This window comes from Plantactinospora sp. ZYX-F-223 (assembly GCF_039649625.1).
Lineage (GTDB): Bacteria > Actinomycetota > Actinomycetes > Mycobacteriales > Micromonosporaceae > Plantactinospora.
In genome coordinates this window covers 1-55,373 of sequence record NZ_JBDJAV010000044.1, presented here as the reverse complement: position 1 = coordinate 55,373, position 55,373 = coordinate 1, and the positions used below count along the sequence as shown (strand labels likewise).

The window sequence follows — 55,373 nt, the reverse complement described above, 5'->3', positions numbered from 1 at the left end:
CGTGTACCTCGGCGACACCGCGTTGGAGAGCCTCTCCGACTCGGCGCTGACCGAGTTGCGTCGCCGCGAGATCGGGTTCGTGTTCCAGTCCTTCAACCTGGTGCCGACGCTCACCGCCGTCGAGAACATCACCCTGCCGCTGGCCATTGCCGGGCGACGTCCCGATCGGGGTCTGCTCAGGTCGCTGGTGAACGCACTCGGGCTGTCCCAGCGGCTACGGCACCGCCCGGCGGAGTTGTCCGGCGGACAGCAGCAGCGGGTGGCGCTCGCCCGGGCACTGGTGACCCGGCCCCGGGTGGTGTTCGCCGACGAGCCGACCGGCAACCTCGACTCCCGTACCGGTGCCGACCTGCTGGGTCTGATACGCCATTTCGTCGACGAGGATCGCCAGACGGTGGTGATGGTGACCCACGACCCCGCCGCTGCGGCCCGCGCCGACGAGGTCCTGTTCCTCGCCGACGGTCGGCTGCGTGACCACCTGCCCACATCCACCGTCGAGCAGGTGCTGCACCGACTCGCCGCGCTCGACCAGGGACGGTCCTGACCATGTGGCTGATCGGAGTACGCAATCTGCTGGCCCAGCGTGGGCGGCTGGTGCTGACGTTCATCACGGTCGTGCTCGGTGTCGCGTTCGCGTCCGGCACCCTCTTCTTCGCCGACAGCATCGGGGCCGGCGCCCGTGCCATCCGCACCGATGTGGCGGTGCTGGTGGCGCCCTCCCCCGGAGGCGAGGAAGTCGAGTACGACGCCCGCCCGACCCTGCTGCCGGCGGCGCAGCTTCCCCGCTTGGCGGCCATTCCCGGAGTTGCCGCGACCGACGGCATCGTCGACGGGTACGCGGCCGTGGTCGGCCAGGACGGCAAGGTCGTCCGGCCGGCCGGGTTCGCCAACGATCTCATCGGTACGAACTGGAGCGAGACCCCCCGACTGCGGCTGGTGGAGGGACGCGCGCCGGCCGGGCCGGGCGAGATCGCGGTCGAGCAGGTCGCCGCCCGCAACGGTGAGCTGACTCCCGGAACCCGGACCACCGCACTGCACGGGTCCGGTGCCGAAGAGGTCACCGTGGTGGGGATCTATCTCTACCAGCCCGCCCTCCGGGACGGTCCCGGCCGCGCACCCGCCCTCGCGTTCGACACCACCACCGCGCAACGGGTCCTCCAGCAACCGAACACGTTCACCTCGGTGGAACTCACCGCGGCACCCGGTGTCTCCACCCGCCAGCTCCGGGACGCCGTCGCCGCCACACTGCCCGCCGGGCTCGTGGCGCACGACGGTGCTCTCCTCGCCGAGCAGTCGCGCCAGCAGGAGGAGAGTGACGCGGGCACCACCGCCCAGATCCTGCTCTCCTTCACCCTGGTCGCCCTGCTGATCGGGGCGACCCTGATCGCCAACACGTTCGCCATGCTGGTCGGGCGGCGTGCCCGCGAGTTCGGCATGCTCCGGGCGATCGGTGCCACCCGCCGCCAGATCACGATGTTGGTGCTGGTCGAGGCGGCCGGGATCGGCGTGCTCGCCACCGCGGTGGGCATGCTGGTGGGCGTTGGCCTCGCCCTACCCATGATCGACTTTGCCGCGGGGCGGGATCCCGTCCTCGGGAACACCCTCCACGTCACGCCCCGGGCCGTACTGTCGAGCCTCGCCGTCGGCGTCCTGGTCACGGTCCTCGCGGCGTGGCTGCCCGCCCGCCGGGCCGCCGCCGTGCCACCCGTCACGGCTCTGCACGGCGACATCGTCCTCGTCCCCAAGGCCATGCGGGTACGCACCATCCTCGGGCTGGGCCTCGCCAGCATCGGCACGCTCTTCTGCCTGCTCGGCCTGCTCGGAAACAGGCCGCCGTTCACCGTGGCCGGAGTCGTCGGCGCCTTCACCATGCTCATCGCCGTCGTGCTGCTCGCCGCGGGGCTGGCCCGGGTGATACTGCGTCTGGTCGCGGCACCGATCAGGCACCGGCTGCTGCCGCGGCTCGCCGTCGAGAACGTGATGCGCAACCCCCGCCGGACCGCGGCGACCGTCTCTGCGCTGATGGTCGGCGTGGCGCTGGCCACCGGCATCGCCGTGTTCGCCGCCAGCGCCACGGAGGCGGACCGGACCGTCGTCGAACGGACCGTCCGGGCACCCTTCCTGGCGGCCAACATCGGCGGCGGGCAGATCAGCGAGGCCACGCTGGCCCGGGTCCGAGCCGTGGCCGGCGTCACCTCGGCCGCCCCGATACGCCGCGAGACAGCCGGCACCGGTGAGGAGGGCTTCCCCCTGACCGCGGTCAACCCGGCCGCCCTCGGCTCGCTGCTCGACCTGGAGCTGGCCACCGGTACGCCCGACGGCCTGGCCACCGGCGCTCTCGCCCACGAGTCCCTGGCCGCGGAGCGCGATTGGTCGGTGGGTGACTCGGTCGACCTGACCCTCAACGGTCAACGGGTGAAGGTCGCCATCACCGGCCTCTACGCCGATGCCGCCCTACTCGGCGACGGGCTACTCGTCTCCGACGACTTCGCCGAACGGCACTTCCGACCCGGCAACGGCGACACCGTGGTCATCGGCGCGGACGACAACGGGTCGGAGTTGCGCTCCGGGCTGGAAGCCGCGCTCGCCGACCGCCCGGACGTACGCCTCTACACGCCGGCGCAGTACGCCGCCGAAGAAGCCGGCGCCTTCGCCATCCTCATCCGGATCGCCACCACCCTGCTGGCCCTGGCACTGGTCATCGCCGTTCTCGGGATCATCAACACCCTGGCGCTGTCCGTCCTGGAACGCACCGGCGAGGTCGGCCTGCTACGCGCCATCGGCATGCACCGGCGCCAGGTACGCGCGATGATCACCGTCGAGTCGATGCTGATCGCCACCGTCGGTGGCGTACTCGGCATCACCGTCGGAATACTGCTCGGCGCGATGGTCCAGCACGCCGTTCTCGCCCGCCCGGTCACCGACGCCGCCATCCCACTCAGCCTGGCAGTGGGCGCCTTCGCGGCCATGGGAGTCGCCGGTGTCGTCGCCGCGCAGTGGCCGGCCCGCCGAGCCGCCCGCACCGACGTACTCGAAGCCATGCGCGCAGAGTAACGAGCGTGCTCTCGTCCCCGATCCTCAGCGGGCCAGTGCGGGCCGGCGCCTGGCCCGCTGAATCGGCGTACCGGAGATGTGTAGTGCGCGAATCGTCTCAGGCCATCTCGACGAGTCAGAGTCTGGCGAGGGCGGCCTGGAGCGGGTCGAGCCCGAGCGAGCCGAGGTCGAGCGCGGCCCGGTGGAACTCCTTGAGGTCGAAGTCGGCGCCCTTGCGGGCCTGGGCGTCCGCCCGCGCCTGCAACCAGATCCGCTCACCGACCTTGTACGACGGGGCCTGCCCCGGCCACCCCAGGTAGCGGTTCAGCTCGAAGCGCAGGTTCTCGTCCGGTACCCGGCAGTGTGCCCGCATGAACTCCCAGCCCAGCTCCGGGGTCCAGCGCTCGCCGGGACGGAAACCGAACGGGTTGTCCCGAGGAATCTCCAGCTCCAGGTGCATCCCGATGTCGACGATCACCCGGGCGGCCCGGAACGCCTGCCCGTCGAGCATGCCCAGCTTGTCGCCCGGGTCGGCGAGGTAGCCGAGCTCGTCCATCAGGCGTTCCGCGTACAGCGCCCAGCCCTCGCCGTGCCCGGAGGTCCAGCAGAGCAGCCGCTGCCACCGGTTGAGCAGGTCGGCGCGGACCTGCGTCTGCGCCACCTGGAGGTGGTGCCCGGGCACGCCCTCGTGGAAGACCGTGGTCACCTCGCGCCAGGTGGAGAACTCGGTGATGCCCTGCGGCACCGCCCACCACATCCGGCCCGGCCGCGAGAAGTCCTCGCTCGGGCCGGTGTAGTAGATCCCGCCGTCGCTGGTCGGCGCGAGGCAGCACTCGATCCGGCGGACCTGCTCGGGAATGTCGAAGTGGGTGCCGTGCAGTTCGGCGATCGCCTTGTCGGCCAGCGCCTGCATCCAGTCCCGGAACGCCTCCTTGCCCTGGATCCGCCGGGCCGGGTCGGCGTCCAGCGCGGTCACCGCCGCGTCGATGCTGGCGCCCGGGCCGGCGATCTGCGCGGCCACCGCGCGCATCTCGGCCTCCAACCGGGCCAGCTCCTCGAACCCCCAGGCGTACGTCTCCGCCAGGTCGACGCGGGCGCCGAGGAAGTACTGCGAGGCGAGTTCGTACCGGTCCCGGCCGGCGGCCTGCTTGGCCCGGCCCAGCGGGGCGAGTTCGTCCCGCAGGAAGTGCCCGAACTCGGCCGTGGCGGCGGTGGCCGCGGCCGCGCCCCGGCGCAGCTCGGCGGCGAGCGCCGGGGCGGCGGGGAGCCGCTCGACCAGGGAATGGAAGAAGTTGTCGCCGTCCGGGTCGGTCCAGATGTCACACTGCTTGGCGACCTCGACGATCTGCGCCCGGGAGCTGACGTGCCCAGCCCCGGCGGCGGTACGCAGGGTCGTCTTGTACGCGTCGAGCGCCCCGGCGAACTGGCCCAGCCGGGCGGCGATGTTGCCGACCGCCTCGGCGCCCTCGGTCGGCATCAGGTCGAAGACCTGCCGGAGTTCGTGCAGTCCGCTGGCGATGACGTTCAGTTCGCTGGCCGTCTCGCCCGCGTCGTACCGGGCGAGTTCCAGGCCGAGCCGCTCCTGCATCGCCTCCTTGGCGGTCCGCTCCGCCTCGGAGTCCGGCTCGGTGGCGTCGAGGGCGGTGAGCGTACGCCGGGTCAGCTCGGCCTGCGCCGCGAAGCCCTCCGGCGAGAGGTCACCGAGCTGGTCGTCGTACCCCCCGATGCCGACGAAGGTCGCGCCGATCGGATTGAGCCGGGCCCACTCGTCGACATAGCGATCAGCCAACTCGTTGATTCGTCCCACGCCACGACCCTACGTGATGGACCCGGCTCCACTCATCCGCGATACCCCGGCACCGGTCACCGGTCGCCGCACCTCCTCCACCCCTCGCCGACGGTGCCGATCCGGGCGGCTGAGGGGTGTGTGCTACACCACCACGTGGTGAAACTCGCGAGATTTTGTCGGCCCCCTGCTGCAAAGTGTCAGGGGTGACTGCCGCTGCCACTCCTGACAAGTCCGCCCTCAAGTCGTGGTTGCCGGGCTTCTTCGCCCTCGGCGCGATCTGGGGGTCGAGCTTCCTCTTCATCAAGGTCGGCATTCGGGAGATGCACCCGGTCTACGTCACTCTCGGCCGGGTCGGCGCGGGCGCGATCACCCTGCTGGTCGTGCTGGCGGTGCTCCGCGACCGGCTTCCCCGGGATCCGGTGCTGTGGCTGCACACCGCGCTCTACTCGGCGATCGGGGTCGCCCTGCCGTTCACCCTCTTCGGCTACGGCGAGCAGCGGGTCTCCTCGATGCTCGCCGGCATCTGGAACGCGACCACCCCACTGGTGGTGCTGCCGCTGGCGGTGCTGGTGTTCCGGACCGAGCGGATGACCGTACGCCGGGGGGTGGGGCTCGGGCTGGGCTTCGTCGGGGTGCTGGTGGTGCTGGGCGTCTGGCAGGGCCTCGGCGGTGCCCAGTTCACCGGCCAACTGCTCTGTTTCGCGGCGGCGGCCTGTTACGGCGTGGCCATCCCGTACCAGAAGCGGTTCGTCGCGGATCGGACCGAGTCCGGCCTGTCGCTCTCGGCCGCGCAGTTGCTGATGGCGACGGCGCAACTCGCGATCGCCGCGCCGCTGATCGCCGGTGCCCCGCCGGCACCGACCAGCCTCTCCGGCGAGGTGATCGCCAGCGTGCTGGCACTGGGCGCGCTCGGCACCGGCCTGGCCTTCGTGATCAACCTGCGCAACATCCGGGTGGCCGGCGCGAGCACGGCATCGACGGTTACCTACGTGATCCCGGTCTTCGCGGTGCTGATCGGGGTGCTCGCGCTCGGTGAGCACCTGGCCTGGTACCAGCCGGTCGGTGCGGCGATCGTGCTGGCCGGGGTGGCGGTCTCGCAGGGGCTGTTCGGCCGGCGGCGCCGCCCCGCCGTACCGGCCGGCATGCCGCCGGAGCTGACCCCGTCAGCCCGGGTGTGAGCCGGTCCAGTCGAGCAGCGCGTCGGCGGACCAGGTGTTGACGACCCGCTCCGCCGGTACGCCGCACCGGGCGGCCCGCTCACAGCCGAACCGCTGCCAGTCGAGCTGACCCGGTGCGTGCGCGTCGGTGTCGATGGCGAACCGGCAGCCCGCCTCCACGGCCAGCCGGATCAGCCGCTTCGGCGGGTCCTGCCGCTCCGGGCGAGAGTTGATCTCGACGGCCTTGTCGTACTCGGCGCAGGCGGCGAAGACGGCGTCGGCGTCGAAGTCGCTCGGCGGCCGGGTACGGGCCCGGTGCCCCCGATCGCCGGGACCGGTCACCCCGGGGGGCCGGGCGGCGACCATCCGCCCCGTGCAGTGCCCGAGGATGTCCAGGTGCGGGTTGGCGATCGCCGCCAGCATCCGCCTGGTCATCCGGGCCTTCGGGTCCCGCAGGTTGCTGTGCACCGAGCCGACCACCACGTCCAGCCGGGCCAGCAACTCCTCGTCCTGGTCCAGCGAGCCGTCGTCGAGGATGTCGACCTCGATGCCGGTGAGGATCCGGAAGCCCTCCGGCAGCGCGTCGTTGACCGCGGCGACGTAGTCGAGCTGTCTGCGCAGCCGGGCGGCGGTCAGCCCTCGGGCCACGGTCAGCCGGGGCGAGTGGTCGGTCAGTACCAGGTATTCGTGCCCCAGCTCGACGGCGGCGAGCGCCATCTCCTCGATCGGCGAACCCCCGTCCGACCAGTCGGAGTGGGTGTGGCAGTCGCCGCGCAGCGCCGCCAGCAGCGCGCTTGCCTCCTCGTCCAGGTCGAGCCCCTCGGTGGCCAGCAACCGGCGCAGATAGACCGGTTCCTCGCCGCGCAGCGACTCGGTGACGGTCCGCGCGGTCACGTCGCCGACACCGGAGAGTTCGGTCAGGGTGCCGGCCTCGGCCCGGGTCGCCAGCTCCTCGGCGGGCAGCTCGGCCAGGGTCTTGGCCGCCGACCGGAACGCCTTGACCCGGAAGCTGGCCTCGTTCGCCCGTTCCAGCAGGAAGGCGATCCGACGCAGGTCGGCGAGGGGGTCGCGCCCGGTCATGCCGTCTCCTCGGTCCGCTCGGTCATGGGTGACCAGGTTAGTCAGCGGCCGGCGCCGGCGCGGGAACTCGCCGGCCGGTCCTGACCGGCCGGTACCGCACGGCGGAGGCGCAACGGGGTTGCCGGTGTCGGTGCCTCGTCGTACTGTCCGTCCGCCGCTCCGCACCAGAGGGTGGGCGGAGGCACCTGACGGGGGAGGACAAATCGTGGTCGCCACTTTCCGCGCGCTGGCGTCGGTGGTGATGCTCGCCGGGTTCTACGTCGTCGCGCTCGTCCAGTTGGGCGGCGCGGTGGCCCTGGCCATCTGGCTCAGCACGGTACTCAACGGCGCGATCGCACTGAAGATCGTGTTTCCGCTCTTTGTGGCCACGGTCGGCGCGGTCTCGGTCGCGCTCTGGAAGGCCATCCGAGCCCGGCCGGAGCCGCCGGAAGGGCAACCGGTCGGCCCCGACCAGGCCCCGGAGCTGTGGCGTACGGTGCACGAGCTGGCGGGCGTGGTCGGCACCCGGGTGCCGGACGAGATCCGGCTGCTGCCCGAGGTCAACGCCGCGGTGACCGAGGACGCCAAACTGCTCGGCCTGGTCAGCGGCCGGCGCATCCTCTACATCGGACTGCCGCTGCTCCAGGCGATGAGCGTCGACCAGATCCGCTCGATACTCGCCCACGAGCTGGGGCACTACTCGGGCCGGCACACCCGGCTCGGCGCGGTGGCGTACCGGGGTCGGTTGGCCCTCGGCGGCACCATCAGCCGGATCGGCCCCCGCAACCCGGTCGGCTGGGTGTTCAGGGGCTATGCCCGGCTCTACCTGCTGGTCGACAACGCCGCCTCGCGACGGCAGGAGCTGGAGGCGGACCAGGCATCCGTGCAGGTCGCCGGCCGGGCCGCCGCCGCGTCCGCGCTGCGTGAACTGCCGGTACTCGACGCCGCCTGGGGCTTTTACTTCCAGCGGTACGTCCACCCCGGCTGGGAGGCCGGGTTCGTCCCGGACGACCTCTTCGGCGGCTTCTACGCCCTGATCGCCGCCCGCCAGGCCGAACTGGCGAAGCTGCGCGGCAACGAGCCGGACGCCGCCGGGTCGCGCTGGGACACCCACCCGCCGATCCCGGAGCGGATCTCGGCGATCGCCACCGCCCCCGACGTACCCCGGCCGGCCGACAACCGGCCCGGGTACGCGCTTCTCCCGGACATCGTCGCGCTCGGCCGTCGGCTACAGGACCGGACGGTCGAGGTCGGCGACCGCAAGGTGCTGCCCTGGCCGCAGTTCACCCACGCGATGGTCGCGGCGGGCGTGCAGCGGCAGACCGACGCCGTCTTCCGGGCGCTCGGCCGGTTCACCGGGGCGCCCGAGCCCGGGCTGCCGGTGCTGTTCCAGGTCGTGCAGGCGGGCAGGCTCGGTGAGTTCGCCGAGCAGTTCTTCCCGGACGCCACCCGCCGGGAGGCGGCCCGCAAGTTCGCCGAGCCGATGGAGACGCTGTTGCAGAGCGCCGCGGTGAGCGCGCAAGCGGCCTGGTGGCAGCACTCGTGGTCCGGGCCGGCCGAGCTGGTCGGGCGGGACGGCCGGCCGATCTCGTTCGCCGAGATCGCCGAGTTGGCCGTCTCGGCGCAAACCCTGCCCGAGGCGGTCGCCCGGCTGACCGCGCTCGGCATCGACCCGGCGCACGGCCGGGTGGTGCAGCGCCGGGCCACCGCGAACGGCGCCCGGCTGCTCGCCGCGCTCGCCAACGTCAAGGTCGACGGCGTCGACCACGACGTGCTGATGCTCAACCGCGGGCTGGTCTTCGTCGGCAACCCGGGCAAGGCCGACAAGGGTACGCAGCGGCTGCGTGAACTGGTCAGCTCCGCCCCGGTCGCCGAGCTGGCCGGTCGGCACCAGTTCCTGCCGTTCGAGGAGGTTGTCGGTGCCACGATCCGCAAGCAGGTGCCGCTGAGGGCCGAGCTCGTGCTGCACGACGGCCGCCGGCTGGCGTTGCAGGAGGCGTGGAGCAGCGAACTGCTGGAGAAGAACAGTCGGGACACCCTGCTGGAGGCGCTCAAGTCGTTCGACGAGCGCTGACCCCGCCCAGCAGGTCGTTCGACGAGCGCTGACCCCGCCCAGCCGGCAGGCCGGCCCGGTCACCGGCTCGCCGGCCGCCGGAATGCCGCCGTACCCTGGCGCTCATGCGCACGATCGACTGGGTTGACGGTGCCGTCGAACTGATCGACCAGACCGCCCTGCCGGGCCGGCTCACCGTACTCCGGGTGAGCACCGTCGATGACCTCGTCGCGGCGATCCAGCGGCTCGCGGTACGCGGCGCCCCGGCGCTCGGCGTGGCCGGTGCGCTCGGAGTCGCGCTCGCCGTAGCGCAGCCGGGCGACGTGGCGGCCGCCGTACGCCGGCTGGAGACCGCCCGGCCGACGGCAGTGAACCTGGCCCGGGGCGTACGCCGGGCCGCCGCCCGGCTGCCGGAGGGCGCCGACGCGGTCCTCGCCGAGGCGCTGGCGGTGCGGGACGAGGAGATCGCCGCGTCGGCCGCGATGGCCCGGCTCGGCGCCGACCTGCTGGCCGAACTCTGCGGGACCCGGCCCCGGCTGCTCACGCACTGCAACACCGGCGCGCTTGCGGCGGTGGTCGGCGGTACGGCCCTCGGGGCGGTGCTGGAACTGCACCGGCGGGACGCGCTCGGCGCGGTACTGGCCAGCGAGACCCGACCGCTGTTGCAGGGGGCCCGGCTGACCGCCTGGGAGCTGGGCCGGGCCGGGGTGCCGTACCGGGTCGCGGTGGACGGGGCGGGCCCGTTCCTGATGGCCCGGGGCGAGGTCGACGGGGTGGTACTGGGCGCCGACCGGATCTGCGCCAACGGCGACGTGATCAACAAGATCGGCACGTACGCGCACGCGCTCGGTGCCCACCGGGCCGGCATTCCGTTCGTGGTCGTCGCGCCGGAGTCGACGGTCGACCCCGACACGGCCGACGGCGCGCGGGTCGAGATCGAGGACCGGGGCGCCGACGAGGTGCTGTCGTACGGCCGGCCGTCGGCCGGCGACGGCCGACCGGCCGGAGTGGGCGGTGTCGACGCGGTCAACCCGGCCTTCGACGTGACCCCCTACGAGCTGGTCACGGCGATCGTCACCGAGCGGCGGGTGATCAGGCTGGATCGGGGAGAGCGGGTCTGACCGCGGTGACCGTACGCCGGTCCTCGGCGACCCGGGTCACCCAGCCACCCGCCCGGCCGAGCCGGAGCAGCGCGTCGGGCCGGGCCGGCAGCTCCACCGCGCCGCCTGGCCGGGGTGGCCAGGCCAGCCGGGCCGCCGAGCCGGGCGCCAGCCAGCGCCGCAGCGCACCGATCGGGTCTGCCGAGCCGACCGCCGTGCGGGCGCCGTCCAGCTCCCGCAGTACCGCGTCCAGCGCCGGGCCGACCGCTGCCGCGTTGCCCCCGCACATCGCCGCGACCAGGTCCGGCCGGGTCGCCGCGACCCGGGTGCCGTCCCGGAACGAGCCGGCGGCCAGGGTGCCGGCCAGCGGGTCGTCGGCGGCGACCGCCGCGATCGCGGTGGCCAGCAGGTGCGGTACGTGACTGATCGCGGCCACCGCCCGGTCGTGTTCGGCGGCGACCGCCGGCACCACCCGGGCGCCGATGCCGGTCAGCAACGCCGCCAGTTCCAGCCAGTCGGCCACCGAGGTCGCCCCCGGTTCGAGGCAGAGCACCCAGGCGCAGCCGGTGAAGAGGGCCGGATCGGCGGCACCGAATCCGGAGGTCTCCCGGCCGGCCATCGGGTGGCCGCCGACGAATCCGGCCCGCCGGTCGGCGCCGCCGCGCAGGTGCCGGTCGACCAGTACGCGTACCGGCTCCTTGACCGAGGTGACGTCGGTGACCAGTCCGGTGTAGCCAGCTCCGGAGAGCTCGTCGAGTACCCCGGCCACCGCCGGCAGCGGTACGGCGATCACCACCAGATCGGCGCGGGCCACCGCGTCGCGTACCGTCCGGGCGACCTGCCAACGCTCCGCCGGCGGCGCCTGTGCGGCGGCGGTCCGGGCGGTGGCCCTGGTCGCGGGGTCGGCGTCGTAGCCGAGCACCGCATGACCGGTCGAGGCCAGTGCCCGCAGCACCGAGCCGCCGATGAGACCGAGCCCGATCACCGCGACGTCCACGACCGGAACTCTCGCACACCGGCCGCGGCTACGGCGCCTTCGGGCAGCCGTTGTCGGCGCGCCAATCCCTGACCTTGGCGGCCGGTGAGGTGTTCCGCTTCTTGCGCCAGGCGTCCAGGAACGACGCCGGCCATACCACACCGCGCCGGATCCACCAGTCGGCGGTCTTCTCGCACGGCGGCGAGATGCCGAAGTGCAGGTGGCAGACGTTGTTGGCGTTGCCGGTCCGGCCGACCGTGCCGACCTGCTGGCCGGCGCGCACCCGGACGCCCGCCTCGATCCCGCCGGTGACGTTGGTCAGGTGCGAGCCGTAGTAGCGGACCCCGTCGTCACCGAGCAGCGAGACCGCCTTGCCGCCGTTGTTGGGCCCCTGCGGCCCGGTCTTGCTGTACCGGTCGACCCGGCTCACCTCGAGGATCCGGCCGTTCGTGACGGCGACCACCGGCGAGCCGCAGTTGGCGAAGATGTCGGTGGCCGGGTACGCCGAGTGGGTCGGGTGGTAGGCGACGTTGCCCGTCTGCACCGGGAAGGCGTATGTGTGGCTGCCGCTGGTCGTCGGCGGCGGGGTGCTGGGCTTCTTCGACGGCGACCTGCTCGGCTTCGCGCTGGCGGACGGCGTCGGCACGGCGCTCGGCGTACCGTCGGCGGCCGCGCTCGTGGCCGGGCCGTCCATCGGCTCGAAGGCCGGTGCGCCGGTCGGCTGCCGCGTGTCGGCGCAGCCGGCGGCGAGCGCCATCACCGTCACCAGCAGGACGGCGACCGGGTACCCCGGCAGCCGGCCGGGCCGGCCCCGTCCCGCTGATCCTCCCCATGGCATTCGGCCATAGTGGCAGACCGGCCCGGAGCTTGCCGGCCCGGCGGTCGGGCCCGTCGCGATCCGGTCGGTCGCCGGCCTCCGCCGGGTAGGCTGCGAACCGGGTGGACCGTCCGGAACGGGTGGCGTACCCGGGGGCGTGTGCACGCATGTGTGGGTGGAGAGGAGCGGGGTCATGGCGGAACAGCCGGCTCTGCAACCCCGGTCCGGCGTACCGCACCCCGCCCTGCCGCCGCCCGCCGTCGAGCCCCGGCCGGTCTGGCAGCCCCGACCCTTCGGGCACAGCCCGTCCGGCCTGTTTCCGGCCAGCCCGCCGCCCGTGCACACCCAGCCGACCTACCGGGAGCCCCATCCGGTACGCCCCGGAGCCGTCGCCGCGGGCGCCGCCTCGGCCGCCGCCTGGCTGGTCGCCTTCGGTCTGCTCGGTCACGGCCTGCGCGGATACGTGCTCTGGACGCTGCTGGCCGGCGGGATGGCCTGGCTCGTCGCGCTGCTGTTGACCGAGCGGGGCAACCGGGGAGCCGGCGCGGGCATCGCCCTGGCTACCGGGGTCGGCTGGGCTATCGCCGCAGCGGCCGTCGCGACCCGCTGGTACACCAGCGCCGACTGGCCGTTGTGGTAACCGCTCGCCACCTCGCTGTCCCGCTCCGGATGATCCGTACGGCCCGCGCCGCAGCTCGGGGCCGGTGCGGGGGCGGTACCGGAGTCTCCGAGAATCGTTCGGGACAGCCGCGCTGAGTGAGGTGATCGCTGCACACCGCGATCGGCCTTGACGAATCGGGCCCGACTCGGCACCCTCGGCGGTATGGCCTGGACAGAGCATCGGCTCGACCCTGACCGCAGCCGTCGTCGGTTGCAGCTCCTTGCCGAGCTCGCCGGGGCGAAGTCGGTGCGGGAGCGCGAACATCCCCGACGCGCCCGCGTCGATCGCCTGCGCGAACTGATCGCCACCCGTCGCCGCCTGGCGAACTGATCGCCACCCGTCGCCGCCTGGCGAACTGATCGCCACCCGTCGCCGCCTGGCGACCTGACCGGCAGCCTCGTCCACTTCGATTCCCCGTCCCTCCTTCGGGGCGTTGCGTGGGCTCTGCCGGATACGACCGGATACCGTCACGCGTGACAGAGAGCCGGCTGTGCACCGTGAAGTCGGCGTGATGCGGCTGGGGGCCGCTGGGTAATTGGGGGGACCATGTCGTACTTCGCTGCGGCGGTGGTGCGCCGCCCGTCCGGCTGGGCCGCGACAGAAGTTGATCTGAATGGTGCGGCCGACATCGACGAGGTCGCCGACCTGCTCCGCGACGTCGACCAGGACGCCGAGATCTCCCTGCTCTTCGTCGAGTCCGACGACGCCTACCTGGCGATCATGCGTCTCGACGAGGGCGAGGACCTGCGGGTCTTCGGTTCGGACTCGGCGTTCGCCGAGGAGTCGCGGCTCGGTGCCCTGCTGGTCGGCGACATCAAGGCCCCGGCGCTCGGCATCGACGACGTGGTCGAGCCGGTGGAGCGCGCGGCCGCGCCGGCCAATGACGACGGCGAGAACGAACCGGCCGTCGATCCGGACGCCGATCCGGTGGGCGACGCCGACCTCCTCGCCGACCTCGGCATCTCGGCCCATCGCCTGCTCGCACTCTGCGCGCACGAGGGGATGCTGCCGGCCGACGTGACGGCGGAGATCTGCCAGATCATCGGCTGTGGCAACGAGGTCGAGGAACTCCGCGAGGCGTGACCGGGCCGACGGGTCGACCTCCGGACGAATCAGACCTGCCCGACCTGCCGCTGACCGGGCGCCGGCACCGGCACGAGGCGTGGATGCGACGGGCGCTTGAAGTCTCCGGCGCCCCGCCCGGCCCCGGCCCGGCCCCTGCGCCGCCCGGCCGGGCGGCAGCGGCGGCCGTCGAGGCGCTGGCCGGGGACGTCCCGGTCGGAGCGGTGGTCTACGGTCCCGACGGTACGGAGTTGTCGAGCGCCCGCAACGAGCGTGAGCTGACCGGAGACCCCACCGCACACGCCGAGGTCTTGGCGCTGCGCCGGGCCGCCCGGGCCGTCGGCGCCTGGCGGCTGACCGGCTGCACCCTGGTGGTGACCCTGGAACCGTGCACGATGTGCGCCGGTGCGCTGGTGCTCGCCCGGATCTCCACGCTCGTTTTCGGCGCCTGGGAGCCGAAGACCGGTGCGGTGGGTTCGCTCTGGGACGTCGTACGCGACCGGCGGCTCAACCACCGCCCCGAGGTGTACGGCGGTGTCCTGGAGGCCGAGTGCGCCGCCGCGCTCCGGGCCTTCTTCCGCTGACCGGTTCTGCACAGCTCCGGTCGGGGTTGTGCACACCCTGTGGATAACTCGAAATGCTTGTGGAAAACTCTGGCGTCACCGCAACGGCCAGCGGGTCAGCCGGGCATGATCCGGGCGTGCCCGGTCGCCGGGGCGGGGCCACCGGCGGGCAGGCCGGGAGAGGGCGCGAGGGTCGCGGCCGCAAGGGCCGGCGGGGCGTACTCCGGGACAGCCTGGACCGGGGCCTCGGCCGGCAGCAGGACCGTGACGACCAACCCACCCCCGTGCCGGGGCTCGGCCCGGACCGAACCGCCGTGTGCGTTGGCGACCGCCCGGACGATCGACAGCCCGAGACCGAACCCGCGGCCACCGCCGACCCGCTCCTGGCGCAGCCGCCGGAACGGCTGGAACATCGTCTCGACCTCGTACCCCGGCACCACCGGCCCGGTGTTCGCCACCACCAGGGTCGCCCAGCCGTCGACCGTGGCGGTGTTGATCCAGACCTGGCCGCCGGTCGGGACGTTGTGCCGCAGCGCGTTCTCCAGCAGGTTCTGGGTCAGCCGCTCCAGCAGTACCGGATCCCCGGCGGTAGGTGCCGGAGCCAGGTGCCGGTGCAGCGGCAGCTCCGTACGCATCTGCTCGGCGACGTGCCCGACCACCTCGGCCAGGTCGATCCGGGTACGCTCCACCACCTGCTGCTCCGAGTCGGCCAGGGTGAGCAGCCCGTCGATCAGCCGTTCGTGCCGCTCGTTGACCGCCAGCAGCGTCTCGCCGAGCTGCTGCAACTCGGCCGGCGCCCCCGGCCGGGTGACCGCGAGCTCCAGCAGGGACCGGTTCAGCGCCAGCGGCGTACGCAGCTCGTGCGAGGCGTTTGCGACGAACCGCCGCTGCCCGTCGAAGGACTGGTCCAGCCGTTCCAGCATCAGGTCGAAGGTGTCGGCGAGTTCCTTGACCTCGTCCCGCGGGCCGTCCAGCGCGATCCGCTCGTGCAGCCCGCGACCGGCGGTGCCGGCTCCGGCGATCCGCCGGGCGGTGCCGGTGATCTGGTGCAGCGGTTGCAGCGCCCGGCCGGCGATCAGCCAGCCGAAGGCGAGGGCGGTCGCCGAGACCACGGCGAGCGCGATGCCGCCCTGGGTGAGCAGGGTCTCCAGCGCGTTCTCCCGGGCCTCGTCCTGCACCTGCCGGGCGAAGAGCCGGAGCTGTTCGGCGTTTTCCGGCGAGACTATCCGGCCCGGTGACGACCCGGGTGGCGGCTTGACGCCGCTGATCTGCACTCCCATGGTGCTGGGCATCCGCTGTTCGACCAGCACGTAGGTGACGGCGAGCAGCACCATCCCGGCGAGCAGGAAGAGGCCGCCGTAGACCAGGGTCAGGCGGGCCCGGATCGTCAGTCGTTTCATCGGATCTGATACCCCACTCCCGGTACGGTCTCGACGATCTGCGGATCGCCGAGCTTGCGGCGCAGCTTCATCACGGTCACCCGGACCACGTTGGTGAACGGGTCGATGTGCTCGTCCCAGGCCCGCTCCAGCAGCTCCTCGGCGGAGACCACCGCGCCGCCGGCCCGCATCAGCTCGGCGAGCACCGCGAACTCCTTGCGGGAGAGCGCGACGTACCGGCCGTCGCGGTAGACCTCGTGCCGGGCCGGGTCGACCACCAGGCCGGCCCGGGTCAGCTTCGGCGGCGCGGCCGGCCGGGCCCGCCGGATCAGCGCATGTACCCGGGCGGAGAGTTCGACCAGCGCGAACGGCTTGATCAGGTAGTCGTCGGCGCCCAGGGCCAGCCCGGCCACCCGGTCCCGGACCGCGGCCGCAGCGGTGAGCATCAGCACCCGGGTCTCGCCCCCGCCCTCCACGATCGCCCGGCACACGTCGTCGCCGTGCACCACCGGCAGGTCCCGGTCCAGCACCACCACGTCGTAGTCGTTGACGCCGAGCCGCTCCAGGGCCGCGTCGCCGTCGTACGCGACGTCGACCGCGAACGCCTCCCGGCGCAACCACTCGGCGACGGCGTCCGCCAACAGCTTCTCGTCCTCGACCACCAGTACCCGCACCGGTCCATGGTGACTCGGTCGCGGATAACCCCGCCGTAAACGTCGACGGTTACGCCCCGGATACGTGCCGCCGGCTTGACTTTGTCCGTATCGGCCGGCGAACCGCGCCGGCCCACGGAAGGAGTTGTGCCATGCGCCGACGAATGTCGGGCATCTGGCTGGCCCTCCCCCTCCTCGGCCTGGCGCTCGCCGGCTGCGCCAAGGCCGACGAGGGGCCGGGGGTGGCCACCGCCCAGGGCGGCGCCGGAGCCGGACCTACCGCCAGTGCCAGCGCCGCCGCGCTGAGCGACGAGGACCGCCGCCTGGAGTTTGCCAAGTGCATGCGGGAGAACGGGGTGGAGATGCCGGATCCGGAGCCGGGTCAGGGCGGGATCCGGATCCAGCGGAACCCGGGTGACGATCCGGCCAAGACGCAGGCGGCGATGGAGAAGTGCCGCCACCTGCTGCCGAACGGCGGCAAGATGGAACTCAACCCGGAGCAGGTTGAGCAGTTGCGCAAGATGGCGAAGTGCATGCGGGAGAACGGTGTGCCGGACTTCCCGGACCCGGGCCCGGACGGCACCATGCAGCTCGGCCAGGGCAACGGGATGAGGATGAACGACCCGAAGTTCCAGGCCGCGATGGAGAAGTGCCGGGGCGAGTTCCCGGTCCGGATCCGAGGTGGTGGCGAATGACGGCGGGCACCTCCGTGACCGAGACCGGCCCGTCTCCGGACGGGTCGGCTCCGGCCATCGCCGGATCGGGCGACGCCACGGGGGCGGTTCCGGCGGCCGGGAGCCGGCCGGGGCGGCGACGCCGGGGCGGCCGGGGCCGGGCGGTGGCGGTGGTGACCACCGCCGCGCTGGCGGTCGCCGCCGGAGTCGCCGCCGCCGTCGGCTTTGGCGGTGACGACCCGGGTACGGCCACCGCCAGCAACCTGCCACCGGCGAACGCCCAGGTCACCCGCCAGACGCTGATCGACTCGGAGACCGCCGACGGCGAACTGGGGTACGGCGAGACCCGTACCGTGGCGGCCCGGAAGGGGGGCACGATCACCTCGATCGCCGCCGCCGGTGCCCGGGTCACCCGGGGCAAGCCGCTCTACTCGGTCGACAACCAGAAGGTGGTGCTGCTCTACGGCGGGCTGCCGGCGTACCGGACGCTGCGCTCCGGTGACAGCGGCGAGGACGTCGAGCAGTTCGAGAAGAACCTGAGCGCGCTCGGCTACGACGGGTTCACCGTCGACGACGAGTACACCTCGGCCACCGCCGAGGCGGTGCAGGAGTGGCAGGAGGACCTCGGCCTCGACGAGACCGGCCGGGTCGAGTTGGGCCAGGTCGTCTACGCCACCGGCGAGGTCCGGGTGGACAGCACCGAGGCCGAGGTCGGCGACGCGGTGCAGCCCGGCGGCGGGGTGCTCAGCTACAGCGGTACCTCCCGGGTGGTCACCGTCTCGCTGGACGTGGACGACCAGCGGCTGGCCAAGCGGGGCGCCAAGGTCACGGTGACGCTGCCGGACGGCAAGGAGGTGGCCGGCACCATCGCCGCCACCGAGACGGTCATCGAGACCGGGGACGAGCAGAACGGGCCGGAGACCAAGATCGAGGTGACCGTCACCGCCGCCGACCCGAAGGCGTTGGCCGGGTTCGACAGCGCCTCGGTCGACGTGGCATTCACCGCGGCCCAGCGGGAGAACGTGCTCACCGTTCCGGTCGCCGCGCTGCTCGCCCTCGCCGAGGGTGGCTACGGCGTCGAGGTCGTCGAGGGCGACGCGACCCGGATCGTGGCGGTGCAGACCGGGATGTTCGCCTCCGGCCGAGTGGAGGTGACCGGCGACGGGCTGGTCGAGGGGGCGACCGTGGGGATGCCGAAGTGAGCCGGGACCTGGCGGCGTCGGGTACCGCGCTCGCCGATCCACCGGCCGGCACCGACGGGGTCGTGGTGCTCGACCGGGTCACGAAGGTCTATCCGGGCGGCGTTACCGCACTCGGTGGCGTCACCCTGACCGTCCGGCCGGGCGAGCTGGTGGCGATCGTCGGGCCCTCCGGCTCCGGCAAGTCCACCATGCTGCACCTGATCGGCACCCTCGACCGGCCGTCGACCGGCACCGTGCACATCGACGGGTACGACGTGGCGAAACTGTCGGACCGGCAGCTCTCCGCGCTCCGGTCGTCCCGGATCGGGTTCGTGTTCCAGCAGTTCCACCTCGCGCCGGGCGTACCGGTGCTGGACAACGTGGCGGACGGGCTGCTCTACGCCGGCGTACCCCTCGGGGAGCGGCGGCGGCGCGCGGAGGCCGCGTTGGTCCGGGTCGGGCTGGGGCACCGGCTCGACCACCGGCCGCACGAACTCTCCGGCGGCGAACGGCAACGGGTGGCGATCGCCCGGGCCGTGGTGGGAAACCCGGCGCTGTTGCTGGCCGACGAGCCGACCGGCAACCTCGACTCGACGTCCGGGGCCGGGGTGCTGGCGCTGCTGCGTGAGCTGAACGCCGCCGGAACCACGGTGGTGGTGATCACGCACGACCGGGAGATCGCGGCGAGCCTGCCCCGGCAGGTGCAGATGCGCGACGGCCTGGTGCTGTCGGACAGTGCTGCCCACGGTGGGCCCGGCAGCGGCCGGTTCGCGCCGATCGCGTCGAACGGGGCAGGCTGATGGCCGGGGGGAACGGCGGGGCACGCACCCGGCTGGTACCGGCCCGGATGCGGCCCCGCGACATCCTCCGAGTCGGCGGCGTCGGGCTGCGTACCCGGCCGCTGCGGGCGTTCCTCTCCGCGCTCGGCATCGCGATCGGCATCGCCGCGATGGTCGCGGTGGTCGGCATCTCGTCGTCGTCCCGGGCGGAACTGGACCGGATGCTCGACTCGCTCGGCACCAACCTGCTGACCGTCGCGCCCGGCAACACCATGTTCGGTGACGCGGCCCAGTTGCCGGAGGAGTCAATCGCGATGATCGGCCGGATCGGCCCGGTCCAGCAGGTCTCCGCCACCGGGCAGCTCTCCGAGGCCCGGGTGTACCGCTCGGATCAGATCCCCGAGGTGGAGAGCGGCGGGATCGCCGCCCGCGCGGCCCGGCTGGACCTGATCGACACGGTCGGGGCGACCATGGCCAGCGGTACCTGGCTGAACGGGGCGACGGCACGCTATCCGGCCGTCGTACTCGGGGCGACCGCGGCGGAACGGCTCGGGCTCGGCAAGGCCGGACCGGACGTACAGGTCTATCTCGGCAGTCGGTGGTTCACCGTGGTCGGGATCCTGGCACCGGTACCGCTGGCGCCGGAGCTGGACCTCTCCGCGCTGGTCGGCTGGGAGGCGGCCGCGTCGTACCTGGGCTTCGACGGGCACCCGACCACCGTCTACACCCGCTCGGCCGAGCAGTCGGTCGAGGCGGTGCAGACGGTACTCGGCGCCACCGCCAACCCGGAGGCGCCGAACGAGGTCAAGGTGTCCCGGCCGTCCGACGCGCTGGAGGCGCAGCAGGCCACCGACGAGGCGTTCACCGGGCTGCTGCTCGGGCTCGGCGCGGTCGCGCTGCTGGTCGGCGGGGTGGGAGTCGCCAACACGATGGTGATCTCGGTGCTCGAACGGCGGGCCGAGATCGGGTTGCGCCGCTCGCTCGGCGCGACCCGGGGGCAGGTACGCACCCAGTTCCTCGCCGAGTCGCTGCTGCTCTCCGCCCTCGGCGGAGTCGGCGGAGTGCTGATCGGCATCGGGGTGACCTCGGGCTACGCCCTGTCCCGGGACTGGCCGACGGTGGTACCGAGCTGGGCGATGGTCGGCGGGGTCGGTGCGACCCTGCTGATCGGCGCCTTCGCCGGGCTCTACCCGGCGATCCGGGCCGCCCGGCTGGCCCCGACCGAGGCGCTCGCCACGCCGTGAGGAGGCGACCGGGTCAGGGGTACGGGCTTTCGCTTGTACTCCCGACCCGGTCGCGTCGTCTCCGTCAGGCGACGATGGTGTCGAGGGCGATCTCGACCATCTGGCTGAAGGTCTGCTCGCGCTCCTGGGCGGTGGTCTGCTCGCCCCGCTTGATGTGGTCGCTGACGGTCAGCAGCGTCAACGCCCGCGCCTTGAACCGGGCCGCGATCGTGTAGAGCGCCGCCGACTCCATCTCCACCGCCAGCACGCCGTAGTCGGCAAGGGTGTCGTAGAGACCCGGACGGTCGGTGTAGAAGGCGTCGGTGGCCAGGATCGGGCCGACCCGCATCGCGATGCCACGCCGCTCGGCCACCTCGACCGAGGTACGCAGCAGCCCGAAGTCGGCGACCGGGGCGTAGTCGATCAACCCGTCGAACCGCATCCGGTTCATGCTCGAGTCGGTCGACGAGCCGCTCGCCGCGATCACGTCCCGGAGCTGGAGGTCCTCGCTGAGGGCCCCGCACGAGCCGACCCGGATCAGCGACCGTACGCCGTACTCGTTGATCAGCTCGTGCGCGTAGATGGAGGCGGACGGCATGCCCATGCCGGAGCCCTGGATCGAGACCTCGGTGCCGGACCAGCGGCCGGTGAAGCCGAGCATGCCGCGCACCGTCGAGTAGCACTTGGCGTCCTCGAGGTAGGTCTCCGCGATCCACTTGGCCCGCAGCGGGTCGCCCGGCATCAGGACCCGCTCGGCGATCTCACCGGGCTTGGCGCCAATGTGCGTACTCATGTGAGGTGATCCTGCCAGGTCGCTCCGGCCGATACCGCCGCGACGTCGCCCCGGTGCGTCGGGTACCCTACTCGGCGGTGGTGTGTCCGAGTGGCCTAAGGAGCACGCCTCGAAAGCGTGTGAGGGTTCACGCCCTCCGCGGGTTCAAATCCCGCCGCCACCGCCACTGAGCAGGCAAAACGCCCGGCAGGTCGGAAACGACCCACCGGGCGTTCGGCTTGCGGTCTCAGTTTTGGTCTCAGTTGCCGCTCAGGCGGCCGGTACGCCTACCCCCGGCGGCGCGCTGGTCGTCATCGTCGGGCGGATCCTTCGGGGCTTCCCAGAGCAGCCCGCCGACCCGCTTCGCGATGTCTCGGCGGACCTGTGTCGTCAAGTGCTGGTAGCGGACGGCCATGGCGGAGTTGGACCAGCCCATGATGCCCATCACGGCCCGCTCCGCCACGCCGAGGATCAGCAGCACCGTGGCGGCCGTGTGCCGGGCATCGTGTAGCCGTCCGTCCCGGAGTCCGGCCAGCTTGAGCATCCGCTTCCACTCGTCGTAGTCGGTCCGTGGGTTCACCGGCTCGCCGGTCGGCGTGGCGAACAGCCAACCGCCGTCGCACCAGAGCTGTCCGGCGTTCTGGCGCTCCTGGTCCTGCTCGTCCCGGTGCTTCCGGAGCAGAGCCACCAGCTCGTCGGGAAGCCCGATGCTGCGGCGCCCGGCACGTGACTTCGTGTCGGCGGTAGCGGCCCGGGTTGGCTGCCGATCGGGGCAGTGTCCGCCGTACTTCCGGCCGCACGGTTCGGCGCAACCGTGCCGCCACTTCGGGCGTTGCCGACCACGGCGTACGACGAGGGTTCCGGCGTCCAGGTCGACATCTGCCCACTTCAAGCCGAGGGCTTCGCCCTGACGGAGGCCGAGGGCAAGCGCGATTGCCCATCGGGCGCTGTTCCGTCGTGACGATGCCGCTGTCATGAGTCGCTGTACCTCCGCAACCGAATAGGGCTCGATCTCCTCGTCGGAGAGGCGTGGCGCCTTTGCCAGTGAGGCGGGATTGCGGGTGAGGTGACCTCGGCGCACAGCCTCATTGAGCGCCGTTCGGATGGTTCGATGGGCCTGGTGCGCGGTAGCCGGCGCGCTCCCCTTCTCCTGCATCCGGGCGTAGAACCGTTCAAGGTGTTCCGGTTCCAGGCGGTCAATCCGGTGGGCGCCGAGACCGGGGATCAGGTGCCGGTTCACGGCAACGCGGTAGCCGGCAATGGTGTTCTCGCGCACGGATGGAGCGGCGATGTTCTCGACCCAATGCGTGAGCCAGGTCTTCACCGTCCAGCGCTGCCCAGCCTTGCGAACCGTGCCGCTGTCCCGGTCCCGTTCCAGTTGGCGAACCTTTTTGGTAACGGCCGCCTCGGTCTTACCGCGAACGTGTCGCCGGTCCGGGGTGCCGTCGTCCTTGGTACCTACCGTGACCCGTCCGTGCCACGAACCGTCGGCGCCCTGGTAGATGCTGGATGCTCCATTGGGCTTCCGTCGCATGTATGCCTCCCTCAGGCAGCCGGGGTCATGGGCTGGTCGAGCAGGGTGGTTACGTATTCGTCCAGGCAGCGGACGGGTACGCGGCGAAGTCGGCCGATGGTGACGGAGCGGATCTCGCCGGTCATCACGAGGGCGTACATGGTGGTTCGGCCAATGCCGAGTCGCTTCGCGGCTTCTTCGATGGTGAGTACGACGCGGTTGTCGGCGGTGCTCACGGATTCCTCCCCGGTCGGTATTGCGGTGGAGCGGGTGTTGCCTGCCTTCATTGCCGTGTGGAGCGCCTTTCGGCTCAGGCTGGTCTTTCGAGGGGCGGTGAGTGCGGGCGGTGGGGCGGGCTTCTGCCGGCCCGCTCAGATCGCCGTAGAGCGCCGTTTGATAGCCGGCCGGCGTGATAGGTAGGGCCGGCTCGGCTATGGGCCGTTGAGCGGGTCGTGTCTCGGGCCGATGGGACCGGCGTCCGACTGGCGGGCGCGGTCGGGGCGCCCGGTGCGGGCCGAGTGCTCTGGCCACAATGGCCACAATGGCCAAAATCCTGCTCGGCCCCGGATATTGGCCATTCTGGCCATTCTGTCCACGGGGTCACGCTGGCCTCCGGCTGGCCGAGCCGGGCATCCCGTGGACAGTGCCGGCGCTGCGGTGGACCTCGGGATGCACCAGGAAGGAAGGCGAGGCAGGACGGCCGGCGCCGGTACGGGCCGGCGGGTCGAGCTGGCGGAGGTAGCCATGGATCTCCAGCAGCGACAGCACCGGGTCGAGGTCGGCGGCGCTCGGGATCTGGCTCCGTACACCCCGGTACAGCTCTCGTTTCGTGAACGTGGTGGCGGTGGTGCGTTCGATCCAGGCCAGCACGAGCCGGGCGTACCGGGTGCTCTTGTCGGCGCCCATGTCGTCGAAGGCGGCCAGGGCGTGCGCGGCGAAGTAGGCGCCGAGCAGGCCGGCCCGCTCGACCGTCTCTGCCTGGATCGGCTTCCCCCATCCGTCGCGTAGGTGCTCGGCGAGGTGAATGAGTCCGGCCAGTCGGACGACGGCCCCGGTGTACTTGCTGCCCCAGTCCACGACGTGTCCCCAGGCACCACCGGGAGCAAGGCGCGGCTCTACCTGGCGTTCGATGTCCAACACCCGCTCGTTGGCCTCGGGGGTGAGCGGCAGTACGGCCGGATCGGTCCACTCGGCGAGGGTCATCACCAGGGCGCCGAGGTTGGCCGTGTAGGCGCTGGCTACCTGCTCCGTCACCGGATCGGCGCCGACTTTCCGCCGACCGACGGTGTTTTCCGGCAGGCTGAACAGGATCCGCGCCAGGAGACCCTTACCGCGAAATCCCGGCATGTCCGCGATATCGCGCAACACGTCGGGCTGTACGGCCAGGCCGAGCGTGAGCGCCGGGTGCTCGACGTGTTCCGGCGCGCGGGAGCGCCGGTTGACCCGGAGCATGTCTCCGGCATGGCCCTTGAGGAACACTTCCAGGTTGGGGGTGCCGGAGTAGCGGCCGGCGATGGTGGCGAAGATGCCGCCTTCCGGCGAGAGGACGGCCAGGCGTCCGCCCTGCTCGGCCAGTAGCGAGGCGGCTTCTTCGCTGGTCACATCATCGGCGACGAGTTGCGGCAGTACCGGGACGGTCACGGCGTCGGCGTTCATCGCGGCGGCGGTCGCTTCCGCCAACAGCGTGTCCCGTCCGGACTGGTCGGCGTTCGCTGCGGCGTTCGCGGCCTTTTCGGCTGTCTTTCCGGCGACGCGGGCGGCCAGCTCGGCTTCCACAATCGCGGGCTTGGTCCGCTCCACCAACGCCTTCTCGGCAGCCAGGAGCGGCCCGATCATCGCGGCGAACACCGCCGACTTTCGCGACCCTGGAGGCAGTACGACGACCGTGAACAGGTTCGTTGGTTCGCGCCATGAGCCGCGTACCTCTACCTCGGCGCGGCCTCCGGCGGCGGTGGAGAGGGCGGCCAGGGCGATGCAGCCCGCCAGGTCGACCGGGGTTTGGGTGAACTCCGCGACGCCGTACACCATGTCGGCGACCCATTCGGGCAGGACGTAGCCGGGGAAGTCAGGGAGGTGTCGCCGGTCGCCGAGCGGGATGAGTGGCGACCACTGCGAGCCTGCGGCGGCTTGATCGAGGATGGCGCGGCCGGTGGCAACGATTTCGGCGACGTCGGTGTCGGTGCCGGCCCGTTCGGCGATGTAGGCGCCGAGGTCGGCAACCTGGCGGCGGCGGGCGTGGTCGGCAACGATCCGGGCGTAGTGGCTGGCGTTCGCGGCGGTCGGTACGGACTGGATCAGCGTGTGCAGGTAGGGCGCTCCGCCGACCTTGCCGAGATCTCCGGACTCGGCGAGGCGGGCGGCCAGGGCGATCGGGTCGACCGGCTGGCCGGTGGCGTGCATGGCGCACAGCGCTTCCCACAGCCGACCGTGCACGGGTCGGTAGAAGTCGGCCGGTGCGAGCGTGCCGGCCAACTCGGCGACCACGTCCGGAGCGAGGAGCGCGGCGCCGATGACCGCCTGTTCGGCGTTCAGGTCATGCGCGGGTGCTCGGGTCACGAGGAGAGTTCTCCCTTCAGTGGGCAGCGGGTCAGTCAGGCGGAGCGGCGTGGTCGTGGTCGGCCGGCGACGGCGGCGCGGGTGACGGCCTGGCGGAGGTCGGTGAGCAGGCTGGCGAGTTGCCGGCGGGCGGCGGGTTCGGTGGCGGCCAGGGCGACGCGTACGCGGATTTCGGCGTGTTCGCGGCCGTTGTCGGTGCGGACGCGGGTGAGGACGGCGCGGCCGTGTTCGGGGAGGTCGACCAGGATCGGTGCTGAGCGGTGTTCGCCGAGGTTGCAGCGGTGGTCACGGGCGCACCAGTCGGTGTGTGGCAGGTGCCGGTTCATCGGGTGCCGTTTCGGTGTTCGCGGCGGATCTCGTTCCAGACGTGTCGGCCGATGCGGATGCGGCGGCCGGTGCCGTCGCAGCGGTTGCAGTGCCGGTAGGTGCGTCCCCGGCCGGCACCGTGGCAGCGTCGGCACCGTCCGAACGGCGAGACAGCGCAGACTCCGAGGTAACCGAGCGTTATGAGGATGGGGATCGGGCAGAGCAGGCTAGCGATGATCGCGGACGGGTCCACGGGTGCCTCCAGGGCCGGTTTTCGGGCGTGTGGGGCTGAGGGCGCTAGGTCGCTAGCGTCCTGGCAGGGATGAAGATCGAGGGCTAGCGGTGCCGCTAGGTCTAGCTGTGCCGAGGGCTAGACCTAGCGGCCCGCTCGGGGTTATCCGACCATGCGTCGCCGGTTACGAACTGCTACAGAATTAGCAAGGTCCTCGCGGTGGATGCCCTTACGATTGGCGCCTTTGCCGGTGGTTGGGTCGGTGCCCCAGACCTGTCGGCCGACGGGGATGCGGTGGGGCTTGAGTGCCGCCGCGAGTTGGGCGGGTTCCCATCCGCCGTAGGTGTCGGGGCGCAGCTCGGCCAGCCGGGCGACGACGGTCTCTGACCACACTTTCGGCTCGGTGGCCGGTACGACGGTGAGGATGTCGTCGAGCAGGGTGTCACCGGCGCTGGTGACCTGCTCCGGGGCCTGGCCGATGGCGTGCCCGGTCAGGGTGCCCGCCTTCTGCCGCAGCGCCAGGGCACGTGCCACGACGGTTTCGACGTGCGCGGTCTTGGCGAAGTTCGTCCGTACGGTCACGGCTTCTTCGACGGCGCCGGAGTCGTCGGCGCCGAGCAGGATGCCGACGCCCTTGTGGGCGCGCTGGAAGCGGGAGGAGTCGTAGCCGGCCGGGTAGGAACCGGCGCCCAACACCGCCTCGGAGGACTGCCACGTCATGGTCTTGAGCGCGAACCGGGTACCGATGTTGTCCCGCAGGTCGGTCGGGACGGCCTTGCCATCCGGCTTCTGCGTCGCCAGCAGGATCATGATTCCGACCGACGGGCCAACCTTGCACAGCTCCGTCAGCAGCGACACGATCTCATCCCCGTGTACGGCGTGGCCGGAGTAGCGCTGGAATTCGTCGATCGCGACGAGGACCGGCCACAGCTTGAGTGACCGCTTCTCGGCAATTTCCCGGGTCACCTTGGATTCCGGGCATAGGTCCGGGGGCAGGGTGGCGATGGTGTCGTAGCGCCGGTTCATGTCCACGACCAAGGCGCGTAGATCCTCTACGAGGGCTTCCACGGTCTCGTCCCGGACGCCGTACCCGGCGCGGTGGGCGATGCGCTCGAATGCCCGCCAGTCCTGGCCTCCCTTGCCGTCGTAGACGTGCAGTTCCACGATCGGATCCAGGGCAGCGGCTAGCACCGGCAGCCGCGCGGCGAACGTCTTGCCCATGCGCGGGATCGCACCAACGAGCAGCGACGTGAACATGAGCAGCAGCGGGATTGGCCGTCCCCGCTGGTCCTGGCCGAACGGGAACGGGGTGAAGATGTCCACGCTCCCCCGGTCGATCAGCGGCCACAGTCCGGACGGCTTTGCGTACGGGTCCTCGTCCGCCACCCACAGGGACAGTCGGCGGGCGGAGCCGGAGGTGCCGCGTACCCGCTCCGGCCACACCTGGACCTCGTCCAGGTCGAGGCCGGCGGCCAGCTCGGTCCGCTTCTTGATCGCCTTGTCGGCGGTGGTGGTGTACGGCAGGTCGACCACGGCCCGCCAACCGGGTCCGTCGCGCATGATCGGCATCGGGAAGGTGATCGGGTCATCGACCTTGCACAGGCCGGCGGCCAGGAATGCCCGGGTCACGACATCGGCCGATAGCTTCCGGGCGCGTGGGGTTACTGCGGCCACGTCCAGCAGCGGCTTGTCCTTCGGCGTGCCCGCTAGGCCGAAGAGGGCCACCGCTCCGGCGAGAATGGCCCAGCGTTGCCATGAACCGGCCAGGGCCATCAACACCGCGACCGTCGGTACGCCGAGGAGCAGCACGGCCGTGACCACGATTCCGCGCCACCGTACCCGCGCATCCCGCTGCCGGGACAGCTTCAGGTACAGGTCGGCGTCTTCGCGGCGGACGGCGGCCAGCCGGACCGGGATGCCTTCGGCGTCGGACACCCACCGGACGGTGGCGGCCAGGACGCGGGCCACGCCGAACGGTGCCCGCCACACCAGCCGGAGCGTGTACTTCGGTGAGCGGGTGAGGTGGTAGAGGCTGACGTGGGTGTAGTGCGAGAACACCCACCGGCCAGCCGTGACCAACTCGACCCGGGACCGTAGCCACGCGGGGACGATCGGCCGGCGGGTCGCGGTCTTGCTCGCCAGCGCCGACGCGAACGCCGACGGTGCCGGTACGTGGGGCGGGTCGACCGGTGGCGGGGTGTCGGTCTCCTGGTCGTCGGCTTCGTCGTCAAGTTCGACGCTGAACGACGTCACGCTGTCGGTGGGCTTGCGGCGTCGGGCGGCCAGGTCGACGACCTCGGCATCGGCGGACAGGTCCGCTTCGGCGGCCGTCCAGTCGAACCGATCATCGTTGGGGGAGGTCATGATTGGTGTTCCTCCATCAGGGGTTTGGTGATCTCAGATGGCAGGGCCGGCGGCGCGGCGAAGGTTTGCGAGGCCAGAGGCCGCGCCGCCGGGCGAAGTCAGGACTCGTCGCGGGTGTGCAGCAGGTGGGCCAGGGCAGCGCCCATGCCGAGCACCGCGACCGGTAGGCAGGCAACGAGGGTGGTGATCCACCACGGGGCCGAGGTCACCCCGGCGGACTCCATCAGGTGATACGCCACCTGTCCGGCGGCGCCGAGCAGCAGCGACCCGATCGCCGACCAGGCCGCGAACCGGCGTGCCCGCCGGGGTACACCGTCGCCGGACAGCCACGCCCGCAGCGCGTAGGCGGCGTAGGCTTCGACGCCGACCGGCAGGGTGATCGCGGTGTTCAGGGAGAAGCTGTCCCAGATGCCCGGCAGCGGGTGAACCACTCCGAACCCGGTGAGTTCGCCGAGTCCGACCCACCCCGACCAGATGGCGACGAACGCGGGAGCGGCCAGCAGCAGCAACACCCACGACCGCATCGGCTTCCGCACCGCTGGAACCGGGTCGGTGGTGATCGTGGAACCTGGGTGTCCGGCCACCGCGACCGGCGCAGATGCGTCCGGCTCGTTGACCGGCTCGGCGGGGGTCGGTGACGGTTCGGGCTCGGTCGTCGGCTCGGCCGGAACCGGGTCCACCGCCCGACCCGGCGGGGTTTCCACCGGGGCCGCAGTGGGCGGGGCGGTGCGGGTGAGGTCGGCGGTGGTGAGGGCTTCCCGTAGCGCGGTGGCCTTCGGGGAACCCACCCGCAGCTCCCGCATCAGCAGGTTCCGGGACGGGACTCGGCCGAGCTTGTCGGCCAGGGCGCGGGCGGCCGGGATCAGGTCTTCGACGGCGCGGGGGTAGGCGCTCAGGGTCGGCGTGGTCATCAGGCCACCGCCTTCCACACGCGCGGCGCCTCGGTCAGCAGCTCGCCCAGGGCGGCGGCTTCCCGCATCACTCGCTGCTCGGCCCGGCGGATCCGGCGCCGGTCCAGCGGCGACGGGCCACCGTCGGCGTTGAGCGCGGTGATCTCCGCGTCCAACAGTGCCAACTCGGCCTCGATCAACGGCCACTCACGCTCGATCTCCGCCAGGTCGTCGGCGGTAGGTCCGGTGTTGATCGGATCCGGGGTGGGTGTTGCCAGCATGTCGCGTCCTCCAAGACACGTCGGCCAGGTCGACGGGGGGCGACCCGTCCGGGCTGTTGCCCGGGCCACGAAGCTAACAACTGATATGGCAACAGGTCAACTGTTATGAGCATCCAAAGATCAAAGACCGTCCCTGACCTGCAACGACTCGTCCTAACATCTGTTAGGCGGATGGTCCAACTGATAGGATGCCGTGGCGCGGCCACCTGCGGCCGGACGCCACCGTGACGGAAGGAACCCCCGGGATGTCGTCCCCTCAGTCCAGGCTCAACCGACCGGACTCGCTTCACCAGCAGGTAGCGCGGAACCTGCGCAACGACATCGAGGCAGGCGTACTCCGCAACGGAGACGTCTTGCCATCCACGCGTGAACTGGCCGAGCGGTGGGGAGTCAGCGTCTTCACGATCTCGGAGGCAATGAAGCTCCTGGCCGACGAAGGGCTGATCATCAGCAAGTCCCGATCGAAACGGATCGTGAACGCCCCGGACCAGGCCCGGAGCAACGAGATTCGGCTACGAACACCCCGTGTCATCTTGATCGGCGGATACGCCGGCAGCGGCAAGACCGAACTGGGCCGGATCCTCGCCCGGGAGACCGGCTGGCCGATGCTCGACAAAGACACCCTCACCCGACCCGTCGTGGAAGCCGCTCTAGAGGTTCTAGGGCAGTCTCCGAACGACCGTGAGTCGGCCGACTACCTGACCAAGATCCGGCCACGGGAGTATGAAGCGCTGGCAGCAGCGACGAACGAAAACGTCGCGTGCGGTAACAGCGCCATCGTGACCGCGCCGTTCATCCGAGAGTTCAACGACACAGCATGGGTCGACCGGACCCGAGCAAGCCACGCAGCCCTGAACGCCGAAACCACGCTCGTGTGGGTGTACTGCGACGCGGACACCATGCACACCTACATCCGGCACCGGGGAGCAGCCCGAGACGCGGCCAAGCTTGCGGACTGGCCTCACTACCTCGGACAGATCGACGTGACCTTCCGGCCCGCCGCACCTCACGCCCTGGTCGACAACTGCGCATCCGGCGTACCGCTCCAAAACCAGGCGCGGGAGCTGCTCACCACGATTCTCGGCGGAGCGTCGGCGTGACGCGCGGCATCATCCTCTACGGCCCGCCGGCAGCAGGCAAAGACACCATCACCCGACACCTGGAAGCACTACACAACCGGTACGTGTTGTTCCCTCGCCTCAAGGCGGGGCGAGGCCGTACCACGGGCTACCGGATAACCACCCTGGCCGACATCGAGGCGCTACGCCGGCAGGACGGCATCATCTGGGAGAACCACCGGTACGGCGCCACTTACGTCCTTGATCGGCCAGGGCTCACGGCGAGGCTCGCCGAGCATGTTCCGGTGCTACATCTCGGCCAGGTCGAAGGCGTCCACGCCGTCACCACTGCCATCCCCGACACCCGATGGGTCATCGTTCACGTGTGGTGCCCCCGGGGTGTCGCAGAGATACGGATCAGGGAACGGGGTACCGGGGACACCGCCGAGAGGCTGAAAGCCTGGGACGAGACCAAACCGATCACGGACATGGCCGACCTAACCATCAACACTCTCGTCACCAGTCCCGGGGACGCCGCCCGGCAGATCGACAGCTACGTAAACACCGTCGGCTAGAACGGCGCAGGTTGCTGCCCCTCGCCAGGCGTCTCATGCCGCCTAGCCTCTTGCTTCATGCCGGGCGGGTAACGGCGGTCCATGGTCTCGGAGTCGGGCCGCTTGCGTCTGGCGGCCACTCAGCCCTCCGGTGGCGGTGGTTCGTCCGCGCCCCTGGCCTTCCAGGGCTGATGCTCCTCGATCCAGCGCTCTACGTCCTCGGCCCACCAGACCGCGCCACCGGCCAAGCGGTCCACGGGCTCTGGAAAGTCGGGCCGGCTGGTCAACTGGACGACGCGGACGCGGGAGACACCAAGGCGCTCCTGTAGCTCCGCCGAGCCGTACAGCTTCCGGACCATGCCCGTAGCTTCCAGACGACACCCCCTTACGGACTTGGAAGCCCCACGCCCCTCACTCGTATGCGCAGCCAAATCAGCCTTCTGCACAATCAGGCGCCCCCTGTCGAACTTGACAGGGGGTAGCGCGTCGGGTGATATATGGGGGAGAGGCGGTCCGGCTACGTGACTAGGGCTCCGTGGCCGGACCTGCCACCACCAGCGGGAGGAGTGCCAATGTCGTGGATGCCCGACCCGGCCGTGGTAAGGGTGTCAGTTCCCATCCACCTTTGCGTTCGATGCGCCACTGCACTGACGGCGGGGGACCGGGAGCACAACTGCATTGAGACGGACCCGGACCGACACCCGGCAGCGGCAATGCGTGACTGGCGATGCGAGTGCCCATGCCAGCAGTCGGCGGAGGGCACCCCTGGCGACGGTAGCGAGTAGCAGACTTCCTTTGTCGTGGCGGGCAGACGGGATGGTTGGCGGTCCGTTGAGGACTTATTCTTTCTGACCCTCTTCTGATTCTTCATTTCGAGGATGATTCTGAATATAAGAATCTCGGGATGGTCGGTCGGCGAGCCAAGGCCATTCGGAATCATTTTTTGCAGGAAAGGCAGTGAGGTCAAATTTTGGGAGACCGAGTTCCATGCGCATTGAGTTGTGAAGGACATGAACGAGGTCTTTGGCCTGAAACCAGCCGGGATAATACTCTACGAAACTCCGCTTAAGCTCTATGGGGGTAGTAATCTCCATAAGGGCGCCCGATGCGCGATCCGCCAAGTCGGCCACCTCGGGGTTTGCCATAAGCTGAACTTCCAAAAGCGCTGGCTGTAATTCGTTGTCCCACCTATTGATATAGTCATGAAGCGCTCCTTCTATATATTCCTTGTCTTCGTCACTGATCCCTTCGTCCCCCCAGTACGGCAAAAATACGCCAATGCTGTCAATCTCGCGAAGCATCGATTCAACTAACACGAGATACTTGGCATAGAGAGCCCTTCGGTCTCCCAGCCAGCGACGGGCGTCTTCGGCAGCTAGTCGACTAGCCTCGTTGCGTCGCGCCAGTTGGCTACTGACAACTATGCCACCGATCCCGCCGACGATGGCGAATCCGCCAGTAAGCAAGGAGGGAAGAAAAATATCCATGTTCATGAACCTAGAGAATATAGAGACACCGCAACTGTCGTCCTTGGTGGCGTCTGCTCAGGAGGGCAGCGTTGGCTGGCACGAAGTGCAGCAACCGTGGCAACTGGACTGGGTCTGAACGAGCGTTGATCGGGTTGGTTGGCGACTGGTGCAACCGAGTCGGACGGTGTTTGCCGAGGTCAAGGGGTCACCGGTTGCCGAGTGACAGACTGGGTGACGACGATGGCCCGTGCAGACGGACGCCCATGGACGGTTGCAGCCCCACCGACGGGGCGACAACGGAAGGAGCCCCGGGCCGCCAGGAACGGCACCTTCGGGCTGTGTGGATAGGCGGGTGGGCGACGGTCAGAGTCGATGGAGAGGGCTACGCTGGGGGAAATCCCTCCGCGAATGGCGCCCTGGCGGTTGCGGCCGACCGCTACCCTTCTCTTGAAGTTGTTGCCGCACTAGATGAGAGAAGATTGATGTCTTCCTCGGTTCCGTCACCAGATAATGGATCCGGCAAAAAGTTGATTGACGAGCCTGCCACCTCCGCACAAACAAAAGCCGATAGCAAAGAGTACCGACTGCTTCACCTCTATCGCAAGGCCGGGAAGGCTGGCATACTGGCAAAGCCACTCCGGTGGGCGATTCGTCCTGCACTTAGTCGAGCATCAGAACGCACATGGGCAGAATTTGGCAGACAATCCGACGCCGCAGAAAACGAAGAGTCGCGGATGCCTGCTGGCGAGCATGTATCACTTCCCGCAATATGGCTTGTTGAGGTATACACGCCAACAACCTTGCCGGGCATTCTGCATAAGATGCAGCGGTACATGGAAGCCGCTACTGGGTTCAGGCAACATGAAGATATAGACAATTGGCTATCATCCGTGCGTCGACGCCCTTGGGGTGCGTGGATCAATCTCAATTGGGTGACACGAGAGAAGGTCTCATTTTTTGCGCCAGATAGGCGGATAGACAAGATTCCCGACGGGGTGAAGTACATCCGCCTGGGCATCGTATCCATAACATCATCACTTACGGCACTTGTGGCGCAATTCGTCTTGGAGGACGAACTATCTGCGCTTCTAAATGGGATAGTCAATACTGATCGGACTACGTTCACAACCCGCGACTCAAACTATGTTGTAAGTATCCACAACGTCGAGCAGCAAAAGCACGACTCTGTATACAAGATGCGCAGAGAATTGCGCGAAGATGCAGAAGGGTGGCTCCGCTCCCGCTTCCCTGGATTCTTTGCCGTTCGCCCCAAGGGCGCCTATCCGGTTGTTGAGCTTTTAATAACGGATAAGGCGTTACCTTGGGACTCCGCGTTAGGTCGAACCGGCAAGCGTGACAGATGGGCGGACATTCTCGATCTCTTCGGTGCGTTTGGCTACTGGGAGTGTGAGGAATTGAGCGCCCTCCGAATGAATGAGGCGACCAGGATCGGGAGACGTGGGTCGAGGGAGCGCCGCCAGCATGTTGTTGTTATCGCTGGGCGGCGTAAGGACCTCTTTGAGCAGGAACGTTTTAAGAGCGCTGAAGATGAGAGTGATTGGTATGCAGTGCAGCGTATTCATGATTACGCCTCCATGCTTGCTACCAGATTTGCCATAACCGCAGTGCTCGACGAAGTTGAGAGTGATTTGTCCTCAATCCGAGATCTTACCGACAAAGCGCTCCACGGGTCGTCGGCCCGATCACTCGATCGACTTAATGCCAGGCTTCTCCAGCTCGGCCTAGATGGCCGCATTGTCGCGTCAGAAATCAAGGATCTGGTGGCAAACGAGAGAGTCTGGCGGTTCAACGTTCCTGAGTTCAGGCATGTTAACCATAAGGGTGATCGAAAAGATCTTCTCGCAGATGTAATGAGGGAGACTCAAGAGAAGCAAGCCGATCGAATAATTCGGACCGAAAATAGTCTAGGGGCACTTCTTGGAACCAGTGCCAATCTAGGTGTAGCAGCCCGAAACATGCGACTTCAAGGTGCGGTCATATGGCTTACTGTGGTCTCGGTAATTGCGGCGGTAGTGGCAGCGTGGGCCGCAGTCATAGCGATCCAGCGTCCCGATTCAGCGCCTCGGTCGCCGCAATCCTTCAGCTATAGTCACAACTCTATTGCCGCGCCGTCACTTAACCACCAGGAGCGGCCCCGCCGTACTATGCGCCCTGCCTCCCGGCAAGCCCGCGTGCCTTCTTACGCGCACGTAGCGCCGGGAAGCCACGGGGAACGCGGTCAGCCACGCGTATCGTGACGAGGAACGCGGGCTGTTAACCTTGGCCCGGATTGTCACCTGAGCGAGTTCCCAAGCTGGGGATTCTGCTACCGGACGGGCCGAGCAGTCGGGACCGACCGATGGTCTCAGTTGTGGTCTCATTCGCTGCCGTACGCGGCTGTCCGCGCCGGTCCGACAGACATCCGGACTGCTGGTCACGGCCACTGTCGGACCGGTCCGGACGCGTGGTCGCAGACCTCGAAAGCGTGTGAGGGTTTACGCCCTCCGCGGGTTCAAATCCCGCCGCCACCGCTCATGAACAGCCAAAACGCCCGGCAGGTCGGAAACGACCCACCGGGCGTTCGGCTAGTGGTCTCTCGACCGGTGGTCCGGCTTGTCAGGGAGCCGGACGCTGCGGCGCCAGTCGTTGTGATCGGTTCGGCGGTCGCCGGGCTCAGGTGTTCATCGCGTCAACGGCGGACGCGACCAGCACGTATCCGGTCATGATGACGTCGGGTTCTGCGCGGTCCTCGTCGCCTGACGAGCCACACGAGGCCGGTGATGACGCCAGCGGCAGCGAACACCGTTCCGGCGAGAAACACGAGGTCGTCGCCGTTGGTTCGGGGCTCGAAGACATCGCTGAGCGCTGTGGTGGCGAAGAACAGCCCGCCGAGCAGATAGGTGCAGGCGGCCAGCCGTGGTGCGCCGATGCGCTGCCCTCGCCAGAGAATCACACCCCGCTGGTGGCGGCTGCGCATCAGAATCGCGACACCGATGGCGAGGTGCAGGACAGCAACGACGCCGGCGCCGACGGAGAGGACTGCGTCCCGCGTGCCCATGGTTGAACGGTATGGCACCACGACAAGAGCACCGTTGACCGGCGGGGTGTCTTGTTGGTTGCCTCAAACCGCATCCTCCGGTCCCCAGCCGGACCCCGCCATGCCATCAGGCCCGCTGGCTGGCACAGCCTCGCGATAAGTGGATCAGTGCGCCGAACAAACCTCCATGCGGCAGGTCGGGCCGGGTCTGAACATCCTGGTCGATCTGGGCGGGATGCCATGGCGGTGGTGTTGTCGCGCCTCGCGCGGCTCTCTGCTGGTTCCAGGTGCGTGCTTGACAGATGACCTATGGTCCAAATGGTCACTCCCGCTCACCGACGAGCCGCGGTTTCTGACCGCCGGGCGGCAGGACCCGGAAGACCCGGAGAGCCTGATCGTCACTCGCGCATCCTTGGCCGCATCCTTCGCGATCGGGGTCGACTCACCGTCTCAGCGCTACGACGTCCTCTGGGGTGCCTACAGCATCGTGGTCGTCGGTCTTGACCGGGGCGACCACGCGCGCAGCCGGGTGTGGTTCGACCTCTGGACCGAACTGGATGTCGCCGAGGAACACCTGCACGCCCGGATTGCTGAGGTCAACCCGCCGAGTTGACCGGCTGTCGAAGCTTGGTTGTCTCAGGCATCAGATGCGACGCGGGCTGTGCGGTATCTACCCGAAAACGACGGCTGAGCCGGCTTCCGTCCCGGTTCCACCTGGTCCCGCACCGATCAGTCTCGACCGATCCTCTGCGGTGGCGGCGCCTGGCACCCGGATTCCGCCCCCTGTCGCCTGTCCGGACATCGCCGGCAACCCGATCGTGTCAGTTCGACCTGCCCCGACGCCGCCGGTCGATGCTCCGATCCGATGGGTGAGCCGGGCATCTTGATCTTGACGGTAGGTCACTCCGACTGATCTATCGACCGGGTTCCCTGATCACTTAGCGTCGATGCCGAGACCAGGATCTGGTCACGGAGAGGAGTCCACTGTGCTTACATCGACTGAACCGAGCGCGCCGGCCCGCAGGTCCCGCCGCGCCGCGACCATCACGCGGCGTGCCGGCCTGGCGCTGGGGCTGACCGCCGCGATGAGCGGCGTCGCGTTCGTGGGGGCGAGTCCGGCGATGGCCGCTCCCGCCTGCGGCTCGGAACGGGCCTACATCCACCAGACGCCGCCGGGCGGCAGCGGTGGCGGCCCCAGCATCGACAGCCTGTTCAACCCGACCGAGTTCAACATCAGCGCCAGCGCCGCCTCGGTCCGCAACGTGTTCCTGGCCGGTGTGCACCGGCCGCGCCGCTCGATCGTGTTCAACTTCTACAACCAGGACAACGCCCTCATCCGGCAGTACACGACGACCCCGTCCGACGACGGTGGTGTGGTCCGCCAGGAGCAGAACGTCATTCCGTGGGACTACGGGGTCGGTACCCGCATCCGGTTCACCGCCGTCATCCGTACCCGGTGCGGCGGCGACGACGTGCCGAAGACCGTGAACGTGGGATCCATCAACACCGTTCCGTGATCCGGCGTCCGATCGTGGCCAGCCACTCGCCGCCCAGGAATCAGGGGTTGGCCACGGTCGGGCATCAGCGAAGGGAGTCCCCTGTGGCAACGATGACAGGACCGGGCACGGGTACGTCCCTGCCGGCCGTGACCACCTCGCGGCGTACCGGCCTGGCGCTGGCCGTGGCGGCCGCCGTCGGCGCCGCGCTGGCCGGTGCGGGTCCCGCCCAGGCCGCCGCGCCCGCAGCCTGCGATGAGTACGCCGCGTTCCAGGTGACGGCCGCCGCCGGCGGGCCGCCGCTGCCGGGCGACGGCAGCGACAGCCGGAACCCTCGGGACGTCTACGTCAGCGTCAGCGGCCCTGCCCGGTACGTCGCGCTGAGCGGCGTCCACCGACCGCGCCGCCCGATCGTCTTCACCTTCGTCGACCAGGATGACGTCGTCGTCCGGCAGTACGCGACCACGCCGTCCGACGACAGCGGTGTCATCCGTCCCGAGCGGAACCTCATTCCGTGGAACTACCCGGTCGGTACCCGGCTCCGGGTCAACGCCGTCATCCGCACCCGATGCGGGGGCGACGACGTGCCGACGCCGGTGTACGTCGGCGCCATCAACAGCATTCCGTGATCCGGTACCCCGCCGTGGGCGGGTCCGGTCGGCTCCCGGCTCCTGGTTCACGCCGTCCTGCCCACCAGGTGCGGCGGTGACGACGTGCCGCGCCGGGTTCACGTGGGCGGGATCGACACCATACCCTGACGCCGGCCTGCCCGGCCGGGCCAGTTTCCCGACCGGGCCGGTTTCCGCGAAGGGCCCCGACCAGCAGAGGAGTCGCCCCACCGCTCCCCGATGATCGCGTTCAGTTGCTCTCCAGTTGCGCCTGCCAGCATCTCTCCGGGGAAGAAATGCCTGGCACCGGGGGGGGGTGGAGAGCATTGTCGCACTGGTCGCCGACTGCGTGGCCCTTCGAGGGGCGGGAGGCGGAACTGGCGTCCGTGGCCGAGGCGTTCACCGGCTCGGCCACGAACGCCGTACTGATCACGGCTTCCGCCGGGATGGGGAAGACCCGGCTGGCCCGGGAGGCGCTACACCGGCTGGGCTGCCGTACCCGGTGGATTGCCGCGACCCGGGCCGCCACCGCGATCCCGTTCGGCGCGCTGGCCCATCTGCTGCCCGACGAGACGTCGATCCCGGCCGGTCCGGTGGGGCTGGTACGCGCCATCACGGCACAGGTCGCCGGCTGGGGCGGACGGGCCCGGATGGCCGTCGGGGTGGACGACGCGCACCTGCTCGACGACGCCTCCAGTACGGTCGTCGCCAACCTGGTCTCCAGCTCGGCGGCGTTCGTGGTGCTGACCGTGCGTGCCGGGGAACCGCTCGCCGACTGCCTGGCCCGGCTGGCCAAGGAGGGCGAGGCCGTACTGCTGGACCTGGCTCCGCTGCCGACCCCGGTCATCGACCGGCTGATCGACCACAGCACCGGGGGCATGGTGGACACGATCGAGCGGCGTCGACTGCGTACCGGCGCCTGGGGCAATCCGCTGGCGCTGCGCGAACTGCTGCACGGCGCGGTCGCGGGCGGGCTGACCGACCTGGTGGCCGCCCGGCTGGACCGGCTCGTCCCGGCCACCCGCAGAGTTGTCGAGCTGGTGGCCTGTGGCGAGCCGGTGCCACTGGCCTTCCTCGAACGGCTCGCCGGCTCCGAGGTGGTCGCCACCGCCGAGGAGAGCGGTCTGGTGGTCGCCGAGCGGGACGGCGCCCGGGTGCAGGCCCGACTCGACCATCCGCTCTTCGGCGAGGTGCTGCGTACCCGGATGCCCGCCGCCCGGTCGCGGCAGGCGTACCGGGATCTCGCCGAGGTGTTGGCGGCGACTCCGCTGCGGCGCCGGGACGACACCCTGCGTGCCGCGTTGTGGCAGGTGGAGGGAGGCCGGATCACCCGGGCCGACCTGGTCCGGGAGGGCGCCCGGCAGGCTATCGGCCGGTCCGGGCTCGACCTGGCGGAGCGGCTGGCCCGGGCGGCCCGGGAGGCCGAACCGGGCCCGCCGGCCGACCGGCTGCTCGCCGAGATACTGGAATACCAGGGGCGCAGCGACGAGGCGGCGGCGCTGCTCCCGGTGACCCCGCCGGACCAGTTGACCGAGCGGCTGGCGTGGGCCGGGACCCGGGCCGACTGGTTCTACTGGGGACGTGGCGATCTGGCCACCGCCGAACGGGTCCTGGACAGCGCCGCCGGGCATCCCCGGATCGAAAGCGCGCGGGCGTTCATCCTCGTCTTCGCCGGCCGCTGCGCGGATGCGCTGCGCAGCGCCGAGACGGTGCTGGACGGTGACCACGACGACCCGCAGGCGCTGGTCTGGGCTGCCGCCGCGGCCACCGCCTCGCTGGGCTTCCTCGGCGACCTCGACCGTTCCCAGGCGGTCCGCCGCCGTGGCCTGGCGGCCGCCACCGCGCACGCCGGGACGCTGCCGTGGGGGGCGTTCCAGATCGGGATCGCGGCCTGTCTGGCCCACCTGGCCGCCGGATATCCGGACACCGCGGCGGCGATCGCCGCCGAGGGCTACCGCACCGCCACCAGCGGCGGCGTACCGATGATGATCAGTGCCTGGGCGCTCTACGAGGGCATCATCGCCACCACCCAGGGCCGGCTCCAGCACGCCGAACGGCGACTCGCCGAGGCGCGCGCCGGGTTCGACCAGAGCGACACGTTCCGGTTGCGGCGCAGCTGCCTGGCCGCACAGTCCTTCGGGTACGCCATCCGTGGCCAGCACCGGGTCGCCGTCGAGTTGATGGCCGATGCCGACCGGACCGACAACGGTACGAACCAGGTGTTCGCACCGTGGATCGCCACCTGGCGCGGCTGGCTGGCCCTGGCCGGCGGGGACACCGCCACCGCGATCCGGCATGCCGAACGCGGTGCCGAGCTGGCTGCCGCCGCCGGCATGCCGTGCGTGGAGGCCCAGGCCCGCTACGACACGGTCCGGCTGGGCGGCCGCACCGACCTGGCCCGGATGGCGGCACTGCCGGGCCCGGTCCCGGGCCTGTTCGCCGCCGCCGCCCGGGCACTGTCCGAACACGACGGACCGGTGATGGTACGCGTCGCGGAGCAACTCGCCGGACTCGGTCATCACCTCGTCGCGGCCGAACTGGCCACCGCGGCCGGCCGGGTACTCCGGTCCACCGGCTACCACGCCCGGGCCGCCTTGGCGCAGGCTGCTGCCGCCGAGTGGCGGGCCAACTGCCCGGAGGCGCGTACGCCCCTGCTGGCCCGCCCCGACCTCGGGAACCTGCTGACCGTACGGGAGCGGCAGATCGCCCTGCTCGCGACCCGGCAGGCCAGCAGGTCCATCGCCGAACAGCTCGGCCTGGCCCTGCCCACGGTCAACAACACGCTCGGCCGCGTCTACACCAAGCTCGGCATCACCGGACGGGCACAACTGCGCACCCTGCTCGACGCACCGGAGGGGCCGGACGGCGGGGACTGACTGGCCAGCTCTGCCCAGCGACCAGATCATCGTGCCACCCAACCGCTCCGCGCGGACGTACAGCGTCTTCAAGGACTCACCGGGCGTATCGGTGTAGCGGGGGCTAACCGGTCTTGGTCCTTCAAACCAGGCACCCTCTCATCCCTGGCGGGCGAACCGGCCTCGCCTCGGGCGGGTGGACGATATCCGGGTGAGGGAGGTGTATCACCTTGCTCACACCTGGAAGCGGACACCACGGTGTCCCGATGCGGAGGCGAGCCGGAAGGAGTTACCCGATGACCGGACCGATCAGCAACGAGCGGCGTGCCGAGAACTACCGGAAGCAGACCCGGCGCAGGGAGCCGACGCCACGCCAGCGGCGTCGGCTCGACAAGAAGGCTGGTGTGATCCGCAACCGGCGCCCGGCACGTCCGTAGGCACGCGGGGTCCGCGGCTCCGGTTGGCCGGCCGGGCCGGCGCGGCTGCCGTGACCGTCCTCGGCTGGCGGAGGCGCCGCAGGTCGCGGTGCGACCTGCGGCACCTCGTCGTACAGCACGGTGGGGGGAGTCGCGGCTACGGCGTCCAGAGGCCGAGGTCGATGGTCCGGGTCAGCGTCGCCTGCTCGTCGTCGCCGTCCAGCGACCAGATCATCGCGCCACCCAGCCGCTCCGCGCGGATGTACAGCGTCTTCTGGAGTACGACGGCCGGATCGTCGTACGTCCAGAAGGTCGTACCGTCGTAGAGCCAGGCGGTGCCGGCGCGGAGGTCGCGGTAGACCTTGAAGCCGTCCTTCCCGGCCTTGGTCTTCAGCACCTTGTAGTCCTCGTAGCCGGCGTCGAAGGTGGCCGGGGCGGCGCCTCCGGTGGAGGTGCCGAACAGTCCGTTGCGTCCACCGGTCACCCCGGTCCAGCCGCGCCCGTAGTAGGGGATCCCCAGCACCAGCTTGCGGCGTTCGGCGCCCCGGTCGAGCCAGGCGTCGATGGTGCGGTCCACCGCGAAGTCCGGCTCGGTGGCCCCGGCCGGTACCCGCAGCGCGGACTGCTGGTTGGCGATCGGTTCCCAGGTGCCGTGGAAGTCGTAGCCCTGCACGGTGGCGAAGTCCAGGTTCTGGAAGACCTTCCGGACCTCGAAGCCGGCGTCGATCGCGGCCGGGTTGGCCGGTACGAACGCCGTCAGCTCGTAGTGCTTCCGGGCCGGCTTGCCGAGCGCGTCGAGCTGGCGACGGAACTCGGCGACGAGCGCGGTGAAGTTCTGCTTGTCCTCGGGCCGGTAGACCGTGTCGACGTCGCCGGCCGAGCCCGGCCACTCCCAGTCCAGGTCGATGCCGTCGAAGACTCCGGCGAGCGAGCCGGGCCCGCCGGCGCTGCCGTCCGGGTTGGGCAGGTTGCCCTTGAGGTAGAGGTCGATGCAGGAGGCGACGAACTTCCGCCGCGACTCGGGGGTCAGTGCCGCGTCGGAGAAGTGGGTCGACCAGCTCCACCCGCCCAGCGAGATCAGCACCTTCAGGTCCGGGTGCGCCGCCTTGAGCTTCTGGAGCTGCCCGAAGTTGCCGTTCAGCGGTTCACCCCAGGTGTCGGCGACGCCGTCCACACTCTCCTCGGCCGGCACCGGCCGCTGGTAGTCGGCCCAGGCGTCGCCCTCACCCGGCCCGCCGTCGACGTAGCACCGGCCGTCCGGGCTGACGTTGCCGAAGGCGTAGTTGAGGTGGGTCAGCCGGCCGGCGGCGCCAGAGTCGTGCAGCTTCTTGACGGTGAAGGCCCGGCCGTAGATGCCCCACTGGGTGAAGTATCCGACCTTGACGAAGTCGCCGCCCCGGCCGCCGTCGTGCCGGGACGCCGCGCCGGGCGCGGCCGAAGCCGGGGGTACGGCGATGCCGGCGAGCAGGGCGGCCACGGCGGTGACGGTACTGAGTCGACGGAGAACGGATCCGCGCATGTGCACTCCTGAAACGGGGGATGGAGCGTCGGCAGAACAGTTAGGAAAGTTTCCGGTGTCCTGCAAGGTAGGGCGGTCGATGTCCGGCGGTCAAGTGCACGGCGCCGGATCGCACCGAAGGTGTGGCGGTGGGTAGTTAAAGAACATTTAGGAATCTGAACTGATCCACTTCGTGTCGCCCGCCGTACCCATCGGCGGCTGCAACCGGGCAGCGGACGATCGAGGGAGCGGTGTATGTACAGGCGACGCAGGACGACCAGCCGGGCGCGGAAGGTGTTCCTGGGCGCGGCGGCGGCGGCCCTGCTCGGCGGCGCGCTGGCCGTCGGTACCGGACTCGGCAACGCGGGCGAGAGCTGCGCCGGCCTGGACACCGCGCTGCGCAACAACCTGAACTTCATCGCCGGCCAGCGGGCCAATCCGGACGCCCAGTCCGAGGCCCGGATCGCCAACCGGCAGGCCGTGGTCGACCTGATCCAGCAGCGCCGGGCCACCGCCGGCTGCACCGCGGACGTACGCGCGGACGCGCCGGTACCGCCCGCCGCCCCGCCGGCGACCGAACCGACCGGAACCCCGGCGAAGCCTCCGGCCCAGCCGCCCAAGGCGCCCGCCCAGCCGCCGGCCAACTCCGGCGGCGGCAACGGCTCCACCGGCGGTGGTTCCACCGGAGCGGGCGAGGTGGTCTGCAAGGGTTCCACCGTCACGCTCTTCAACGAGGACGCCGCTCCGGCCGCGTCCAGCGGGACCTTCCCGATCGGCACCACGTTGAAAGTCACCAACCTGGACAACAACAAGAGCGTGACGGTCAGGGTGACCAGCCCGTCCGGCAGTTGCGTACTGCTCAACAACGCCGCGTTCGAGCAGGTCCGGGAGCCGGGCAAGTTCCTGATCCGGCGGCCGGTGATCGAGCGGATCGGCTGACACCCCGAGTTCGGTGGCCCGGTCCGCCCCGCCGACCGGTCCGGGTCACCGGGCGCGACTGAGCGACATGGGACAGACGTACGGCGCGGTGTCGGCGCCACGATCGGTTCCCGGCGAGGGGGCTTCGATCACTCGGAACCCGATAGCGCCGGGAGCTGGTGGGGCATCTGCCAGCCGTCGGCGAGCCTCGACGGGTGCACGTTGTGGCCGCCGCCGAAGAACTCGCAGAACTTCATGATCAGTGGGTCCCAGCCCACCGGGTCGACGTGGTGCGTACCGGGGATGACCAGGGACTCGTCGACGTGAGCGCGGAGTACCTCGACCTGGAAGGCGGTGCAGCCCGGCGTCGGCCCGGCCATCGGCAGTACCGAGACGACCCGGCACTCCAACTGGATCGGGCACTGCGCGACCCGGGGCGGCCGGACCAACTCGGACGGCTGCTCGGTCAGCCCGGCGAGGGCGAACTTGTCCGGCTCGTACCGGTAGCCCTGCGCCAGCTTGTGCTCCGGCACGTCCCGCTTTCCGGTGGTGAGCGCGATCCGGTCCACCGCTCCGACCATCGCCGACGAGGGCAGGTTGAGTACGCACTCCCGCTCCCGCCGCAGGTTGGCCGTCGTCTGGCCGCTGTTGCCCAGCCCGAGCATGCCGGAGTGGCCCAGCCACCAGGCCGACGACATCGGCGCGAGATTGGTGCTGCCGTCGGGGTTGCGGGAACTGATCAATACCACCGGAGTGCCGAAGTACAGCACCCTGAGCCCGGGAACGATGTGCATGCGGCAACTCTCACCGGCCGGGCCGGCGGGTTGCTGGCGGGCATCGGACGTGGCGCTCCGGCAGGTCAGCCAGGGGTTGTCTGAGCCGTGACCGGGGGCACGACGAGCCGCAGCACCGTACGCCCGGCGACCTCGGCGGGGACGAACCACTCGGGTACGTCCACCAGCTCCGCCAGGTGCGCGCGCGCCTGGTCGACCGACATCGACTCGGGGATGCCGACGTGTCCCAACTCGACGTCCCGGATCTCGGCCCGGAAGGTGTAGCGGAACTCCTGCTCGCCGATGTAGGTGAGCGCGATCCGTCCCTGCCAGTCGATCCGATAGCCGGTGCCGCTCGGCTCGCGGACGAAGTCGACCTGGTGCGCGGCGACCGAGTCGTGTCCGAGCAGATAGATCCAGAACGCCGGTGCGTCGTCCGGGTCGGCGATCGGCAGTGGGTCGGCGGTCAGCCGTTGCGGCTCCGGCCCGGCGAACCGGAACGGGCGCCCGGGAGTCGCCGCCACCAGCCCGGTCGCGTCGTCCCAGGTCGAGCCGATCGTGCAGGAATGGTAGTTCTGCCAGACGGTCGGGGCGAGGAAGTCCTCGACGTCGTCCCCGTCGTCGTTGACGTCCTCCTCGGCCGACTCCTTGGCCAGCTCGTCGTCGGCTTCGTCGTAGTCCGCGGTCTTCAGCATGAGGTCGAACCAGAGCCGGCCGTCGCCGTCGAGTCGGCCGGTCCAGGCGAACTCGGTGATGCGGTGCCCGTCCGGCCATGGGTTGCCGGGAAACCAGATCCTGCCCTGCACGGACCGGACGCTACCGCCGGCCGGCGACACTCTGGCGGGCGCCTGTGCCGGCGGGGCGGGTCAGCAGGTGCCAAAACCCTCGTCGAAGAGGCGCTTCGCGTAGTCGGTGTAGCCGGCGACGGTCTTCCGGACCGTGCGTCCGTCGTGCAGGAAGAGGTAGGCCCGGTCGCCCTGCATGGCGAGCAGCCCGTCGTAGCGGTAGCTGCCCGGCGGCGCGGTCAACCGGGTGGCGGCCGGATAGGCCTCCTCGACCTGGTCGACCGGGGTGCCGGCGGTGACCCCTTCCGGGGTACGCACCGGTGGGCTGGCCCAGAGCAGCACCAGCCGGTCGTCGGCGAAGACCGGGCTGACCGCGGCCGGGCCGGTCAGGCTCGGCCCGCAGGCGAGGGCGGGTTCGGTGTGGAGTTCACCGCGCCGGAGCAACTCCTGCTCGGTGTCGCCGAACTCGATGTCGTGTACGCCCTTGAGATGGAGAACGTCCGGCCCGTAGGCGGGCGTTGTCGCCGGCTCGTCCGAGACCGTCCGGTACGCATGGCAGAGCGCCACCGCACCCGCCACGAGTACTGCCACCAGACGTACGACTTTTCGTGCCTCCATGTATCCCTCCGGTGACAGAGCGTAGTTTATCCCCTATTGGCCCAGTTCGCCGGGGTGGTGGATCCGTATCCACACGCTGTGGATAGCACATGTGTACGAGTAAAACTGGTTACCTCTGGTGGAACACGCCGGCACAATCCGGCCCATGGTGATCACCGCCGCGCCGCTGCACGCGCGGCCTCGACCTCGCGAGGAACTGGCCTGGCTCGGCGACGGCTGGCCGGAGTTTGTCTTCCATGACGAGGGGGCCGCCCGACACCTCGGCCGGATCCGCGAACTCTTCGCCGGCCTGGAACTCGTGCTCCTCGACGATGCCGAGAAGCGTGCCGGGAATGGTGCCGAGATCGTGGCCGCCGGCTGGGCGGTGCCGTTGCGCTGGACCGGTGCCGTCGACGACCTGCCGAGCGGATACACCGACTCGCTGGCCCGGGCGCTCGACGCGTACGACGCAGGTGACCCGCCGGACACGCTCGCGATCCTCGCCGCACAGGTCCGCCCCGACCGGCAGGGGCGGGGACTGGCCGGGACACTGCTGCGGGCACTCGGCGACCTCGCCCCGGCCCAGCACCAGGTGATCTGCCCGGTCCGGCCGACCCGCAAGGCGCGCTATCCGCTCACCCCGATCGACAGGTACGCCGACTGGACCCGGCCGGACGGCACGCCCTTCGACCCGTGGCTGCGTACCCACGTCAGGCTGGGTGGGCGGATCATCGCGACGGCGCCCCGGTCGCAGGTGATCACGGGCACCGTCGCCGATTGGCAGCGCTGGACCGGACTGGAGTTTCCCGACTCCGGCGAGTACGTCATCCCGGACGGCCTGAGCACGCTGCATGTCGACCTGGACGCCGACCGGGGAAGCTACCTCGAACCCAACATCTGGGTCCGGCACCGCTGACCTGGGCGCGGCGCCCCGGACACCCCGCCCGGTCGGGCACGCCGCTCGGCACGGCCCGATCGGCGGTGAATCAGGGGTCACGAGGCCGGGAGCAGGTCCTTCGACACAAGTTTGCCGTGCACAGCGCAGAGCCGGTAGACGTCCAGCCGGGGCTGGAGCACGTCGCCGTGCGAGCGGTAGTACCGGCAGTCGGCACCGGCCGGCGCCGGCAGTGGATCCGGATCCGGCGGTTCCAGCATCTCCCGGCGGGGCAGCAGGGGGAGCGCGGTAGCCCAGTCCTGCCCGACCCGCAGTTCCGCGTACCGTTCCGGGCTGAGTACCGAGTTGCTGGTCGCGTAGAGGTAGTAACCGAGGGCGGCACCGCCGAGTGTTCCGGCGAACGTGGCCAGCACCATCGTCGCCGCGACCAGGCCCCGCCGGGCCTCCCGGTGCACCCGGCGCCGCCGGTCGGCAGCAGACCCGGCCGTCGGGACCGTACCGGACGACACCGGATCGGCCGGCACTGCCGCACCCGGGCGGCCGACCCGGCCGGGCAGTCGGGCGACGACCTCGAAGCCGCCGTCCCGCGCGCCGGTGTGCAGGGTGCCGCCGGCCAGCCGTACCCGCTCGCGGAGCCCGACCAGGCCGCGCCCGCCCCGGTCCGAGACCGGCGCGGACCGCGGTGCACCGGCTGGCCGGGCATTCGTGACGCTGACCAGGACCATCCCGGTGTCGTCGACGCCGAGCCGGACGCTCACCGCCGCGCCGGGCGCGTGCTTGTTGGCGTTGGTCAGCGACTCCTGCACCACCCGGTAGACAGCCCTCCCCACCAGTGGTGGAAGCGGTTCCGCCGGACGCCCGTCGCGCAACTCGACCGGCATCCCGGCCGCCCGTGCCCGGCGCACGAGGTCGGCGACATCCCCGACGTCGGCCCGCACCGCCGAACCGGCGGCAGGATCCCGCCTCCCCGCCGGGACCGGTCCCCCGGTCGGATGCGGTCCCCCCGCCGGTGCGGCGTCACTCGCCGGTGCGGCGTCACTCGCTGGTGCCGCGTCGCCCGCTGGTGCGGCGTCGCCCGCCGGGTCGGGGTCGTCGTCACGGAGGACGTCGATGATGTCCCGCAACTGCCCGGTGGCGGCGGCCGCGCCGGCCCGGAGCTGACCGGCCACCGCCCGGGTCCGCTCGTCCAGGTTGGCCGAGAGTTCCAGGGCGCCGGCCCGGAGCGCGAGCAGGCTCAGCTCGTGGCCGAGCGAGTCGTGCATGTCCTCGGCGATCCGGGCCCGCTCACGGAGGCGTACCTCCCGGGCCAGCATCCGCTGTTCGCGTTCGAGTTGCTCGGCCTGCTCCCAGCCGGCGGCGACCAGCGCGCGCTGCTGCCGCCGGTACCGGCCGACCAGCCACGGAAAGAGTCCGGCGTAGACCAGCGCGCCGGCCATCGTCGCCCAGGCCACGAAGCCGGACCAGCTCAACACCAGCGGGGTGCCGAGTACCGCGAGTGCGGAGTAGCTCGCCACCGCCGGCCAGGTGCTGGCCATCCGCCGGCCCAGCAGATAGCTGACCAGCGGCAGGCCGAGGGAGTAGTTTCCGTCCAGCGCGCAGAGCAGTACCACGGCGAAGAGCGGGACCAGCGGCAGGCGGCGACCCGCCGCCACCGCGCCGCCCCAGACCGCCAGGCCGCCGAGCAGCAGCCCGAGCGGGTACGACCGGTGACCGTTCCAGGACCAGGCCACCACGGCGGCCAGCGATGCCCAGAGCAGCAGGTCCAGGAGGGGAGCTTGGTAGCGCCGCCACCCGCCCCCGAACCGGTCTGCCTGCGCCGCGGGTCGCACCGTTTTGACGGTACCCAGCGAAGCGGCTCCCGACGATCCGGGACGCCGCCCCGCCGACCCGGAAATGCCGGCGTCGCCGACCCTGAGAAAGGTCAGGGTCGGCGGCTGACCATCGGGTGCAGCCGAGCAGCGGTCCGGGTTCGTAGCTTCGAGCCATGCTGACAACCGAGACTGGGCTGAGTACTGCCCAGGTCGCCGAGCGGATCGCGGCGGGGCAGGTCAACGACGTGCCGGTGCGGTCCGGGCGGAGCGTCGGGGAGATCGTCAAGGCGAACCTCTGCACCCGGATCAACGCGATCATGGGTGTGCTGTTCGGGGTGATCCTCGCGGTGGGCCCGATCCAGGACGCCCTTTTCGGCGGCGTGATCATCGCCAACACCCTGATCGGGGTGGTCCAGGAACTGCGCGCCAAGCGCACCCTGGACCGGCTGGCGATCGTCGGCGCGGCCCGCCCGGTGGTACGCCGGGACGGTCAGGCCGTCGAGGTGACCTCCGCCGACCTGGTACTCGACGACCTTATCGAGCTGGGGCCCGGCGACCAGATCGCGGTCGACGGGGTGGTGGTCGAGGCGGAGCAACTGGAGGTCGACGAGTCGCTGCTGACCGGCGAGGCCGACCCGGTGGTGAAGCAGGTCGGCGACCCGCTGCTCTCCGGCAGCTTCGTCACGGCGGGTGCCGGCGCGATGCGGGCCACCAAGGTCGGCCGGGCGGCGTACGCGGCCCGGCTCGCCGAGGAGGCCAGCCGGTTCACCCTGGTCAACTCGGAGCTGCGCGGCGGGCTCAACACCATCCTGCGGTTCGTCACCTGGCTGATCATCCCGACCGGACTGGCCCTGATCGTCAGCCAGTACCTGGTCAACTCCGACGACCTGCCGGAGGCGGTCCGGCGGATGGTCGCCGGGCTGGTCCCGATGGTGCCGGAGGGGCTGGTCCTGCTCACCTCGGTGGCGTTCGCGGTCGGGGTGATCCGGCTCGGCCGGCGGCGCTGCCTGGTGCAGGAGTTGCCGGCGATCGAGGGACTGGCCCGGGTCAGCGTGGTCTGCCTGGACAAGACCGGCACGCTCACCGACGCGGCGATGACGGTGGCCGAGGTACGCCAGCTCGACCCGGCCGCCCCGGTGCCGGAGGTGCTCGGTCTGCTCGGCGCGGCCGACGAGCGGCCGAACGCCAGCCTGCGGGCGATCGTCGAGGCGTACCCGGCGCCGCCGGGCTGGCGGATCGGGGAGCGGATCCCGTTCTCGTCCGCCCGGAAATGGAGCGGGGCCACCCTCACCGACCCGGACGGGATCAGCACGCAGTGGCGGCTCGGCGCCCCGGACGTACTCCTTCCGGCCGGGCATCCGGCGCTGGCCGAGGCGGACGCGTACGGTGCCCGAGGGCTGCGGGTGCTGCTGCTGGCCCGGGTCACCGCCGACGGGTCGGTGCCCGACCCGGTGCACCCGGTCGCGCTGGTGGTGCTCGCCCAGCGGCTCCGGCCGGAGGCGCCCGACACGCTGCGTTACTTCGCCGAGCAGGGTGTGGCGGTGAAGGTCCTCTCCGGCGACAACGCGCTCTCGGTGGGCGCGGTGGCCCGCAGCCTCGGGCTACCCGGCGCCGAGCACCCGGTCGACGCCCGGGAACTCCCCACCGATCCGGCGGAACTCGCCGAGGTGGTGCAGCGGCACACGGTGTTCGGCCGGGTCGGGCCGCAGCAGAAGCGGGACATGGTGGCGGCGCTCCAGGGCGCCGGGCACACGGTGGCGATGACCGGGGACGGGGTCAACGACGTACTCGCGCTCAAGGACGCGGACATCGGGGTGGCGATGGGCTCGGGCAGTCCGGCCAGCCGGGCGGTGGCCCAGATCGTGCTGCTGGACAACAACTTCGGCGCGCTGCCGGCGGTGGTCGCCGAGGGGCGGCGGGTGATCGGCAACATCGAACGGGTCGCGAACCTCTTCCTGACCAAGACGGTCTACTCGGTGCTGCTGGCCGTGATCGTGGTGCTGAGCCAGGTGCCGTACCCGTTCCTGCCCCGGCACCTGACCATCATCTCGTCGCTGACCATCGGCATTCCGGCGTTCTTCCTGGCCCTGGCGCCCAACCACGAGCGGGCCCGGCCGGGTTTCGTCGGCCGGGTGCTGCGGTTCGCCGTACCGTCCGGGCTGGTGGCGATGGCGGCGACGATCACGTCGTACCTGGTCGCCCGGAGCGTCTACGACGGCGACCTGGCCGCGGAGACCTCGGCCGCGACGCTGACCCTGTTCCTGGTCGGGCTCTGGGCGGTGGCGATCATCGCCCGGCCGTACACCTGGTGGCGGATCCTGCTGGTGCTGGCCCTCGGGTGTGCGTTCGCGACCATCCTGGCGGTGCCGTTCCTCCAGGAGTTCTTCCAGTTGAGCCTGGTCGGCACGACCGCGCCGGGCATCGCGATCGGGCTCGCGGTCGTCGCCGGGACGCTGCTGGAACTGATTCGCCGGTTTCCGGTGCCGGCCTCTCCGATGGCTACTCGACAGCGCGGCACGAATTGGTGAGTCGAGTGTGGACCTCTGTCTCGTAACGTCGTTCTCGGCCGGGAGAACCCAGGCCGGAGGCGGATCGGCCCCGAAAGAAAGCGAGTTCGGGGAACTGTCGGGGAAATGACAGTCCGGGCGCCCGATAGAGAACGAGGAATGAGGAGAGCTGCCCGATGTACGTACGACGGAATGGTGCTGGGCGTACCCGACGGATCGCCACCACGGCGGGCCTGGCGTCCGCCGCGTTGCTGGTGACCCAGTTGGCGCTGGTCGCGCCGGCCAGCGCGGTCCCCGGCCTGGTGTTGAAGGTGACGGGCGGCGAGACCAACAGCGGGTGGAAGACGACGAACGCGCAGTGCCCGGTCGGCACGACGGTGCTCGGCGGTGGCGGGCGGATCGTGAGCGACAACGGTGCCGCCAACAGTCAGGTGACGATGGACACCATGCTGCCGCTGTTCGGCGGAGGGGGATACTCGGTGACCGCTCGGGAGGACGGCAACGGGTACGGCGGCGACTGGTCCATCACGACCAGCGCGCTCTGTGCGCCGGAACCGGCCGGCCTGGAGACCCGGACCCAGCTCTCGGACAACAACTCCAACGTCGGCAAGACGATGGACGTCGAGTGCCCGCCCGGCAAGAAGGTCCTCGGCCTCGGCGCGGACATGGCCGGCGGGATGGGCCGGGTGGTCATCGACGACCTGCGGCCGAGCGCCGACCTGACCAAGATCACGGTGGCCGGGATGGAGGACGGCGGTCCCGACTACCTCGACAGCTGGTCGATGGTCGGCAAGGCGGTCTGCGCCACCCCGCCGGCCGGCCTGGTCCGGGTGACCGGTTTCGGGACGCTGGACTCGCAGACCCCGAAGACCGCGACCGCGCGGTGCCCGGAGGGCAAGCGGGTGCACGGCGTCGGCGGCGAGATCGACAACGGCCAGGGCGAGGTACGGATGACCGCGATGTGGGCCTCCTCGTCCACCACGGTCACGGTGACCGGCGCCGAAGAGGAGGGCGGCTACGGCAACTCGTGGGCCGTCAAGGCGTACGCGATCTGCGCCTGACCGTCACGCAGACCGACGGATCCCCGTCCGCCCGGAAGGGTGTACGGGGATCCGTCCGCTGTGTTCGATGCCGGTCGGCAGGCTCGTGACGGCTGTCGTCGGAGCCCTCAGGACAGCACGCGGTAGGTCACGTGCGTGACCAGGCTCGCCGCCCGCGCCGTCACCTGCTCCAGCTTCAGCGGCGGGACGCCCTCGAACAGCCGCGTGCCGGCGCCGAGCGTGAGCGGCGCGATGTGCAGCCGCAGTTCGTCGACCAGACCGGCGGCGAGGTACTGGTTGATGGTGGTCGCGCCGCCCATGATCGCGACATTGCCGTCGCCGGCCGCTTCGCGCGCCTGTGCCAGTGCCGACTCGATTCCGTCCGTGACGAAGTGGAACGTGGTGCCGCCCTCCATCGGCTGTGGCTCGCGCGGGTAGTGGGTGAGCACGAACACCGGCGCGTGGTACGGCGGATTGTCGCCCCACCAGCCGTTCCACTGCCGATCCCACTCGTCACGCACCGGGCCGAACATGTTGCGCCCCATGATGAATGCTTTGGCGGCGAGCATCTGGTCGATCTCGGCCCGGTTCTCGTCAGCGGTGTCGGTGAACCAGGCGTGCAGCTTGTCGCCCCACCCGTCGCCGCCGTCCTCGCCGAACGGGCGTTCCTCGGTCTGGTTGAGCCCGGCCGAGTACCCGTCGGCCGAGATCGTGATGCCGCAGACCACCTTGCCGATATGTGCGGTCATTGCCCTGTCCTCCTGGTGGCGACCTGCCGTCGCCTTCGCGGTGTGCGTCCTGTCAGCAACATCAGCATTGACCAGCCGTGACATGACGTCCAATGCCAATCCTGTGGAACTTTCATTGATATCTTTGATCGATGCTGAGCCTGGTCCACCTCAAGGTCCTGGCTGCGGTGGCCCGGCACGAGTCGGTGACCGAAGCGGCAAGAGAGCTGCACTACTCCCAACCGTCGGTGAGTCACCACCTGTCCCGCCTGGAAGCTGCCACCGGGGTCAGGCTCGTCCAGCGGGTCGGTCGCGGGATCCGACTGACACCGGAAGGGCGGCTGCTGGCCAACCGGGCCGCCGAGATCGTGGGACGGGTCGACGCGGCGACCAACGAACTCGCCGCACAGGTCGGCCTGCAGGCAGGACGCGTCCGGCTGGCCGCCAACGCATCGGCACTGAGCACAATCGTGCCCAGGGCGGCCGCCACGTTGGCCCAGGCGCACCCGGGACTCGAGCTGAGCCTGATCGACCGTCACCCGGTCGAAGCGCTACAGATGCTGCGACACGGTGAGGTCGATGTCGCACTCGTCTTCCGACACGCCGACGCCCCAGTCGAGGACGACGGATTCCGCCTCCTCCACATCGGCGACGACCCGATCTACCTCATCAGCCAGCGACCCGACGACAGCCTCGCGAACCACCGCCACTCCGCCTGGATCGGCGGTTGTGACCGGTGCCAGGAGGAGCTGATCACCGTGTGCCGGCGGGAAGGCTTCACCCCCCGCATCGCCTCACACAGCGACGACGTCGTCGTCGTGCAATCGCTCGTCGCCGCCGGCATAGGCGTCGCCACCCAGCCCGGTCTCGCGCTGCAAGCCCACCGCCGATCCGACGTCCACGCCACCGAACTCACCGGCGCCCACCGCCAGATCCACGCCGCCACCTACGGCGACCCACCCGACCCGCCCGCCGTCGCCGCCGTATTGGCCGCACTCAGCGAGGCAACCGCGCCGACGACATCAATCACGACCGCGATCGCCGTCACCAGCGCGTCATCGACCGCGACGCCGTCAACCACATCCCGCCGGACAACCCGACGAGACCGGGCATGACCAGCGAGCCGTGTGACCGGCCCATCCACCGGCGCTGACCACTCGTCCCGAGCCCTGGTCGGCCGGTCCGGTGGTCAGCCCACCCTGATCGAACTCATCCGGGTGGCGGCGAAGGCGCTGACGTTGAAGCCGGTCGTGAAATGGCCGGGCGAGCTGAGCATGACCTGACCGGTGTAGCTGTAACCCTCGTAGCCGAGCGCGGTCTTGCCGGAGCGGTTGCGGCCGGACCAGACGTTGTTGTCCATGCCCTGGAGTCCGAGGTTCGTCGAACCGAGCCGGAAGTAGGCCATCGTGCCCGTGCCGTTGGCGCCGGTGAACAGGCACATGTAGCCGGACGGGCACCGGTCGAACCCGACGGCCGCCTGCGCGGGCGCGGCCACGAGCAGCGTGCCCAGCATGCTCAGGCCGGCGATCGCGGTAACGAGCATTGCCCTGATGCCTCTGTACACGTTCCCACCTCTACTACCTTGGATACCTCTGGCGGCAAAGGCTGCGCTTCGCCGCCTTCGCCTGCCGATGATCGGGTGACGGTATCCGCGCCCTGCTTCATTCCAGCTTCAACCGCCGATGTAGTCCGGGGTGTGGAGGTGGGGGAAGAATTCCGCAGAGGATGTCCTGAAGGCGGGCCAGCCGGACGACGTGTTCACAGGAGACCCGGACGAAGGGAACAGTGAGATGGGCAAGGTCATCACCGGCGGCACGATGTCACTCGACGGCTACATCGCCGGCCCCAACGAGAGCGGCTTCGACCTGCTGTTCCAGTGGTACGGCAACGGCGACGTCGAGATACCCACCGCGAGCCCGGATGTGTCGCCGTTGCGGTTGTCGGCGGCGAGCGCGAAGCTCCTCAAGGAGGAGTGGGGCAACACCGGCGCCCTGGTCGTCGGCCGGCACCTCTACGACATGACCAGCGCGTGGGGCGGCCGACACCCCATGGATGTCACGACGGTCGTGCTCACCCACCGCCCGCCACAGGACCGGCCGGTCGCGGACGAGAACTTCGTGTTCGTCACCGAGGGCATCGAGGCCGCCGTCGCGAAGGCACAGGAGATCGCCGGAGAGAAGACCGTCGTCGTCAACGGGGGGCAGATGGCCCGGCAGTGCCTCGAAGCCGGCCTGCTCGACGAGATCGGCATCGAACTCGTACCGGTGGTGCTCGGCGGCGGCACGCCGCTCTTCGCCGACCTGGGTGCCACGCCCGCACAGTTCGACGGCCCGATCACGCTCGTCGAGGGCACGGGCGTCACGCACATCCGGTACCGGGTCAAGAAGTGACCCAGGAACGACAGACGGTCCCTGCCCTGACGGGAGGGACCGTACGGTCCTCGTGTCGCCCCGGGCACGCCGCCCGGGCGGGTACGGTCAGCCCTGCTGGTAGCGCTCGTTCTGCCGCAGGGCCTCGGCGAGCTGGTCTTCGAGGATGATGATGCGGCAGGCCGACGCCAGGTCGGTGCCCTGGTCGCACATCTCCCGCGCCCGCGCGGCCAGCCGCAGTTGGTAGCGGGAGTAGCGGCGGTGCCCGCCACCGGAGCGGTACGGGTCGATCAGTTTCGCGTCGCCGAGCCGGCGGAGGAAATCCGGTGAGCAGCCCACAATTTCCGCTGCGCGGCCCATCGTGTATGCCGGGTAGTCCTCGTCGTCGAGCATGTCGTCGGGTTGGGCCAATGAAACCTCCATCACGAGGGCCCCGGCGCTGAAAGCGCCGGGGCCCAAGGGTTACGGGTCGAAAACACCATCTACCGGCAGAACCGCCGGCTTGTCGTATCCGCACCACCCGTGCGAGACGAGTTCGGGTGCGAGGATCGCATAAGCGTGACCGGAGACCACCTCTCGTTCGATGGAAACTGCGGTGTCCGCGCCCAGCCCAGGAGTGCGGCCGGCGGCGGGCGATCCAACGGTGTGCGAGCCCTCCCTTTCCTCTGACTTCCTCTGTCGTACTCCGTGCTGTCCGCCGGTGTCGGAACCCCACGCGACTTCATGGCCCCGTACACGTGCGACGGACGTTTCCTGCCTGAGGTGGAGCCCTGAATCCCACATCGGCCCCACCCGCTGTCACACCCGGTCGTGCAACACGGCCGGGCCACTACCTAACCAACTACTCGTGCCAGTACTGCTCAACTGCGATGGATCTTTACTGCCT

At 70.4% G+C, this 55,373-nt stretch carries 52 protein-coding genes and 1 tRNA gene (1 of these 53 running past the window's edge); 28 read left to right on the top strand and 25 right to left on the bottom strand.

Annotated elements, in window-relative coordinates; genetic code table 11:
- Positions 1–544: the 3' portion of an ABC transporter ATP-binding protein gene (locus tag AAH979_RS33640; protein WP_346262158.1), read on the top strand. It extends 242 nt beyond the left edge of the window; only the last 544 of its 786 coding nucleotides appear in the window; its start codon lies off the left edge, out of view; it ends in the stop codon at positions 542–544.
- A 2-nt stretch (positions 545–546) separates the two neighbouring features.
- A complete protein-coding gene (locus tag AAH979_RS33635; protein WP_346262157.1) occupies positions 547–3,054 on the top strand; it encodes an FtsX-like permease family protein in 2,508 nt (835 codons plus the stop codon).
- A 115-nt stretch (positions 3,055–3,169) separates the two neighbouring features.
- On the opposite strand, the gene AAH979_RS33630 is transcribed toward AAH979_RS33635, so the two are convergent.
- Positions 3,170–4,840, bottom strand: coding sequence for a DUF885 domain-containing protein (locus tag AAH979_RS33630; RefSeq protein ID WP_346262156.1), 1,671 nt, complete (start codon positions 4,838–4,840; stop codon positions 3,170–3,172).
- A 185-nt stretch (positions 4,841–5,025) separates the two neighbouring features.
- Here AAH979_RS33630 and AAH979_RS33625 point away from each other — a divergent pair, with 185 nt between their 5' ends.
- Complete coding sequence (locus AAH979_RS33625) at positions 5,026–6,000, top strand: DMT family transporter (RefSeq protein WP_346262155.1); 975 nt, start codon at positions 5,026–5,028, stop codon at positions 5,998–6,000.
- Here AAH979_RS33625 and AAH979_RS33620 read toward each other — a convergent pair.
- On the bottom strand, positions 5,986–7,059 hold the full coding sequence (locus AAH979_RS33620) for a PHP domain-containing protein (RefSeq protein WP_346262154.1): 1,074 nt from the start codon (positions 7,057–7,059) through the stop codon (positions 5,986–5,988). The two genes, AAH979_RS33625 and AAH979_RS33620, sit on opposite strands and share 15 nt — an antisense overlap.
- A 205-nt stretch (positions 7,060–7,264) precedes the next feature.
- Between AAH979_RS33620 and AAH979_RS33615 the strand changes: the two genes are divergently transcribed.
- Together AAH979_RS33615 and mtnA are read left to right on the top strand one after the other, a co-directional pair.
- A complete protein-coding gene (locus AAH979_RS33615; RefSeq protein ID WP_346262153.1) occupies positions 7,265–9,112 on the top strand; it encodes a M48 family metallopeptidase in 1,848 nt (615 codons plus the stop codon).
- 104 nt (positions 9,113–9,216) lie between these two features.
- Positions 9,217–10,212, top strand: coding sequence for an S-methyl-5-thioribose-1-phosphate isomerase (mtnA, locus tag AAH979_RS33610; RefSeq protein ID WP_346262152.1), 996 nt, complete (start codon positions 9,217–9,219; stop codon positions 10,210–10,212).
- On the opposite strand, the gene AAH979_RS33605 is transcribed toward mtnA, so the two are convergent.
- A complete protein-coding gene (locus AAH979_RS33605) occupies positions 10,184–11,188 on the bottom strand; it encodes a prephenate dehydrogenase/arogenate dehydrogenase family protein (protein WP_346262151.1) in 1,005 nt (334 codons plus the stop codon). The two genes, mtnA and AAH979_RS33605, sit on opposite strands and share 29 nt — an antisense overlap.
- Before the next feature lie 28 nt (positions 11,189–11,216).
- The gene (locus AAH979_RS33600) at positions 11,217–12,005 is read right to left on the bottom strand and encodes a M23 family metallopeptidase (protein ID WP_346262150.1); all 789 of its coding nucleotides are present in this window, start codon (positions 12,003–12,005) and stop codon (positions 11,217–11,219) included.
- 172 nt (positions 12,006–12,177) lie between these two features.
- Between AAH979_RS33600 and AAH979_RS33595 the strand changes: the two genes are divergently transcribed.
- From AAH979_RS33595 to AAH979_RS33580, 4 genes are all read left to right on the top strand, one after another.
- Positions 12,178–12,624, top strand: coding sequence for a hypothetical protein (locus AAH979_RS33595; RefSeq protein ID WP_346262149.1), 447 nt, complete (start codon positions 12,178–12,180; stop codon positions 12,622–12,624).
- 183 nt (positions 12,625–12,807) lie between these two features.
- Positions 12,808–12,975, top strand: a complete 168-nt coding sequence (locus AAH979_RS33590) for a hypothetical protein (RefSeq protein ID WP_203857601.1) — start codon at positions 12,808–12,810, stop codon at positions 12,973–12,975.
- A 216-nt stretch (positions 12,976–13,191) separates the two neighbouring features.
- Positions 13,192–13,728 (top strand): tRNA adenosine deaminase-associated protein, encoded by a 537-nt coding sequence (locus tag AAH979_RS33585; protein WP_346262148.1) that lies wholly within the window; start codon positions 13,192–13,194, stop codon positions 13,726–13,728.
- An 83-nt stretch (positions 13,729–13,811) separates the two neighbouring features.
- The gene (locus AAH979_RS33580; RefSeq protein ID WP_346262170.1) at positions 13,812–14,291 is read left to right on the top strand and encodes a nucleoside deaminase; all 480 of its coding nucleotides are present in this window, start codon (positions 13,812–13,814) and stop codon (positions 14,289–14,291) included.
- 95 nt (positions 14,292–14,386) lie between these two features.
- Here the strand turns inward: AAH979_RS33580 and AAH979_RS33575 are convergent, their stop codons facing one another.
- Both AAH979_RS33575 and AAH979_RS33570 read right to left on the bottom strand, forming a co-directional pair.
- Entirely contained in the window at positions 14,387–15,670 is a 1,284-nt protein-coding gene (locus AAH979_RS33575) for a HAMP domain-containing sensor histidine kinase (RefSeq protein ID WP_346262147.1), read from the bottom strand.
- Positions 15,667–16,323: a response regulator transcription factor gene (locus tag AAH979_RS33570; RefSeq protein ID WP_203857609.1), complete on the bottom strand. Its 657-nt coding sequence runs from the start codon at positions 16,321–16,323 to the stop codon at positions 15,667–15,669. Before AAH979_RS33570 ends, AAH979_RS33575 begins: the two co-directional genes overlap by 4 nt.
- A 131-nt stretch (positions 16,324–16,454) precedes the next feature.
- Here AAH979_RS33570 and AAH979_RS33565 point away from each other — a divergent pair, with 131 nt between their 5' ends.
- From AAH979_RS33565 to AAH979_RS33550, 4 genes are all read left to right on the top strand, one after another.
- On the top strand, positions 16,455–16,997 hold the full coding sequence (locus AAH979_RS33565; protein ID WP_346262146.1) for a hypothetical protein: 543 nt from the start codon (positions 16,455–16,457) through the stop codon (positions 16,995–16,997).
- Complete coding sequence (locus tag AAH979_RS33560) at positions 16,994–18,178, top strand: peptidoglycan-binding domain-containing protein (RefSeq protein ID WP_346262145.1); 1,185 nt, start codon at positions 16,994–16,996, stop codon at positions 18,176–18,178. Before AAH979_RS33565 ends, AAH979_RS33560 begins: the two co-directional genes overlap by 4 nt.
- Positions 18,179–18,240: 62 nt before the next feature.
- On the top strand, positions 18,241–18,957 hold the full coding sequence (locus AAH979_RS33555; protein ID WP_346262169.1) for an ABC transporter ATP-binding protein: 717 nt from the start codon (positions 18,241–18,243) through the stop codon (positions 18,955–18,957).
- Positions 18,957–20,180 (top strand): ABC transporter permease, encoded by a 1,224-nt coding sequence (locus tag AAH979_RS33550; protein ID WP_346262144.1) that lies wholly within the window; start codon positions 18,957–18,959, stop codon positions 20,178–20,180. The genes AAH979_RS33555 and AAH979_RS33550 overlap by 1 nt, the downstream gene beginning before the upstream one ends.
- Positions 20,181–20,244: 64 nt before the next feature.
- On the opposite strand, the gene deoD is transcribed toward AAH979_RS33550, so the two are convergent.
- Positions 20,245–20,952 carry a purine-nucleoside phosphorylase gene (gene deoD / locus AAH979_RS33545; protein ID WP_346262143.1) on the bottom strand — a complete coding sequence of 236 codons (708 nt, stop codon included), beginning with the start codon at positions 20,950–20,952 and terminating at the stop codon, positions 20,245–20,247.
- Positions 20,953–21,028: 76 nt separating this feature from the next.
- Here deoD and AAH979_RS33540 point away from each other — a divergent pair.
- Positions 21,029–21,118 (top strand) — tRNA-Ser (locus tag AAH979_RS33540).
- Between the two features lie 72 nt (positions 21,119–21,190).
- On the opposite strand, the gene AAH979_RS33535 is transcribed toward AAH979_RS33540, so the two are convergent.
- From AAH979_RS33535 to AAH979_RS33505, 7 genes are all read right to left on the bottom strand, one after another.
- Positions 21,191–22,465 (bottom strand): site-specific integrase, encoded by a 1,275-nt coding sequence (locus AAH979_RS33535; protein ID WP_346262142.1) that lies wholly within the window; start codon positions 22,463–22,465, stop codon positions 21,191–21,193.
- 11 nt (positions 22,466–22,476) lie between these two features.
- Positions 22,477–22,680 (bottom strand): helix-turn-helix domain-containing protein, encoded by a 204-nt coding sequence (locus AAH979_RS33530; protein ID WP_203863821.1) that lies wholly within the window; start codon positions 22,678–22,680, stop codon positions 22,477–22,479.
- 364 nt (positions 22,681–23,044) lie between these two features.
- Entirely contained in the window at positions 23,045–25,000 is a 1,956-nt protein-coding gene (locus AAH979_RS33525) for a DUF3987 domain-containing protein (protein WP_346262141.1), read from the bottom strand.
- A gap of 35 nt (positions 25,001–25,035) precedes the next feature.
- The gene (locus tag AAH979_RS33520) at positions 25,036–25,326 is read right to left on the bottom strand and encodes a hypothetical protein (RefSeq protein WP_346262140.1); all 291 of its coding nucleotides are present in this window, start codon (positions 25,324–25,326) and stop codon (positions 25,036–25,038) included.
- Between the two features lie 374 nt (positions 25,327–25,700).
- Positions 25,701–27,902 carry a cell division protein FtsK gene (locus tag AAH979_RS33515; protein WP_346262139.1) on the bottom strand — a complete coding sequence of 734 codons (2,202 nt, stop codon included), beginning with the start codon at positions 27,900–27,902 and terminating at the stop codon, positions 25,701–25,703.
- Between the two features lie 98 nt (positions 27,903–28,000).
- The gene (locus AAH979_RS33510; protein WP_346262138.1) at positions 28,001–28,813 is read right to left on the bottom strand and encodes an ABC transporter permease; all 813 of its coding nucleotides are present in this window, start codon (positions 28,811–28,813) and stop codon (positions 28,001–28,003) included.
- A complete protein-coding gene (locus AAH979_RS33505) occupies positions 28,813–29,073 on the bottom strand; it encodes a DUF6284 family protein (protein ID WP_346262137.1) in 261 nt (86 codons plus the stop codon). The genes AAH979_RS33510 and AAH979_RS33505 overlap by 1 nt, the downstream gene beginning before the upstream one ends.
- A gap of 188 nt (positions 29,074–29,261) precedes the next feature.
- Here AAH979_RS33505 and AAH979_RS33500 point away from each other — a divergent pair, with 188 nt between their 5' ends.
- Entirely contained in the window at positions 29,262–30,173 is a 912-nt protein-coding gene (locus AAH979_RS33500) for a GntR family transcriptional regulator (RefSeq protein ID WP_346262136.1), read from the top strand.
- Entirely contained in the window at positions 30,170–30,706 is a 537-nt protein-coding gene (locus AAH979_RS33495) for a kinase (RefSeq protein ID WP_346262135.1), read from the top strand. Before AAH979_RS33500 ends, AAH979_RS33495 begins: the two co-directional genes overlap by 4 nt.
- A gap of 119 nt (positions 30,707–30,825) precedes the next feature.
- Here AAH979_RS33495 and AAH979_RS33490 read toward each other — a convergent pair whose 3' ends face one another.
- Both AAH979_RS33490 and AAH979_RS33485 read right to left on the bottom strand, forming a co-directional pair.
- Positions 30,826–31,044 (bottom strand): DNA-binding protein, encoded by a 219-nt coding sequence (locus AAH979_RS33490; protein ID WP_346262134.1) that lies wholly within the window; start codon positions 31,042–31,044, stop codon positions 30,826–30,828.
- Positions 31,045–31,524: 480 nt separating this feature from the next.
- On the bottom strand, positions 31,525–32,178 hold the full coding sequence (locus AAH979_RS33485; RefSeq protein ID WP_346262133.1) for a hypothetical protein: 654 nt from the start codon (positions 32,176–32,178) through the stop codon (positions 31,525–31,527).
- Positions 32,179–32,636: 458 nt separating this feature from the next.
- Here AAH979_RS33485 and AAH979_RS33480 point away from each other — a divergent pair, with 458 nt between their 5' ends.
- Entirely contained in the window at positions 32,637–34,412 is a 1,776-nt protein-coding gene (locus tag AAH979_RS33480) for a hypothetical protein (protein ID WP_346262132.1), read from the top strand.
- A 431-nt stretch (positions 34,413–34,843) separates the two neighbouring features.
- Here AAH979_RS33480 and AAH979_RS33475 read toward each other — a convergent pair whose 3' ends face one another.
- A complete protein-coding gene (locus tag AAH979_RS33475; RefSeq protein ID WP_346262131.1) occupies positions 34,844–35,212 on the bottom strand; it encodes a hypothetical protein in 369 nt (122 codons plus the stop codon).
- Positions 35,213–35,351: 139 nt separating this feature from the next.
- Here AAH979_RS33475 and AAH979_RS33470 point away from each other — a divergent pair, with 139 nt between their 5' ends.
- From AAH979_RS33470 to AAH979_RS33450, 5 genes are all read left to right on the top strand, one after another.
- Positions 35,352–35,804 carry a hypothetical protein gene (locus tag AAH979_RS33470; protein ID WP_346262130.1) on the top strand — a complete coding sequence of 151 codons (453 nt, stop codon included), beginning with the start codon at positions 35,352–35,354 and terminating at the stop codon, positions 35,802–35,804.
- 373 nt (positions 35,805–36,177) lie between these two features.
- On the top strand, positions 36,178–36,708 hold the full coding sequence (locus tag AAH979_RS33465; protein ID WP_346262129.1) for a hypothetical protein: 531 nt from the start codon (positions 36,178–36,180) through the stop codon (positions 36,706–36,708).
- An 83-nt stretch (positions 36,709–36,791) separates the two neighbouring features.
- Positions 36,792–37,316, top strand: coding sequence for a hypothetical protein (locus AAH979_RS33460; RefSeq protein WP_346262128.1), 525 nt, complete (start codon positions 36,792–36,794; stop codon positions 37,314–37,316).
- Between the two features lie 305 nt (positions 37,317–37,621).
- On the top strand, positions 37,622–40,171 hold the full coding sequence (locus AAH979_RS33455) for an AAA family ATPase (protein WP_346262127.1): 2,550 nt from the start codon (positions 37,622–37,624) through the stop codon (positions 40,169–40,171).
- 275 nt (positions 40,172–40,446) lie between these two features.
- Complete coding sequence (locus AAH979_RS33450; RefSeq protein WP_346262126.1) at positions 40,447–40,587, top strand: hypothetical protein; 141 nt, start codon at positions 40,447–40,449, stop codon at positions 40,585–40,587.
- Positions 40,588–40,723: 136 nt separating this feature from the next.
- On the opposite strand, the gene AAH979_RS33445 is transcribed toward AAH979_RS33450, so the two are convergent.
- Positions 40,724–42,085, bottom strand: coding sequence for a glycoside hydrolase family 18 protein (locus AAH979_RS33445; protein WP_346262125.1), 1,362 nt, complete (start codon positions 42,083–42,085; stop codon positions 40,724–40,726).
- A 234-nt stretch (positions 42,086–42,319) separates the two neighbouring features.
- On the opposite strand from AAH979_RS33445, the gene AAH979_RS33440 reads away from it, so the two are divergent.
- Positions 42,320–43,003, top strand: a complete 684-nt coding sequence (locus tag AAH979_RS33440; RefSeq protein ID WP_346262124.1) for a hypothetical protein — start codon at positions 42,320–42,322, stop codon at positions 43,001–43,003.
- A gap of 128 nt (positions 43,004–43,131) precedes the next feature.
- Here the strand turns inward: AAH979_RS33440 and AAH979_RS33435 are convergent, their stop codons facing one another.
- The 3 genes from AAH979_RS33435 to AAH979_RS33425 form a co-directional block, all read right to left on the bottom strand.
- Complete coding sequence (locus tag AAH979_RS33435; RefSeq protein WP_346262123.1) at positions 43,132–43,776, bottom strand: flavin reductase family protein; 645 nt, start codon at positions 43,774–43,776, stop codon at positions 43,132–43,134.
- Between the two features lie 65 nt (positions 43,777–43,841).
- Positions 43,842–44,561, bottom strand: coding sequence for a hypothetical protein (locus AAH979_RS33430; protein WP_346262122.1), 720 nt, complete (start codon positions 44,559–44,561; stop codon positions 43,842–43,844).
- Positions 44,562–44,621: 60 nt separating this feature from the next.
- Positions 44,622–45,158 (bottom strand): hypothetical protein, encoded by a 537-nt coding sequence (locus AAH979_RS33425; RefSeq protein ID WP_346262121.1) that lies wholly within the window; start codon positions 45,156–45,158, stop codon positions 44,622–44,624.
- 145 nt (positions 45,159–45,303) lie between these two features.
- Between AAH979_RS33425 and AAH979_RS33420 the strand changes: the two genes are divergently transcribed.
- Positions 45,304–46,053, top strand: coding sequence for a hypothetical protein (locus AAH979_RS33420; protein WP_346262120.1), 750 nt, complete (start codon positions 45,304–45,306; stop codon positions 46,051–46,053).
- Between the two features lie 77 nt (positions 46,054–46,130).
- On the opposite strand, the gene AAH979_RS33415 is transcribed toward AAH979_RS33420, so the two are convergent.
- Positions 46,131–47,861 (bottom strand): histidine kinase, encoded by a 1,731-nt coding sequence (locus AAH979_RS33415; protein WP_346262119.1) that lies wholly within the window; start codon positions 47,859–47,861, stop codon positions 46,131–46,133.
- A 155-nt stretch (positions 47,862–48,016) separates the two neighbouring features.
- On the opposite strand from AAH979_RS33415, the gene AAH979_RS33410 reads away from it, so the two are divergent.
- The gene (locus AAH979_RS33410) at positions 48,017–50,371 is read left to right on the top strand and encodes an HAD-IC family P-type ATPase (RefSeq protein WP_346262118.1); all 2,355 of its coding nucleotides are present in this window, start codon (positions 48,017–48,019) and stop codon (positions 50,369–50,371) included.
- Between the two features lie 155 nt (positions 50,372–50,526).
- Positions 50,527–51,411, top strand: a complete 885-nt coding sequence (locus AAH979_RS33405) for a hypothetical protein (protein ID WP_346262117.1) — start codon at positions 50,527–50,529, stop codon at positions 51,409–51,411.
- Between the two features lie 107 nt (positions 51,412–51,518).
- On the opposite strand, the gene AAH979_RS33400 is transcribed toward AAH979_RS33405, so the two are convergent.
- Positions 51,519–52,223 carry a dihydrofolate reductase family protein gene (locus AAH979_RS33400; protein ID WP_346262116.1) on the bottom strand — a complete coding sequence of 235 codons (705 nt, stop codon included), beginning with the start codon at positions 52,221–52,223 and terminating at the stop codon, positions 51,519–51,521.
- 47 nt (positions 52,224–52,270) lie between these two features.
- On the opposite strand from AAH979_RS33400, the gene AAH979_RS33395 reads away from it, so the two are divergent.
- Entirely contained in the window at positions 52,271–53,233 is a 963-nt protein-coding gene (locus AAH979_RS33395; protein ID WP_346262115.1) for a LysR family transcriptional regulator, read from the top strand.
- A 74-nt stretch (positions 53,234–53,307) separates the two neighbouring features.
- Here the strand turns inward: AAH979_RS33395 and AAH979_RS33390 are convergent, their stop codons facing one another.
- Positions 53,308–53,682, bottom strand: a complete 375-nt coding sequence (locus AAH979_RS33390) for a peptidase inhibitor family I36 protein (protein WP_346262114.1) — start codon at positions 53,680–53,682, stop codon at positions 53,308–53,310.
- A 226-nt stretch (positions 53,683–53,908) separates the two neighbouring features.
- Between AAH979_RS33390 and AAH979_RS33385 the strand changes: the two genes are divergently transcribed.
- Positions 53,909–54,508 (top strand): dihydrofolate reductase family protein, encoded by a 600-nt coding sequence (locus AAH979_RS33385; RefSeq protein WP_346262113.1) that lies wholly within the window; start codon positions 53,909–53,911, stop codon positions 54,506–54,508.
- Between the two features lie 87 nt (positions 54,509–54,595).
- Here AAH979_RS33385 and AAH979_RS33380 read toward each other — a convergent pair whose 3' ends face one another.
- A complete protein-coding gene (locus tag AAH979_RS33380; protein ID WP_318396906.1) occupies positions 54,596–54,898 on the bottom strand; it encodes a MerR family transcriptional regulator in 303 nt (100 codons plus the stop codon).
- Positions 54,899–55,373 lie beyond the last annotated feature (475 nt).

What these genes read in the sequence shown, in the direction of transcription:
- AAH979_RS33635 (WP_346262157.1), top strand. Translation starts at nt 547, where the DNA reads ATGTGGCTGATCGGAGTACGCAATCTGCTGGCCCAGCGTGGGCGGCTG.
- AAH979_RS33620 (WP_346262154.1), bottom strand. Translation starts at nt 7,059, where the DNA reads ATGACCGGGCGCGACCCCCTCGCCGACCTGCGTCGGATCGCCTTCCTG.
- mtnA (WP_346262152.1), top strand. Translation starts at nt 9,217, where the DNA reads ATGCGCACGATCGACTGGGTTGACGGTGCCGTCGAACTGATCGACCAG.
- AAH979_RS33600 (WP_346262150.1), bottom strand. Translation starts at nt 12,005, where the DNA reads ATGCCATGGGGAGGATCAGCGGGACGGGGCCGGCCCGGCCGGCTGCCG.
- AAH979_RS33595 (WP_346262149.1), top strand. Translation starts at nt 12,178, where the DNA reads ATGGCGGAACAGCCGGCTCTGCAACCCCGGTCCGGCGTACCGCACCCC.
- AAH979_RS33590 (WP_203857601.1), top strand. Translation starts at nt 12,808, where the DNA reads ATGGCCTGGACAGAGCATCGGCTCGACCCTGACCGCAGCCGTCGTCGG.
- AAH979_RS33585 (WP_346262148.1), top strand. Translation starts at nt 13,192, where the DNA reads ATGTCGTACTTCGCTGCGGCGGTGGTGCGCCGCCCGTCCGGCTGGGCC.
- AAH979_RS33580 (WP_346262170.1), top strand. Translation starts at nt 13,812, where the DNA reads ATGCGACGGGCGCTTGAAGTCTCCGGCGCCCCGCCCGGCCCCGGCCCG.
- AAH979_RS33575 (WP_346262147.1), bottom strand. Translation starts at nt 15,670, where the DNA reads ATGAAACGACTGACGATCCGGGCCCGCCTGACCCTGGTCTACGGCGGC.
- AAH979_RS33565 (WP_346262146.1), top strand. Translation starts at nt 16,455, where the DNA reads ATGCGCCGACGAATGTCGGGCATCTGGCTGGCCCTCCCCCTCCTCGGC.
- AAH979_RS33560 (WP_346262145.1), top strand. Translation starts at nt 16,994, where the DNA reads ATGACGGCGGGCACCTCCGTGACCGAGACCGGCCCGTCTCCGGACGGG.
- AAH979_RS33550 (WP_346262144.1), top strand. Translation starts at nt 18,957, where the DNA reads ATGGCCGGGGGGAACGGCGGGGCACGCACCCGGCTGGTACCGGCCCGG.
- deoD (WP_346262143.1), bottom strand. Translation starts at nt 20,952, where the DNA reads ATGAGTACGCACATTGGCGCCAAGCCCGGTGAGATCGCCGAGCGGGTC.
- AAH979_RS33535 (WP_346262142.1), bottom strand. Translation starts at nt 22,465, where the DNA reads ATGCGACGGAAGCCCAATGGAGCATCCAGCATCTACCAGGGCGCCGAC.
- AAH979_RS33520 (WP_346262140.1), bottom strand. Translation starts at nt 25,326, where the DNA reads ATGAACCGGCACCTGCCACACACCGACTGGTGCGCCCGTGACCACCGC.
- AAH979_RS33515 (WP_346262139.1), bottom strand. Translation starts at nt 27,902, where the DNA reads ATGACCTCCCCCAACGATGATCGGTTCGACTGGACGGCCGCCGAAGCG.
- AAH979_RS33510 (WP_346262138.1), bottom strand. Translation starts at nt 28,813, where the DNA reads ATGACCACGCCGACCCTGAGCGCCTACCCCCGCGCCGTCGAAGACCTG.
- AAH979_RS33505 (WP_346262137.1), bottom strand. Translation starts at nt 29,073, where the DNA reads ATGCTGGCAACACCCACCCCGGATCCGATCAACACCGGACCTACCGCC.
- AAH979_RS33500 (WP_346262136.1), top strand. Translation starts at nt 29,262, where the DNA reads ATGCCGTGGCGCGGCCACCTGCGGCCGGACGCCACCGTGACGGAAGGA.
- AAH979_RS33490 (WP_346262134.1), bottom strand. Translation starts at nt 31,044, where the DNA reads ATGGTCCGGAAGCTGTACGGCTCGGCGGAGCTACAGGAGCGCCTTGGT.
- AAH979_RS33485 (WP_346262133.1), bottom strand. Translation starts at nt 32,178, where the DNA reads ATGAACATGGATATTTTTCTTCCCTCCTTGCTTACTGGCGGATTCGCC.
- AAH979_RS33480 (WP_346262132.1), top strand. Translation starts at nt 32,637, where the DNA reads ATGTCTTCCTCGGTTCCGTCACCAGATAATGGATCCGGCAAAAAGTTG.
- AAH979_RS33475 (WP_346262131.1), bottom strand. Translation starts at nt 35,212, where the DNA reads ATGGGCACGCGGGACGCAGTCCTCTCCGTCGGCGCCGGCGTCGTTGCT.
- AAH979_RS33450 (WP_346262126.1), top strand. Translation starts at nt 40,447, where the DNA reads ATGACCGGACCGATCAGCAACGAGCGGCGTGCCGAGAACTACCGGAAG.
- AAH979_RS33445 (WP_346262125.1), bottom strand. Translation starts at nt 42,085, where the DNA reads ATGCGCGGATCCGTTCTCCGTCGACTCAGTACCGTCACCGCCGTGGCC.
- AAH979_RS33440 (WP_346262124.1), top strand. Translation starts at nt 42,320, where the DNA reads ATGTACAGGCGACGCAGGACGACCAGCCGGGCGCGGAAGGTGTTCCTG.
- AAH979_RS33435 (WP_346262123.1), bottom strand. Translation starts at nt 43,776, where the DNA reads ATGCACATCGTTCCCGGGCTCAGGGTGCTGTACTTCGGCACTCCGGTG.
- AAH979_RS33425 (WP_346262121.1), bottom strand. Translation starts at nt 45,158, where the DNA reads ATGGAGGCACGAAAAGTCGTACGTCTGGTGGCAGTACTCGTGGCGGGT.
- AAH979_RS33420 (WP_346262120.1), top strand. Translation starts at nt 45,304, where the DNA reads ATGGTGATCACCGCCGCGCCGCTGCACGCGCGGCCTCGACCTCGCGAG.
- AAH979_RS33410 (WP_346262118.1), top strand. Translation starts at nt 48,017, where the DNA reads ATGCTGACAACCGAGACTGGGCTGAGTACTGCCCAGGTCGCCGAGCGG.
- AAH979_RS33405 (WP_346262117.1), top strand. Translation starts at nt 50,527, where the DNA reads ATGTACGTACGACGGAATGGTGCTGGGCGTACCCGACGGATCGCCACC.
- AAH979_RS33400 (WP_346262116.1), bottom strand. Translation starts at nt 52,223, where the DNA reads ATGTCACGGCTGGTCAATGCTGATGTTGCTGACAGGACGCACACCGCG.
- AAH979_RS33395 (WP_346262115.1), top strand. Translation starts at nt 52,271, where the DNA reads ATGCTGAGCCTGGTCCACCTCAAGGTCCTGGCTGCGGTGGCCCGGCAC.
- AAH979_RS33385 (WP_346262113.1), top strand. Translation starts at nt 53,909, where the DNA reads ATGGGCAAGGTCATCACCGGCGGCACGATGTCACTCGACGGCTACATC.